Genomic DNA, 55,341 nt, shown 5'->3' on the forward strand with positions numbered 1-55,341 from the left:
ACAGATTCAAAAGAAAATTTTATAACCTCTATTTACTATGCAAGTTTATATTTAGAAAATGTTCCGGCAATTCGTGAGGTATGTTTATATTTTGAACATAAACTTTACAGAGCAAATCAAACCACTAAATTTTCAGCAGAACATTTTGATGCATTTATATCACCAAATTACCCTAAGTTAGGAGAATCAGGAGTAAATTTAGGAATATTTCCTGATAATCTATTAAAATCTAAGACAGAACTTCAGGTTAATTTGAATATAGAAGATAAAGTAAATATTTTCACATTTTTTCCCGGCAAAAGAAAAGAATATTTAGACGCTATGATAGCTAATCCTCATATTAAAGGAATTGTGTTAAGAACTTTCGGATCAGAAAATATACCTTCAGATACGCATACCCTTCAATCAATAGCAAAAGCTAAAGAATTTGGAAAAGAATTAGTAATTATAACACAATGTATCAGAGGTAGTGTAAATTTAGGTAAGTATCAAAACAGTTTGATTTTTAGTGAATTAGAGGTAATAAACGGATATGATATTACAGTTGAAGCCGCAATTACAAAACCCATGTGCATATTAGGAAAAAATAATTATACTTCTCAACAAATCAAATGTGAATTTGAAAAAAGTTGGGCTGGAGAAATTTCTGTATAGCAAAATTATTTTTAAATAATAAAAAAATATGTACATTTGCAAACCATTACAGAGAGGTGCTCGAGTGGTTGAAGAGGCTACCCTGGAAAGGTAGTATACGGGTAACCGTATCGAGGGTTCGAATCCCTTCCTCTCTGCTAAAGACTTATAAATAAATATTTATAAGTCTTTTTTGAGTTTATATACTTTCTATTTTAATGATTTGTGTTAAATTTCTCTTTATATTTTAGATAAAAAAATTTTAATTTCATTCTTTTAAAATAATAAAAAGTCGAAAATCTTTTTTAAATATTGAAATTAATTAATTGAAAATAAGTTGCTTATTTACTATAAAAATTATATTTAGTAACTCTTTAAAAGTCAATTTTACAAAATATTTTTGTTTTATAAATATTCTATAATTGATAAATTGTGCTTAATAGAAAAAAGCTAAACCAATGGCTTCTAGCAATGTAAAGTTTTTGTATTTTATACATTCTAGGATATTGAAACAATTTTACTACATTCATTGCTTTTTATAACTAGAGATTAGGTACATTCTAAAGAATTTAGTAAAAAATACTAATCAATGGGCAAGCATAATAGTTAAAGAATTATATAATGGGAAGATACTGATCATTTACACTTTTAAAAAATTTAAAATATTATTTTAAATTTTATATCATTTTAAAATTATATGATTAAATTTATATATGAAACAAAAAACAGTAACTTTTCGTAATGGTCAACAGGTATCAGCTTTAGGACAAGGTACATGGCACATGGGTAAAAATTCTTTAAAAAAAATAGAAGAAATAACCGCATTACAAGTAGGTATAGATTTAGGATTAAAAGTATTGGATACTGCAGAAATGTATGATAATGAAGAGCTAGTCGGTGAGGCAATAAAAGGATTAAGGGATAAAGTATTTCTAATTAGTAAAGTCTTACCTAGCAATGCTAGCCTACAAGGTACAATACAGGCTTGTGAAAGAAGCTTAAAAAAGTTAAAAACCGATTATTTAGATTTATACTTACTACATTGGCAAGGAAGTTATCCCTTTAATGAAACTGTATCAGCTATGATTAAACTTCAACGAGAAGGTAAAATAAAACAGTGGGGAGTTAGTAATATGGATGTTTCCGAAATGGAGGAGTTTTTTGCTCTGCCTCAAGGAAATACATGTGCGGTAGATCAGGTAGCATATAATCTACAAACCAGAGGAATAGAATTTGATTTATTACCTTGGGCTAAAAATAAAAATATGCCTGTTATTGCCTATTCGCCTATTGGTGAAGGAAATTTGGTAGAAAATAAACTTCTGAAAGAAATAGCTCAAAAACACCAAGCAACTTCCGTGCAAATAGCTTTAGCTTGGACAATGAGAAATCAGGGTCTAATAGCTATACCCAAAGCAGGTTCTGTTGCTCATGTTAAAGAAAACTATGAAAGTTTATCTATTAAACTCTCTTCGCAAGATCTAGAATTACTGGATAAGCTATTTCCACCTCCTGATAAAAAAATTCCTTTAGCATTATGGTAATAATAATATAAGCATTTTTTTACTAAAAAAAATAATGAAAAAAATACAGAATAATCTTTTAATTAATCAGATCTAAAATTAATAAGATTTATTATTTACATAAATTATTTTATTTATTTGTATTGGTTTTACACTTATTTTATATATTGTTTATTTTATATAAAAAACAATTATTTTGTCTCAATATAAAAATAAAAATATTAAAATAATTAAAAATATTGATTTAATTACGGATTTCCGTAAAATAATACAATTGTTTGTTTGTAATTTTGTTATATAAAAAAGGATAAAATTAAATTTTCAAACATAAAAGATCTTTTTAGCGTCAGAAAGCCTCCCTTCTTTAAACGGAGGCTTTTTTTATGGAATTTTATTTTTTAAATTTTAATAAAATACTGTTGCAAACAACACTTACACTACTTAAAGCCATAGCAGCACTAGCAAGCATCGGGTTGAGTAAAAAACCGTTTACAGAATATAAAACTCCAGCAGCGATAGGAATTCCAATGATATTATATATAAAAGCCCAAAACAAATTTTGCTTAATAGTAGCTACTGTCTGTTTAGATAAACGAATAGCTTGAGGAACTTTTAATAAATCACCTGAAATGATAGTCATTTTAGCAACATCAATAGCAATATCCGAACCTTTCCCCATAGCGATACTTACATCTGCCTGAGCCAAAGCAGCACTGTCATTAATTCCGTCTCCAATCATTGCTATAATGTTTTTATTTTTGGAAGAATTTTGAAGTTGTTTTACAAAGTCAATTTTTTCTTGAGGAGAAACTTCAGACTTAAAATGTGTAATTCCAACTTTTTCTGCAACTAATTTTGCTGTTTCGTGATTATCACCTGTTAACATATAGATTTCAATGCCTAAATTTTTAATTTGTTTTATAGCCTCTTTGGAAGAAGCTTTTATTGCATCAGATATAGAAATAACAGAAAGAACCTGTGAATCATTTGTAAATACAAGTACAGTTTTAGCTTGAGATAACTTTGAACTAATATAACTTTGAATAGATTCTGTAATATAAATGTTTTTTTCATTAATGAAAGAAGGATTGCCAATATAAAATTTTTGATTATTAAAGTTACCTAAAATTCCTTTTCCTGTAATGTTTTCAATCTGTATAGTCGATAAAAATTTTGCTTTATTACGGATACTATTTACAATAGCTTCTGCTAGTGGATGTTCTGAAGATTTTTCTATACTATATAAAATATCGGAAAGACTTTGATTTGTTTCTGTAAACCATTCTATAGAATCTACGGTAGGTTTTCCTTCAGTAATTGTGCCGGTTTTATCCAAAATAATGGTATTAGTTTTTTTAGCAGTTTCTAAACTTTCTGCATCCTTAATTAAAATACCTTCTTGAGCGCCTTTGCCTACACCAACCATAATAGCTGTGGGAGTAGCTAATCCTAAAGCACAGGGACAAGCAATAACTAAGACAGTGACAAAGCATTGTATACCAAAAATAAAACCTTGATTTCCTCCTAAAATAATCCAAATCAATAATGTTAAAAAAGCTATAGAAAAAACTATAGGTACAAATATTCCGGCAATTTTATCTACTAATTTTTGAACAGGAGCTTTACTCCCTTGAGCTTCTTGCACGGTTTTTATGATTTGAGAAAGTAGGGTATCACTACCAACTTTTTCGGCCTTAAATTGGAAACTTCCTTTTTGATTTATAGTGCCTGCAAATACTTTATTTCCCTTAGATTTTTCAACAGGAATAGGTTCTCCACTTATCATACTTTCATCAACAAAAGAGTTTCCGGTTAGTACCTCACCATCTACAGCTATTTTTTCACCGGGTTTCACTAAAACAATCATATTCTTTTGTATATTTTTTATCGGAATTTCCATTTCATGTTTTTCATGATGAATAATTGTAACAGTCTTAGGCTGTAACCCAATTAATTTTTTTATGGCAGAAGAAGTATTCCCTTTGGCTGTTTGTTCTAAAACTTTACCAATAAGAATAAAGGTAATAATTACTGCAGAAGCTTCAAAATATACATGAGGTTTTAACCCACGATTAAGCCAAAAAGAGGGAAATAGAGTGTTAAATACACTAAATATATATGCAATTCCGGTACTAACTGCCACTAAAGTATCCATATTGGCAGAATGATGTTTTGCCTGTTTATAAGCACCAATAAAAAATTGTTTACCAAAAATAAAAACCACAGGGGTTGCCAATAACCACATAAGGTAATTAGCCCAACTTTGGTGCATAAAAAAGGGGATCATTCCAATAAGTACAAGTGGAATAGAGAGCAGAAGAGCTCCCCATGTTTTTCTTTTTAATGTTATGAAATGTTGTCTTTGTATATCATCTAATGAGTCTTTAGATTCATCACTTTCATCGATCATCAAATCATATCCAATTTCTTGTAGAGATTTTTTTAATTCTTCTGGGTTTATTAATGATGGTATATATTCTACATTGACAGATGCATTGGCATAATTAACTGAGGCGCTGACAACTCCTGTTTGTTGCTTTAAAACATTCTGACTACTGTTTGCACAAGAAGCACAACTTAAATTCATTATAGGATATGTTTTTTTTATAGTAGGTACATCATATCCTAAATTCCTTATTTCTTTTACTACTAGAGGAATTACAGAAGCAGTATCTTCAGCATGTATTTTTACACGATTATTGTTTAGTTCTATAGTATGTGATTGAATTTCTTTTACTGTATCTAAACCTTTATTTACTATTAAAGCACAATGTTCACTATCAACATTTTCTAAAGGTATATAGATAATATTTTTTTGAACGTTTTTTATAGGGCTCATTTTAATATGTTTAAAATAATACAAAATTAATAAGAAAAGGAGCCCCCTGTTTTGTAAAGTTATGGAATAAATTTATATTATGATTATTTCAATAGTTTTTATATTTTTGCAAAGCATTTTAAAAATGGCCTCATAGTTCAATGGATAGAACAAAAGTTTCCTAAACTTTAGATGTGAGTTCGATTCTCGCTGGGGCTACAACTAAAAAAAATCACATATGTTATTATGTGATTTTTTTATTTATCAATAAAGTAACTTTTTTCTAGATATTGTAATGTAGAATATACTTTGAATTCTGAAAAAATGTTTTTTAAAACCAGCCTTTGTGATTCACTTGATAGGTATAATAAAAATCTTCATCGGATTTTGTTAAATAAATTATTCCTTCAATTAGCCCAATAGGTCCCATAATTGCAGAACCTAATCCACAAGTGAGAATGGAAACTAATAGCATAATAAGACCTTCTTTATTATAGCCTAAAATAAATTTATGAATTCCCAAAGAACCAAAAAGAATCCCTAAAATTCCAGCTATAATTTTTTTATTTTCTTTTTGAGGATTTGAACTTGAAGTAATTCCACTATCGGAATCTGTATTCTGAGGATAATTTGTTTGCTCCATTTTTTAAGTTTAATTTTATGACAAAAATAAGATAAAATTTTTTATTTGAATCTTATTCAGAACTATTTTTTTATAAAAAAGTAGTATTTTTGTTATCTAAAAATATTTGACAAATGAATTATGATATTATAGTTATTGGTAGCGGTCCAGGGGGATATGTTACGGCTATTAGAGCATCACAATTAGGTTTTAAAACAGCAGTAGTAGAACGTGAAAAATTAGGAGGCATTTGTTTAAATTGGGGATGTATACCAACTAAAGCATTACTTAAAAGTGCTCACGTATTTGATTATATTAATCATGCAGAAGATTTCGGATTAAATAAATCGGAAGCTACTTTTGATTTTGCCAATATTATAAAAAGAAGTAGAGGAGTATCTGATAAGATGAATAAAGGAGTAGCTTTTTTAATGAAAAAAAATAAGATAGATGTTATTACAGGAAATGCGAAAGTAAAAACAGGTAAGAAAATAGAAGTAACAAATGCAGAAGGAAAAATTACAGAATATTCTGCTCAACATATAATAATTGCTACCGGCGCAAGGTCTAGAGAGTTACCTAATTTACCACAGGATGGTAAAAAAATTATTGGATATAGAGAAGCATTAACACTTAGCCAACAACCTAAATCTATGATTGTGGTAGGTTCAGGGGCCATAGGTATTGAATTTGCTTATTTTTATTCAACTATGGGCACCCAAGTAAAAGTAGTTGAATTTATGCCAAATATTGTTCCTGTGGAAGATGAAGAAACATCTAAACATTTAGAAAAATCATTAAAAAAACATGGAATAGAGATAATGACCAATGCTTCTGTAGAAAAAGTGGATACAACAGGAGAGGGTGTAAAAGCATTCGTGAAAACATCTTCAGGAGAAGTTACACTTGAAGCCGATATTTTACTATCAGCCGTAGGAATCTCTGCAAATATTGAAAATCTAGGCTTAGAAGATGTAGGGGTTGCAACAGATAAAGGTAGAATTTTAGTAGATGATTATTATAGAACTAATGTATCTGGCTATTATGCTATAGGAGATGTTATACCAGGCCCTGCACTTGCACATGTAGCATCGGCAGAAGGAATTCTTTGTGTTGAAAAAATAAAAGGGATAAATGTAGAACCTATAAATTATGAAAATATTCCGGGATGCACATATTGCTCTCCGGAAATAGCATCTGTTGGATTGACAGAGAAAAAAGCAAAAGAAGCAGGTTATGAATTAAAAATCGGTAAATTTCCTTTTGCTGCCTCGGGAAAAGCTACAGCTAACGGAGATGTAGACGGATTTATTAAGGTAATTTATGATGCTAAATATGGTGAGTTATTAGGATGCCACATGGTAGGAAATGGTGTAACGGATATGATTGCAGAGGCTGTAGCCGTAAGACGTTTGGAATCTACAGCTCATGAAATTTTAACTACTATACATCCACATCCTACATTATCAGAAGCATTTAAAGGAGCTACCGAAGATGCTTATGGAGAAGCTATAGACTTATAATTTTATCGAAATATTATTACAAAAAGGAAAACTAAATTATAGTTTTCCTTTTTTTTATAAAAAATAAATATAATGAGACTTTTTTATGCTAAATTTATAAAAAATCCTATTATTGAATTTAGTATTAATTATACTAGTAATTATTATAGCAAACAAAAAAAGAGATCATTAATTAAACTAATATCTTATATTATAAATAAGATTCATTATTAAATTTAAATTTCCCATCATAAGAATAATAGAATGAATATTATAACAACATCTTTTATAAATTTTTCATAAAAAATAAATATTATTATTATTATTATTATTATTATTACAATTTTTTAAATTAAAAAAATAGATTAATTAAAGGTAATGAAATGATTATAAAATTAAATAACTATTCTCTCGTTATAATTTTATAGATGTATTATAATATTACAAAAAATAAAAAAGAAGATTTTTTAATATGAGAACAATTGGTTTAATTGGAGGAATGAGTTGGGAGAGTACAGTAACATACTATCAAACTATTAATCAGGTTGTGAAAAAACAATTAGGAGGATTACATTCAGCCCAATGTATTTTGTATAGTGTTGATTTTCATGAAATAGAATATTGTCAATCTAATAATAATTGGAAAAAAAGTGCTGATATTTTAATTCAAGCAGCACTTAGCTTACAAAAAGCAGGGGCAGATTTTATTGTTATTTGTACAAATACTATGCATAAAGTTGTGCCCGACATGCTTCCATATCTTAATATACCTATTTTACATATTGCTGAAATGACAGTTAAAGCTTTAAAAAATAAAAATATTAAAAAAGTTGCTTTATTAGGCACTTGTTACACTATGGAGCAAGATTTTTATAAAAAGGTTATAATTGATCATGGAATTGATGTTTTGATACCAGAAAAACAAGATCGACGGAAAATTAATGATATAATTTTTAAGGAATTATGTTTGGGTATTATTAAATCGAATTCTAAAAAAATCTGTTTAGATATTATAAATAAACTTTGCAATTTAGGTATTCAAGGTGTTATTTTAGGATGTACAGAAATTGGTTTATTGATCCAACAAAATGATACAATGATTCCTTTATTTGATACTACTTTAATACATGCACAGGAAGCAGCAATTAGATCTTTAAAATAAATTAACATACATTATTTATTATAAATGGATAACTAAAAGAACATATAATTTTGAATCATTATGATATGTTAAATTTTTTCAAGAATTTTCTTAAGATTTATCTCACTTTTTATCCATAGAAAAACAAATAAATTCTTTATAATTTTGTGAAAAATCTTCAGAGTGAAAAAACTAATAATTTTATATTTTATTTTTTTTAGTAGTCAAATACATTACTGTCAATCAATATTAATGACTATTAATAAAGATACTATTTATACAGATTATTTTGAGAAAACTCAAAATAATAATTTAAAACAAATAGGCGTCAAGGAATCTATAAAAAACTTTATTGATTTTAATTTATTAAAACAATATTCTATTCAAAAAAGAATAAATAATTCTACTGAATACTTATTACAGCTTAAAAAAGAATCAGAAAAGTTTAAAGATAGCATTTACTATTCTCAAGAAATAGTAGAACCACTTTTAAGAGATTATTATAAAAAATTAAAAACAGAAAGGAAAGTACAATTATTACTTTTAAAAAAAGAATTATTAAATGAAAAAAATATTGATAAATATATTAATACTTTATTGAAACAAATAAATAATAACATATATATTTTTGAGAAGGAAGTAGAAAAATATTCAACAATACAAAAATATAAAAAACCAGTTTATATAGATGTTTTTTCACTTGAAAAACCTTTAATGGACGCAATTTATAATGCTCCTTTAAATCATACGACAATATTTAAAGCAATAGATGGAAAAATATATTTTATTTTGGTAAGTGAGGAGAGGCAATATTTAGGAAATGTTGTATTAGATGAAATATATATTAATAATTCATCTGAGAATGGCAAAAATGAGGCAGATCTAATATACAGCAAAATTAAAAATCCAGAAGATTTTTTAGAAGCCAAAAACAAATATTCAAAACATACGGATAAAGAAAATAGTTTTTATACAGATATAAACAATGATACTCTATATAATTATGTGAAAAATGTTAATGAACCTACAGTTTTTCCTCCAATAAAAACTAATGACGGTTTTAAAATATACAAATATATTTTTAGGGATAATTTTGAGGATTATAATACTTCAAAAAATAGAATTTTTGAAAATTTAAAAAAAACCATTGAAGTAAATACTTTAAATGATCATTTAATTCAAGAATTAAAACAAAAATCCTTTTTTAAAGAAGATATTTATAATATAAAAAAATTTCAAGAATCACTTCCAGGAACTTACGAGAATTTTCAAAAAATGGAATTAGAAAATGAAAAAATTTTAGTATTAATTGGGAATGATATTAAATTAACAGATAAAGAATTATTAAAGCATTTAAAACAAATTTCTAAAGAACAATATCCCAATATAGTCAATTTCAGTCAATATATTCTCAACGAATGGGAAAATCAGGCAATAATTAATTATTATAACTCACATTTTTATGAAATAGATAGAAATAAAGAATTCTATAATAATTTAGAAAATCAATTATTAATTAAATTTGCCTTAAAAAATATTACCAAAGATGCTCAAGCAGATATTGAAGGGCAACAGGAATTTCTAAAAACACATTCCGATAGATTAATTTGGAAAGAAAGAATACAAGGAACCTTATATTATTGCTTAAATTCTGAGGTAGAGAAAATAGTATTACAAATGTTAAATGCTGGAAAATCCACTCAGGAAATAGGTAATTACTTTAAAGGAAAAACAGATTCTGAAAAAAATGTATTGTTGATCATAAATCAAGGGAAATATACACGAGAATCGGTTAATTTACCCACAGAAGAGAAACTGTTAAAAAAAATCTATACTACAGATTACAAGACCGGAAAATTAATTATATATATAAATAATATAATTAAAAATGATAAAATGACTCTTAAAGAACTACAAACCATGTTTATTAATGAATATATAGATTATAAAATTGATACAGTTATGCAACAATTAAAAAATGAAGTAGTAATTCATATAGATAATTTACAGGAAGATTATTTAATAAGAAAATATGGATTATAATTGAAAAAACTATAGAATTTGAGGAAACTGAGAAAAAGAAGTTTAAATTTGTAAAATATTAAAACTTGATATGAATAAAATACTAATATTAATAACTTTTTTAATAACAACTTTGAGTGTAGCTCAGGAAAGGAAAATTGATGGAATTGTAGCTGTAGTAGGGGATGAAATTATTACAGAATCAGATATAAACGACGCTGAAAACTATGCCCGTTCAGAAGGACAAACAGTAACGGACAAATGCAGTTTTGTAGAAACCATGATGAAAGAAAAACTTATTTTATACAAAGCTAAACAAGATACACTTATCACGGTCGGGAATGATGAAGTTTCTAGGGAAGTAGATTCGCGGTTAGATGGTTATAGAAATTATTTCGGATCAGATCAAAATGTTTTGACAAATTTTAAGTTCAAAACTATGGGAGAACTAAAAAATGTGCTAGAAACAATGATTAAAAATCAAATGTATACACAAAGGAAAATGGCTAGTATAACCCATAATATAGATGTTTCTCCGGAATACCTTAAAGATTTTTATAATACTCATCAAGAAGAATTTCCGCATCTAAATGAAGAAATTGAATATGCACAAATTTTTCTTTATCCAGAATTGTCTCAAGATCATAAAAAAGAGCTCATCGATCAATTAAATGATATAAAAAAACAAATACAAGAAGGAGCCAGTTTTGCCGATATGGCTAAAAAATATTCACAAGATCCCGGATCAGCAGAAAATGGTGGTTTGATTATGAATGTCAAAAGAGGGCAAATGGTAAAGGAGTTTGATGCTGTAGCATTTGGTTTAGAAGAAGGACAAATTTCTGATCCGTTTGAAACAGAATACGGATATCATATTATATATTTACAAAAAAGAAAAGGACAAATTTTAGATCTAAGACATATTTTATTAGCAGCAGTTCCTAATAAAGAAGAAATTAATGCTGCTATCAAAAAATTAGAAGGAATTAAAGATGAAATTAAATCAGAAAAAATAACCTTTAGTGCTGCTGCCTTAAAATATTCAGATGATAAGTACACTAAATATAACGGAGGCGTTTTGTCAAATTCGCAAACAGGAGATAATAGATTTGAAAAAATAAAATTACCAACAAAAATTTTATATAATCTTTCAGGTCTAGGAAAAGGAGATTTGTCTGAAGTTTTTGAAGATAAAGATAACAATAGAACTGTTGTAAAATTATTAAAAATAACAGATGTTATACCGGCTCATAAAATGAATTTAGAAATTGACTATAATAGAATTAAAAATTTTGCACAAAGAACTAAAGAAAACGATATTATAGAAAAATGGGTTGAAAATCAAATACCTACAACTTTTATTACTGTTCAAAATGAATATAAAAAATGTAATTTTTCTATAGATTGGTTGCAAATTAAAAAGAAATAGACAATATAATAAATTAAAACAAAAGATCCTGCATATTGCAGGATCTTTTTTATTATTAAAATAATTTTTTTATATTAATATGACATATATCTTGTCTTGTTATATTGAATTTAAAGATAAATAATATATATTTGATAGATAATTTAAACTATCAAAACAAAATATTTATGAAAAATTCTTTATTATTTATTGCAATATTAATGACTTTTCATTTCATGAAAGGTCAGAGAGAAAATGAAATTCTAAATTTAGAATTTCGAAATGAAAATGTTACTGCCAATTACAAAGCATTTAAAATTGGAGAATACTATTGGATGTCTGAGAACTTCAATAATCCTAAATTTAATACGGCAACACAAGAACAGTTAACCAAGCATATGAGTGTTTGGGGAGTACCTTATAATGTTTCCATTAATGATTATAATAAATATTATGGAGAATATTATGGTTTAGGATGGGAACCCAAAGGGAAGATGTACGAAAATAATCAATTAAATTCAGGCTGGGTATTGCCTGGTATAGCAGAGTTTGATCAGTTATTAGCAATGTGCGGTACTGGTTCTTATAAAGATATAAAAGAATATTTAGGAGCTAAAACTAATGATAACCCAGCCGCTGTAAATTTAGAAAGTGGAGATATAGATAATGGTCATTGGTTTGCCCCCAATAAAAATGTTTATGGGTTTGGTTTAATGCCTGGCGGTGGAAGAATAAATGGACCTTGGGAAGGTTTATTAGAAGGAGATTTCTATGGGTTATATAAGCAAGCAAGATTACGTTTAAATACAGGTGGATTAATAGTTTTTGATAATTTAACCCATAAGGTAGTTTACGAACCGGCATTATATCATTGGCTTAATGTTAGATGGACAAAGCGAATACCAGATGAAGTATTAGGTTATAAACTTTATATTAAAGATTCTGATTTTAATAAATATAAGGATTCGGGGTTAATTGTTAATTTTGATATATCTACAGTAAATATAAAAAAATTAGGATTACAGGAGGTGCCACCAGCTGGATTTTTAGAATTACCTAATGGTTGGATAAGAGGTTTTTATGTTCAAAAAAATGGTACAGATCCTGCTCTACCCCAAATAGTCTCTCACTTACAAATAATAAAAAAAGATAATAAATATATTTTTAAAGAAAAAGATAGCATTGAAATTTATTTAAGAACAAGTGAATCCAATAATAAAAATATAAATTTTGGATTATATAATCCTAAAGATGGAAGTTTTAGAGAACCTTTAAACATAATTTCTCAAGATGGATTTATTTATACTTGTCAGTTACCGGAAAATTATATAGGTAACTTTATGTTAGTTCCTTATATAGTACAACAAAATGGAGAAAAAAATATAGTAAAAAGAGCACCATCAAGTCCTTGGATAGATCGATTACCTCTGACAATACAGTATAAAATTAATACAAAAAAGTATATTCCATCCGAAGCATTTCAAGTTACCAGTTATATGCAGTTAAATATCAAAGAAAACGGATCTAATATGGTAAATAAAATATTCCAGGTAGATATAGAAAAAAACTTTATGGTATCTATGCCAACAAGTAATCAGGAAATATCTAAAATTGGTTTGTTCTATTCGAATGGAGATTTTTATACAAATATAACAACCAGTAGAAAAGGAGCTGTATATACATGTAAAATACCTAATACAGTGCAAGACGGAACTTATGTCATTATGCCTTATACAAAAGAAAATAAAGAAATAAAAGTAATAGAAAGGACAAATGATAAATATTATATGGATAGATTACCTTTAGTAGTATTAGAGGAAGATATTTGGGGAGAAGATTCAAGCTTAGCTTCCTTATCACAGAAAAATAAAGAAAATCTTATTCCATATGTGAAAGATAATAACCTATATATAAAAGGATTAATATATCCAGCAACTATTTCTATATATAATTTAAATGGAAATAAACTAAAATCTCAGAAAAATATTACACAAGATACAGGAACAGCCATTTACAATTTAAAAACAGGAGTTTATATAATACAATTAATTTCAGAACAAGGAAAAGTAAAAAATTTAAAATTTATAAAAGAATAATTTATACAAATTAATAATAAAAGAGGCTATCTAAATTTAGATAACCTCTTTTATTATTTATAAATCTAACACTTTTCTTTATTTTTGCCAAAGAAATACAATATCATGGATTTTGATCAGGAATCTTTTCAAATGCAGGCTAAAACCTTTTTCGGGTTAGAAGATATATTAGCACGGGAACTAAAACAATTAGGAGCCTCAAAAATAAAAATAAAAAACAGAGCTGTAGAATTCTACGGAGATTTGGGCTTTTTATATAAAGCTAATTATTCTCTTCGTACGGCACTTAAAATTTTATTGCCTATACATTCATTCCGAGCTAAAAACGAAATAATTTTTGAAAAAGAACTTATTAATTTTCCTTGGGAGAAATATATCTATAACTCCCAAAGCTTTGCTATAGATACAACTGTGTATTCGGAATATTTTAGTCATTCTCAATACATTGCACTAAAAATGAAAGATACAATAGTTGATAGATTCAGAAAAAAATTTGGTAAAAGGCCCGATGTCGATACAAAAGATCCCGATATAAAATTTCATTTATATATAACAAATGATGAGGTAACTATTTCTTTAGACAGTAGTGGAGAGCCGTTATTTAAAAGAGGATATAGAAAAGCTCATTTTGAAGCTCCTATTAATGAAGTTTTAGCAGCAGGTTTATTAAATATAGCAGGCTGGGAAGGAAAAGGAAATTTATTAGATCCTATGTGTGGTTCAGGAACATTGTTAATAGAAGCTGCAATGATGGCACTAAATATCCCCCCGCAATTATATAGAAAACATTTTAGTTTTATGAACTGGGCTAATTTTAATTTATCACTATATGATAAAATAAAAGAAACAAGAATTAACAGAATTAGTGAATTTAATGGGAAAATTGTAGGATACGATATATCACAAAATGCTATAAATTCCGCAATGTCTAATATAGAAGCAGCTGATTTAACTGAATTTATAGAAGTCAAAAATCAGGACTTTTTTCAATCTGAAAAAGATATGTTCCCTGTTTTAGTCATATTCAATCCTCCTTATAATGAGAGATTAACAATACAAGAAGAAGATTTTTATAAAAAAATAGGAGATACATTAAAAAAAGCATATAAAAATACATTAGCTTGGTTTATAACTTCTGATATAGATGCATTTAAAAAAGTCGGATTGCGACCTTCCAGAAAAATAAAACTTTTTAATGGGAAACTTGAATGTCGTTTTTTTCAATATGATATATATGAAGGAACAAAGAAAATACATAAAAATATAATATAATTTTTTGAAAAATAAAATGTATATTTTATTACAAATAAATAAACTATGAAAACGTATATTTGTAAATAGATTAAAATTATAAGTGTATTTTTCAAGTTAAACGATAATTTTTATGAAAGTAGCCTTAATATCTTTAGACTATTATGGATATGATAAGTATATTGTTTCAGCGATGAAAAACTTGGGGATTGAAACGATCCATATAGATATTTATGCAAATAGATATATATATCCAAATTTATGGGTTAGATTTAAAAATCTTTTAAATAAAACTTTTTTCGAATCTAATATTAAAAGACAACATTTAGATAGGTTGATTCATAAAGAATTGTCACCATTGGGTATTTTTGATAAAATAATTATTATTCATGCAGAATGGTTATCTTCCGAAACATTGTTGTTCTGTCAAACTGTCTGTAAAAAAATGATTGCATATCATTATGATGGAATACAAAGAATGCCAGCTATATCCAATACATTTAATTATTTTGATAAAATTTACAGTTATGATAAACAAGATGTTGAAAAATATAATTTAGAGTTTATACCTAATTTTATTTACGAAGAAGATACTCAAAAAAAAGATAATATTTTACCTAAAGCATTTAATATTTCTTCTTTGGATCAACGAACTATCATTTTAGAAAAAATAGCTAAAGTTTTACAAGAAAAAAAATTTCCTTATGATTTTTATGTAGTGAATAGAAGACAAATAAATTTTTATATACCAAAAATTAAAACAAAAATAAAATACTTGAATCATATGATTTCAAGGGAAGAATCTTTAAAAAAAATAAAAGATTCAACTATTATGATTGACGTACAAAGACCCGAACAAGAAGGACTCACATTTAGAGTTTTCGAAGCTCTGGGATATAGAAAAAAACTTATCACCACAAATAAAGATATTGTAAATTATGATTTTTATAATCCTAACAATATATTATTATTAGATCCCGATAATATAGAAATATCAGATAGTTTCCTAAATTCAAAATATCAAGAAGTACCCAAAGAAATTATTGAAAAATATCAAATTAAAAATTGGGTAAAAAAAATATTAGAAATTAATTAATATTCTAACTTCTTTTCCTTTAAAATTTAAAAATAAGTAAACTAGAAAAATGCGCACCAAATCAATTGGAAAGAAAAAAATAAATATAATTACATTAGGATGCTCTAAAAACATCTATGATTCAGAAATATTGATGAATCAGTTAAAAGCAAATGGTAAAGAAGTTGTACATGAAAAAAAAGGAGATATTGTAGTAATAAATACTTGTGGTTTTATAGAAAATGCAAAAGAAGAAAGCATTACAACTATTTTAGAATGTATAGAACAAAAAAAACAGGGATTAATAGAAAAAGTATTTGTCACCGGATGTTTATCTGAAAGATATAAACCAGATCTTCAGAAAGAAATACCAGATGTAGATACATATTTCGGAACTCGTGAATTACCTTTATTACTTAAAGCTTTAGGAGCAGATTATAAACATGAACTAGTAGGAGAAAGATTAGTTACAACACCAAGACATTATGCATATCTTAAAATTTCAGAAGGATGTGATAGGCCTTGCAGTTTTTGTGCTATTCCTCTTATAAGAGGGCGTCATGTTTCAACTCCTATACCTGAACTCATTTCAGAGGCCAAAGCTTTGGCTAAAGGAGGTACTAAAGAATTGATCCTAATAGCACAGGATCTTACATATTATGGTTTAGATATCTATAAAAAAAGAGCATTAGGAGATTTATTACGAGAATTAGTAAAAATAAAAGACATAGAATGGATTCGTTTACATTATGCTTTTCCAACAGGTTTTCCTGAAGATGTTTTAAATATAATGAAAGAAGAACCTAAAATTTGTAATTATATAGACATTCCTCTTCAACATATATCAAACAATATACTCAAATCAATGAAACGAGGGACTACTAAAGAAAAAACAAATAAACTCTTGCTAGAATTCAGGAATCGTATTCCCAATATGGCTATAAGAACATCTTTAATAGTAGGTTATCCAGGAGAAACACGTAAGGAATTTGAGGAATTAAAAACTTGGATTACAGAACAAAGATTTGAACGTCTGGGATGTTTTACCTATTCTCATGAAGAAAATACTTCTGCTTATTCTTTGAAAGATGATATTTCTGATGAAGAGAAAAATGAAAGAGTTAATGAAATTATGGAAATACAATCTCAAATATCTTGGGAATTAAATCAAGAAAAAATAGGAAAAATATTTAAATGTATAATAGATAGAAGAGAAGGAGATTATTTTATAGGAAGAACAGAATATGATTCTCCCGATGTAGATAATGAAGTATTAATAAAAGAAGAAAATCTTAACTTATCCTTGGGTGAATTTGTAAACGTAAAAATTAAAAAAGCAGAAGAATTTGATCTATATGGAGAGGTAGTATAAAATAAAATTAATTAGATTATTTATTAAGAATAAAAAAGCTTCTGAAATATTATTCAGAAGCTTTTTATCTATTTATCAAAATTATAACAATTATTTTTTACAAGATTTCATAAGTAACATTCAATACTCCCGACCCTAAATTTGCTAATTCTTTAAAAGCAGCTTGACTTAAATCAAATTCTCTTTTTGGAGAAAGAGGTCCGCGATCTGTAATTCTAACAATAACCTCTTTTCCATTTTTTGGATTTCTTATTTTTACCTTTGTTCCAAAAGGTAGAGTTTTATGTGCAGCTGTTAAATCGTTCATATCAAATTTTTCGCCACTAGAAGTATATCTTCCTTGAAATTTTTTTCCATACCAAGAGATTACACCTTTATTAGATAATTCACTTTTTTCTTCAACGTGATTTTCTATTTTTTTATTTGATACTTCTAGAGTATTATATTTAAGTGAATTTAATTCTAAACTTAAAGAATCTTCATTTACGTAAGTAAATGAGCTTTCTTTTTTATTAGACTCTAAAATTTTATTATTTTTTTGAGTTGCCGTAAATGATAAAGAAACTAAAAATACTAATGCTAATGTTATTTTCTTCATATGTAATTTGTTCATTTGCTTGACAAAAATACGATCACAAAAAAATAAAAATGTGTAATATAAATTGTAAACTCTTTATTAAATCAGATTTTCACTCTTCAATCTGTATAAATAAAGACTTTTATCATTTTAGTTAAAAAAATGTTAAATAAAATAATAATTGTTAATATTTTTATGTTTATTTACTGATATTATATTTAAAATATTCAATTTCAATAAATTATATATTTTTATGTAAATTTAATAATTATTAAATTTGGATCAATTAATAATAAAAAAATATGAATAAGAAAATACAGAAAGTGCATACTTATTGTTTAAGTATTTTAACACTATTCTTTTTATTTATAAGTTGTGAATCTTTAAAACACAAAAAAAATTTAAAAACAGCAGAGGATTTTTATCAAACTTATGCAGACAGAAAAGATTTAAATAAACTTATGGGCTTTTATTCAGAATTTCCTACATATATAGATGCTGTTCCTCAAATAAACATAAAAGGAAAAGAGAACATACAAAATCAATATAACTGGACAGATCCTTCCTATAAAATACATCCGCAATTTCCCAAAACTGTTAAAATTAATCAGATGATATCTAATGATAGCATAGTTATTGTTAGTGGTATATATAATCCGTATTATTATAACGGTAAGTTAATTAATGAAATGCAGTTTAATAGCTGGTTATATTTTAATAAAGATGGGAAAATAGAAAAACAAGTAGAATGGGTTCAGTATCCAATGGATATATTAGAAGAAATTATAAACATAAAAAAAAGCATGCAAATCAACTAAGTAAAAAAAAAACAATTTCACTACTTTTGTATGCTAAATTAAGTATTAACATGACTTCAAAACAGATAAGACAAAAATTTTTAGAATTTTTTCAATCGAAACAACATACCATAGTACCTTCAGCTCCTATTGTTTTAAAAGATGATCCAACCCTTATGTTTTCAAACTCTGGGATGACACAATTCAAAAACTTTTTTTTAGGATATAAAGATCCGGAAAACAAAAGAGTTGCAGATACTCAAAAATGTTTAAGAGTATCTGGAAAACATAATGATTTAGATGATGTAGGAAAAGATACATACCATCATACAATGTTTGAAATGTTAGGGAATTGGAGTTTTGGAGATTACTTTAAAAAAGAAGCAATTGCTTGGGCTTGGGAACTTTTAACCGAAGTTTATAAAATCCCTAAAGAATATTTATATGTGACTATTTTTGAAGGAGATGATAAGGAAGGTTTAATAAGAGATTCAGAAGCTTTTAATTATTGGAAAGAACATATTTCAGAAGATAGAATTTTATTAGGAAATAAAAAAGATAATTTTTGGGAAATGGGTGATACAGGACCGTGTGGTCCCAGTTCTGAAATTCATGTAGATATAAGATCCAAAGAAGAAAAAGAGAAAATAGACGGAAAAACTCTAGTAAATAAAGATCATCCTCAGGTAATAGAAATATGGAACTTAGTATTTATGGAATTTTTGCGTAAAGCAGATGGTTCTTTAGATAAATTACCAAAGCAAAATGTAGATACGGGGATGGGATTTGAACGATTATGCATGGTTTTACAAGGAAAAATGTCTAATTATGATACTGACGTTTTTACACCATTAATCCAGAAAATAGAAAGCATTTCAGGTTATATATATGGGAATAATGCTGAAAAAGATATAGCGATTAGGGTTATAGTAGACCATGTAAGAGCCATAGCTTTCTCTATTGCAGACGGACAATTACCATCAAATTCCGGAGCAGGTTATGTGATCAGACGTATTTTACGTAGGGCCATAGGATATGCTTTTAGATTTTTAGAAGTTAAAGACCCAATATTATACACATTAATTCCGGTTCTTAAAGAACAGATGGGAGAATTTTTTCCTGAAATTGAAAAGCAAGAGCATTTAATAAAAGAAGTAATAAAAGAAGAGGAAACAAATTTTTTAAAAACCATAGATCAAGGATTAGTAAGATTATCTAATTTTATGAAATCTCATAAAGATTTGAAAATAATTCCTGGAGATGTAATTTTTGAATTATATGATACCTATGGATTTCCTTCAGATTTATCTAGAATAATTGCTGAAGAAAAAGGATTAACTGTAGATGAACAAGGTTTTATTTCAGAAATGAAAAAACAGAAACAAAGGTCTAAATTTGCAAGTACTTTTAAAAATTATGATTGGGTAGTATTAGAAGAAGATCAACAAGAAGAGTTTGTGGGGTATGACTTCATAAAAACTCAGATTAAAATAACTCAATATAGAAAAGTTGAAAATAAAGAAGGAGAATTTTATCAATTAGTATTTCAGGTAACTCCGTTTTATGCTGAAAGTGGAGGGCAGGTTGGAGATACCGGATTTATTGAAAATATCAATGAAAAAATTGAAATATTAAATACAAAAAAAGAAAATAATCTTATAGTACATATAGTAAAAGAGTTACCAAAATATCCTGAGTTTCCATTTCAGGCAATAGTAAATTCTAAAAGACGACAACAGATAACTCAAAATCATTCCGCTACTCATTTGTTACATGAAGCACTTAGAGAAGTATTAGGAAATCATGTAGAACAAAAAGGTTCGTATGTAGGACCAGATTATCTGAGATTTGACTTTTCTCATTTTAATAAAATGACTAAAGAAGAAATAGCTTTAGTAGAGAAAAAAGTTAATATAAAAATTTATGAAAGACTACCTCTGGAAGAAAATAGATCTGTGCCGTTTAAACAAGCTATCGAAATGGGGGCTATGGCATTATTTGGTGAAAAGTATGGAGATGTTGTACGAGTAATTAAATTTGGAGATTCTATAGAGCTTTGTGGAGGTACACATGTTTCTAATACCCAAGATATATTAATATTTAAAATAATGAATGAAACTTCAAGTTCTGCTGGAATTAGAAGAATAGAAGCCATAACAGGGGAAACAGGGTTAAACTTTTTACAAGATCAGTTCAATGAATTTGAAGAATTGAAAAACATTTTAAAAACCAATGAAAATCCCATTAAAGCAGTAGAAAAATTATATTCGGAAAATGAACAACTTAAAAAACAATTAGAACAATATATAAAAGAAAAAGCTGTTCAGGAAAAAGCATTATGGAAAAATGCTATCCAAAAAATTGGAGATATTAATTATTTAGGACTAATAACGAACTTAAATAATTCATCAGTAAAAGATATTATTTTTCAATTAAAGGCAGAAATAAAAAATTTATTCATTATTGTAGGTACCAAAACAAATAACAAACCTACTATATCCGTTGGAATATCTGATGATTTAGTAAAATCAGGTAAATGCCATGCCGGTACAATAGTAAAAGAATTAGCTCAAGAAATAAAAGGGGGAGGAGGAGGCCAGCCTTCCTTTGCTACTGCAGGGGGTAGTGATATAGGTGGATTAGAGAGAGCTATTCAAAAATCAAAAATTTTTTTGTGAAAATTATTAAAATTTAATAAAAAAAGAGGATTATTTCCTCTTTTTTTATTTTTTATACATTTCATCAATAAGTAATTTGTATTTTTCAAGAATTATTTTTCTTCTGACCTTTAAAGTTGCAGTAACTTCTCCTGAATTCATATTGAAATCAGCAGATAATAATTTAAACTTTTTAACTTTTTCAAATTCAGCTAAATGAGATAACAGAGAGTTAATCTTTGTAGAATAAAAATCAATAATTAATTGATTATTAACTAGTTCGTAAAAATATTTAAAGTTTACATTTAAACTTTTAGCATACTTTTCTAAAGTTTCAAAATTGGGAATAATTAGAGCTGTTACATATGGTTTGTTATCTCCAATTAATACAGCCTGTTGAATAAAGTTATCATTAGTAAGAAGGTTTTCAATAAGTTGAGGGGAAATATATTTACCGTTAGAGGTTTTCATTAAATCTTTGATTCGGTCTATAATAATTAAATTACCTTCATTATCAAATTTTCCGGCATCTCCTGTTTTGAACCATCCATCTTTTGTAAAAGCTTTTTTAGTTTCTTCAGGCTTTTTATAATAACCTTTAAATACTCCATATCCTTTAATTAATATTTCATTTTCATCACCAATCTCTATATGGACACCGGTCATAGGTTTTCCGGCAGTTCCATGTTTATAATGAATTAAAGGAAACGCAGCAACTGTTGCTGTAGTTTCAGTAAGCCCATATCCAACGGTTAAATGTACACCTATAGCATCAAAAAATTCAGTAATATTAGGCGTTATGGAAGCCCCCCCAACCGGAATAAACCATAAATTTCCTCCAAGTTGTTTTTTTACCCTTTTAAAAGCCAATTGATCAGCTATATAATATTTAAATAATAAAAATAAAGGTATTTTACGATCATTCCTTTTTAACTCAGATACTTTTGATCCTATGGATATAGACCATTTGAAAAATTTTTGGGCTATTTTAGTGCTATTTTCAATTTTCTCATTGATAGAAATATAAATTTTTTGAAAAAGTCTTGGAACAGAACACATAGCAGTAGGTTGGGCTTCAATCATAAATTGAGCTACCTCTTTAGGATTTTCACAAATGCTAAGTTGTCCACCACAAGAAAGAACAAAAGAACTCCAACATTTTTCAAATACATGGCTTAAAGGTAAAAAGACCAAAGTATTTTCATTTTCGGGATAAATGTTAAAAAATTTGTGATGAGCCTCAAAAACATTTATAAAATTCCCATGTGTTAACATAACCCCTTTAGGTTCTCCTGTTGTCCCGGAAGTATAAATAATAGAAGCTATATCTTCATTTTGTTTTTCAAATATTTCACTTTCAGTAGACTGTGACTTTATAAGGTTGTAAAAATGATATGAAAATTTATTTTGAAGTTCAGTAGAGCTTTTTGCATTAATAATATGTTTTAAAAAATTACTATTAGAATAAATTTCGAGAATATTTTCATATTGTTTCAGTCCACCGGTTAAAATAATTTTAGTTTCCGTTTCATCAAGTATGTACTTAGCCTGAGAAGAGGTCAAAGTAGCAAAAATAGGGATGGTTACAGCTCCAATACTAATAATAGCCATATCCATAATTACCCATTGCGGCATATTATCAGCATAAATAGCTATATTGTCGTTAGGTTTTGCGCCTAGTTCTTTAAGAGCATTAGCTGTTTGCTTGATTAAATCATGAAATTCTTTCCATGAATAACTCTTCCATTTATTATTCTCTTTATACTTCAAAACAGGTTTTGAAGGAAATTTTTTATAATTTTTTAATATAAGTTGTAAGAAATTCATTTCTATTTTTATTAGTTATACTATATAGCATTTGCCTATAATTAGTAAGTACAAAATTAATACTAATCTTGCAAAGATGGTTAAAAAATAGTATTTTGTATATTCTTCATTATTGCATATACAAAGGATTTTGCGTAAATTTAACATTTAAAAATGTAAAAAATGGCATTAGGAATTTTAAATACTTTTATTCAATGGTATATTAAAAAAAGAGTAAAACAAATGGAGGTATTTATGGAAAATCCTATTGATACACAAAAGTCTGTGTTACTAACACTTTTGTATAAAGCTAAAGATACAGAGTATGGAAAAAAATATGGTTTTCAGGATATACATTTATATAATGATTTTAAAAATAAAGTTCCATTAGTTACATATGAAGATTTTGAACCTTACATAACCCGTACCAGAAAAGGAGAAAAAGACATTATTTGGCCGGGACAGATAAACTGGTTTGCTAAATCCTCTGGTACTACCAATGCCAAAAGTAAGTTTATACCAATTACAGAAGATAGTCTTCAAGAGTGCCATTATAAGGCAGGTAAAGATTTATTTTCCATATATGCATATAATAATCCGGCAACAAAAATTTTTGAATGTAAAAATTTAAGGTTAGGAGGAACAAGGGAAGATTATGAAGGATTTGAATCAAAATATGGAGATTTATCGGCAGTTTTAATAGATAATTTACCCTTTTGGGCAGAATGGAAAAGTACGCCCGATAAAGAAGTTTCTTTATTAAAAGATTGGGAAATTAAAATGCCTGCAATTGTAGAACAAGTTGTCAAACAAAATGTAGGAAGTCTTACAGGGGTTCCGTCTTGGATGATGGTTTTATTAAGAAAAGTATTAGAAACTACAGGTAAAAATTATATAGATGAGGTATGGCCTAATGTAGAATGTTTTTTTCATGGAGGAATTAGTTTTGCCCCTTATAAAGAACAATATGCTTCAATATTTTCTAAATCTTTGAATTATTATGAAATATATAATGCTTCAGAAGGATATTTTGCTATGCAAGATACAAATGGATCTAAAGATATGCTTTTGATGTTAGATTATGGAATTTATTATGAATTTATACCTATGGATGAATTTTATTCTACCAAACCCACAATTTTATCTTTAGAGGAAGTAGAATTGCATACCAATTATGCTATCGTAATTACTACAAATGGAGGGTTATGGAGATATATAATTGGAGACACTGTAAAATTTGTGTCCCAAATTCCTTATAGGATTAAAATTACAGGTAGAACGAAATTTTATATAAATGCTTTTGGAGAAGAGTTAATGGTTGAAAATGCAGAAAAAGCACTTAAAGAAGCAGAACAAAAAACACAGGCTATTATATCAGAATACACAGCAGGTCCAATTTTTATGAAAGGAAAGGAAAAGGGGGCTCATGAATGGATTATAGAATTTACCCGACAACCCGATTCCTTAGAAAAATTTACAGAAATTTTAGACAAAGAACTGCAAAAATTAAATTCTGATTATGAGGCTAAACGTTATAATAATATGACTCTTAATATGCCGATAATTCATTCTGCACGTAAAAATTTATTTTATGACTGGATGAAAAAAAGAGGAAAATTAGGAGGGCAAAATAAAGTTCCTAGATTAGCTAATGATAGAGAATATTTAGATTCATTATTGAAAATGGATGTTTAATATTTTAGAAAACTAAATATGCTTATAAATATCTGAAAAAAATTCTTACATTTTTACAGTCTTATCTAAATTTTCTTTCTTTATTAAAAATAAAATTTATTTAGCATATTACACAGTTCAAGTATAGAATTTATTAATTTAATTATATCAATATATTTTAAATATAGTAATAGTTTAAATAATTCAACAATAAAAAGAATAATTATATAAAGAATTTATTTTTATTGGATTTAGAAGTGTCTATTTAACTATAATTATAAATAAATTTATTATAATATGATTAAATAGCATAAAATTTGCTATATTTATATTGAAAAATAAAAAAATGAAAAAAATAGTTTTATCTATCTCTATGATTTTTTTTATCATTGGATGTTCCACAAATAAAAATTCAAAAAATCAAATTTTGGGAAATGATGTTATAAATAAATGTAAACCATCCACAGGATACCAATGGTCTAAATTAGAAAAAAAATGCATAAGACCATTTGAAGAAGGAGTTAAAATAAAATCTGTAAATAATTCTACATATGCTGCTTATATAATTTATAAAAATGACAAATTAGAACTTTTTTCTAAAGAAACTACCCCATCAATAATATTAAATAAACAGAAAGAAAACACATGGAAGAAGGGAGACTGGAAAGTAGAATTTTTAAATAAATTATATACAGTTAAAAATAAAAATATTATATTATATCAAAATTAAAATATTTAATATAATTGTATAACTATATGAATTTAGCTCCCCTTGCAGAAAGAATGCGTCCACAATCATTAGAAGATTACCAATATCAAGAACATTTAATAGGAAAATACGGCCCAATTAGACGTATGGTTGAAAACGGAAATATAGCCTCTATTATTTTTTGGGGACCTCCAGGAACAGGTAAAACCACTTTAGCTGAAATTATAGCCAAAGAATCTAAAAGAGAATATTTTACTTTAAGTGCCGTTAGTTCTGGGGTAAAAGAAGTAAGAGAAGTAATAGAACAAGCAAAAAAACAAAATCTATTTACCGGGAAAAGTCCCATATTATTTATAGATGAAATACATCGCTTTAACAAATCTCAGCAAGATAGTTTATTGCAAGCGGTAGAAAAAGGATGGATTATCCTTATTGGTGCGACTACCGAAAACCCCAGTTTTGAAGTAGTTTCTGCATTACTTTCTCGCTGTCAAGTGTATACTTTATATTCCCTTGATAAACAAGCACTTTCAAACCTTTTACATAAGGCACTTTCTAAAGATAGTATACTATCTTCAAAAAAAATTGAATTGCAGGAAGAAGAAGCTCTTATGCAGTATTCAGGAGGAGATGCTCGTAAACTTATGAACGGATTAGAATTAGTTATACAACAATTTGAAGATAAAGAAACTGTTGTCATAAACAATGAAGCAGTGAAAAAAGTGATTCAGGAAAATATGGCTTTATATGATAAAGGAGGAGAGCAACATTATGACATTATCTCTGCTTTTATTAAATCTATTCGTGGTTCAGACCCTAATGCAGCCGTATATTGGTTGGCAAGGATGTTAGAAGGGGGAGAAGATATTAAGTTTATTGCCCGAAGGCTGCTTATTTTAGCTTCAGAGGATATAGGTATGGCCAATCCTACAGCGCTTATTCTTGCAAATAACACATTTCAAGCAATAAATGTTATTGGTAATCCTGAATCGCGAATACTATTAAGTCAGTGTGCAATATATCTGGCTACATCTCCTAAATCAAATTCGTCATATATGGCTATCAATAATGCCTTATCCTATGTGAAAAAAACCGGAAATTTACCGGTTCCGTTACATCTTAGAAATGCTCCTACGAAATTAATGAAAGATTTAAATTATGGTGTGGATTATAAATATTCACATGATTTTCCGGGCAATTTTATTTCTCAGGAATTTTTACCGAACGAAGTTTCACTTCAGAATTTCTATATACCAGGGAACAATACCAAAGAAAATAAATTAAAAGATTATTTAAATACTTTATGGAAAGATAAATATCAATTTTAATGTAAAAAAATCTATAAATAAAAATCTATAAAACCTTAAACAATATGAAATCAATTACAGACACTTATCGATTAAGTAATGGTAAAACAATCCCATGTGTGGGGTTTGGAACTTGGCAAACTCCAAATGAAACTGCAGTAGAATCTGTAAAAAATGCTATTAAATGCGGGTATAGACATATCGATACTGCTTCGCAATATGGCAATGAAAAAAGTGTAGCCCAAGGCATTAAAGAAAGTGGAATAAATAGAAAAGATTTATTTATTACAACTAAACTTTGGAATGACGATCGAGGATATGATTCTACTTTAAAAGCTTTTGACAAAAGCATGAAAGAATTAAATTTAGATTATTTAGATCTTTATTTAATGCATTGGCCGGCTGTTGGTAAAGATGGAGATAAGATTAATCATGAAACATGGAAAGCTTTTGAAAAACTGTATAAAGAAGGCAGAATAAAATCTATTGGTATTAGCAATTTTTTAGTACATCATATACAGCCTTTAATTGATAAAGCTGAAGTTAAACCTATGGTAAACCAATTAGAATTTCATCCCGGTTATACACAACCGGAAATTGTTCAGTTTTGTCATAAAAACGATATTGTAGTAGAAGCATGGAGTCCTTTAGGATCAGGAAGTGTATTAAAAAATCCTAAATTAACAGAAATAGCTAAAAAATATAATAAATCTACCGCTCAATTATGTATTAGATGGTGCTTGCAAAATAAAACTTTGCCTTTACCTAAGTCTGTAACGCCAGAAAGAATTATTGCTAATACACAAGTCTTTGATTTTAATATTTCAGATGAGGATATGAAAATGATTACTCAATTACCTAAAATGGGATTTTCAGGATTATATCCGGATGAAAATTAGATTTTTTTATATACATATGCATAAAAAGAGAAGTATGAATTTCATACTTCTTTTTTTTATTTATTTTATATAATCTTTGTTGGTATATTTTTTTAATTAACAGTGTACTATTTATAATAAAGTATTATTTCTTGTATAATTATTAAAATTCTTTTTTAATTTTAAAAACATTAATTTTTAAATTTAATATATCAAAATCAACAAAATATCAAAAAGTTGATTTCCAATTAAATTTTCGAATATTTTCATATTATTAATTCTGTCGTATGGCTTCCTTATTGCTATTTTTAGTAAAAGCATAGAATAAACCGAACTTTGAAACAGATTTATAATTACAAAAAATTTCAAATAAAATTAAACTATCAGATTCTTTACTTGTCAAATAAATATAAATAAAAATGGACGATAAAGAACTTTTATTTTTAATAAAGGAAAATAAAAATAAAGGATTTAAATATTTGGTTGAAAAATACAGTAAATCCATATATTGGCATATTAGAAAAATAGTATTAGATCATAACAATGCAGATGATGTAACACAAAATGTATTTATTAAAGTCTTTTTAAATTTAGATTTCTTTAAAGGAGATTCTTCACTGAAAACCTGGATTTATAAGATCGCAACAAATGAATCTATTAATTTTTTAAATAGTGCAGCTCAAAAAAAGAATGTAAATAGTGAAGAATTAGCTATTCAGTTATCCTCTCAATTAGAAGACGACAGCTATTTTGAAGGTGAGGAAATTCAATTAAAATTACAACAAGCCATAGCTATGTTACCGGAAAAACAAAGAATTGTTTTTAACATGAAATATTTTGATGATTTAAAATATGAAGAAATATCAGAAATACTGAATACATCAGTAGGTGCTTTGAAATCTTCATATCATCATGCTACCAAAAAAATTGAAGAATTTCTTTTAAACAGTATTGAAAAATAAAAATGAACAAAGAAACAAGGCCTAACAATATAGATAAAAATCCTTTTATAACTCCAGATAATTATTTTGATAAGTTGGAGGATGCTATTTTGCAAAAGACACTAGGAGAGAAGGATAAAAAAATATTACCTTTTACTACTCCAGAAGATTATTTTTCCTATTTAGAGAAAAATATATTAGAAAATACTATTCAGAAAAATGAAAAACATAAAAACAAAATAATTACTTTTTTTACAAAAAAAGTATATATAGCATCTGCTGTGGCAGCCTCTCTTATTATTGCTATAACGATAATCGGACTTTATGCTTTTTATGCGAATAATAAGGAAAAAATAAGTATAGCTCAACAAAATAATATTCCTGCTGATACATTTAAAGATAAACTTTATGTTACTAATAATAATCAGTTAAAGTATAATAATTTACCATCTGACACAATGTCTGAAAAACAACAAGAGAAAAGTTCTTTTGTTTCCACTAAAAGTAAAACAAAAGAATCTATAAAATCACAAAATAGAAAAGAAATTACAAAAATTTCCAATAAAGAAAAAAAGACATCAGAGATTATTTATAAATTATATTTTGAAGATGATTTTCCTGATTTGGATGAAGAATATTTTTAAAATTTATAATTCATTAATATATATATTATTTACTTTTAATAAATCTAATAATATTGACTACTTCGGGGTTAATAGTATACAGAAACATACTGAAAAACTTATTTTTGTGATATATAACAGCTCTTGCTTAAGGAAAGGAAAATTACAAAAATACTAGCTCTATCTATTAAAAGAATGACAGATCCACAAAAATTAAATTTCAGAGTTAAAATATTTTAGTAAGGTTAAATGTTAAAGAGCCCTCAACAAATTTCCTATCTTATAAAGGATGAGTATATTCAAAGAAAGCTTCTTCCAGGTTTGAATATTTCCCCTTAAAATCCTCTATACTTTTATCTTGTATAATTGTTCCTTTATACAATAAAATTACGCGAGTGCAAAGAGCTTCCACCTCTTGCATAATATGTGTTGAAAGAATTACAGTTTTTTCTTTACCTAATTCTTGAATTAAATCCCTAATTTCAATAATCTGATTCGGATCCAGTCCGTTAGTAGGCTCATCTAAAATTAAAATTTCAGGATCAAAAAGAATTGCTTGGGCCAGCCCAACTCGTTGTTTATATCCTTTGGATAATTGATTGATTTTTTTATTTTGTTCCTGAGAAAGGCCCACTTTTTCAATAATCCTTGAAATTTCGTTCTTATTAGTTTTATGTATATCTGCAACAAAAATTAAATATTCCTTTACATACATATCCATATATAAAGGATTATTTTCAGGAAGATAGCCAATTATCGATTTTGTTTCAAATGGTTTTTCCTGATTATCCATATCATTTATCCATATCTTACCTTTGTCAAAAGTGAGAGATCCGGTAATGGATCGCATCATTGTAGTTTTACCAGCACCATTAGGACCTAATAATCCAACGATCTCACCTCTCTTTATTTCCAGAGAAATATTTTGTAAAGCTGTTTGCCCTCTATATTTTTTAGATAGATTTTGTATTTTTACAGACATTTTTAAAATTTAATCTAAAGTATTTACATTAAAATTTGTGTAAATATAACTAATAAAACAAAAAATAAATACGGTTTATTACCATTAATTTATGAAATCAATATCAATTCAGGGAATCAAAGGTTCTTTTCATCATGAAGCTGTAGTGAAATTTTTTCAAAATGAAAAAGTAGAAATCATAGACAGTCCCACATTCAAATCTTTGGTTACAGATGTGGTGAACAAAAAAACAGATTATGGTATGATGGCTATAGAAAACTCCATAGCTGGAGCAATTTTACCCAATTATAGTTTAATAACTAAATATAAATTACATATTATAGGTGAAATTGTACTTCCCATAAAGCATCATTTACTTGTTTTGCCGGAAGAAACAATAGATACCATTACTGAAGTACGTACACATCCTATGGCTTTATTACAATGTGAAAATTTTTTAGAAAAACATCCAGATTGGAAATTATTAGCCAAAGATGATACTGCTACATGTGCCCGTAATATTCATGAAAAAAAATTGAAAGGAATAGCCACTATAGGGTCTAAATTGGCTGCTGAAATGTATCATTTAAAAATATTGCAAGAAAACATACATGATATTTCTGATAATTACACACGTTTTTATTTACTATCGACCACACCGGAAAAAATAAATAACTTTAATAAAGCATCCTTGTATTTTACTACCGATCATACAATGGGAAGTCTGGCCAAAGTATTAAATACCTTGGCTAAATATAAAATGAATATGACTAAAATACAATCAGTACCCTTAAGTGGTTCTGTATTCCAATATTCATTTCATGTAGATATAGTTTCAAAAGAAAGCGGATATGACACATATTATGAAGCTTTAGAAGAAATAAAAACACAAACAGGATTTTTACATGTTTTAGGAGAATATAAAGAATATAAAATCGAAAAATGATATATGAATATATTTTATTAGGCGGCACTTTTTTAGGAGCTTTAATGGGTTATATAAAAGGTTTCTTAAAACAAATATCCTCTCTTATAGGACTTTTATTAGGTATAGGAATCGCTATTTTATTTTCTTCTCAAGCTCATGATTTTTTTGTAGATAAAGGCATACTTTCGCCTTCTTCTTCACTTTGGTTAAGTTTTATTCTCACAGTAGGTATTGTTCTTTTCGTAGTTTTATTTTTAACAAAATTGATTAAGAATTTATTAAAAAAAATGGGTTTAGATTTTACTAATAAAATAGCCGGAATGCTCTTAGGAGCATTAAAATACTTTATAATAATCATGATTCCGTATTGTTTTTTAGAATCTATTCAGGTTATTACTAAAGATAATAGTACTTCTAATTTATTAGTTACAATAAAAATATTTAAAGATATAGTTTTCAAACATTTAATATGAATAAAAATTTAAAATTAACTACTAAGCAAATTTATATAGCAACTTTATTTAATTTATTAATAATTCTTTACATAGGATGTAAATATCTGAAGTATACAGAAAATATTTCTGGATTTCTCTCATATTTTTATATGGTAGCATCTTTAATAGGGCATTTTTTTCTAATAGGTATATTACCATTTTTAATAAGCCTTATTATTTTATATACATTTAAATCTATTTCTATATGTAAAATTATTTTTAGTGTATTATCTGTAGCTATTATTATTTATTTACAAATAGATATTTTAGTATACAGTCAGTTCAGATATCATTTATCTCCTATCGTTTTTAAATTGCTTTTCGGAAAAAGAGCTACAGATACTTTTCAATTTTCTGCTATTAATATTTTAATTTCTATCATTTTCATATTAGGTTTAGTAGTTTGTGAGATTTTTATATTGTATATTTCAAAAAAAATAGCTAATCGAATTATAAATTTACATATAAAACTCATATTAAGTTTTATTACATTCTGTCTTTTGTGTACTCATTTATTATTTGCTTGGTCAGATGCCAATCGATACAGATCTATCGCACAAATGAAAAATATATATCCGGTATTTTTTCCTTTAACGGCGGATAAACTTTTACATAAATTAAACTTAGTAGATAAAAATGAAATAGAAAAAAATACTCTATTAAGCAAATCCTATTCAAAAGCAATAATTAAATATCCTTTACATCCAATCAAATCACAAAATAGTAAAAAGAAAAATATTCTCTTTATAGTAATAGATTCTTGGAGATTTAATTGTATGACAGAAAAAATCACACCTAATATTTATCAATTATCTAAACAATCACAAGTTTTTCAAAATCATAAAAGTGGATCTAATATGACAACTGGTGGCATATTTTCTTTATTTTATGCAATTCCTGCAACTTATTACGATCAATTTACAGGTTTACAAATATCGCCTGTATTTTTTGAAGAACTAAAAAAACAAAACTATAACCTTTCCATACTTTCCAGCTCAACATTAGAAAATCCTCCTTTTAATAAAAATGTTTTTTCAGGAATTAAAAATTTAAGACTAGATTCTCAAGGAAATTCCTCCTCGGAAAGGGATAAGGATATTTATAATGAATGGATAAAATTTATTAATATGCAATCATCAAATAAAAAACCTTTCTTTAGTTTTTTATTTTTTGATTCTGCTCATGGTTTTGATTATCCCGCAGATTATCCCGTAAAATTTAAACCGACTTTAAATGAAGTTAATTATCTGGTCTTAAATGATACGTTTGACCCATTACCTTTTTTAAACAGATATAAAAATTCTTTAAACTTTATAGATAACCTTATAGGAGGAGTATTAAAAAAACTAGAACAAAAAGGATTATTAGAATCTACCCTTGTGTTAATAACCGGAGACCATGGACAGGAATTTAATGATAACCATAAAGGATACTGGCAACATGGAGGTAATTTTACTGATTATCAGATCGCAACTCCTCTCATTATATATGATAGTGCCAAGAAACCTGCAAGTTACACATATCTTACTTTACACTATGATATAATTCCCACTATTATGAGCTCTATATTAGGGGTACAAAATAACTATAATGATTATAGTGAGGGGAAAGATTTATACATTTCTGGAAATAGAGATTGGTTTATATGTGGATATAATCAGAAGTATGCTATTGTAGAAAATAATATGATTATCAATATTTATTCGTCAGGTATGTATGATGTAGTAGACAAAAATCTAAATCCTTTGGATGATAGTAAAATTGATTTAAATATTGTAAAAGAGGCTGTGAAAGAAAATACACGTTTCTATAACATTTCTAAAAATAAAAAAAAATAAAATTAGCTTCTTTTTTTTAATAATATCAATATAAAAAAATAAATTTTACAATTTAAAATGATATTCTGAGGATTTAACCATTTTCACATAATTCATAGTTTAGAAAAAAATAATCTTTTATAAAGTATACCTGTATTTTATTACTACCTAACCTATTGAAAAAATATGTTGAAAGTCATATTAGATATAAAATTTATAAGGGGGAAAACGAAATGTAAAAAATAACAAAAACAAAAAAAGTGATATATAAACATTTTTTAATAAAATAAGATTTTTGATTTTAATTATGATTATATAAAACAATTAATTAATATACATTAATGGATTAATATAAAAAATGATATAAATAAATATGTTATTATTTTTTATATATAAATTAATTCGTAAATTTATATCAATTAATAAAAAAATCTTATGAAAACATTTTTACTATCAATGAGTGTTTTGAGTTCAATTTTAGCTTTCGGGCAAAATTGGAATCTTAATGGGAATTCTGGAACTTCTTGGAAAAATTTTATAGGTACAACAGATAATCAGGCATTATCTTTTAGGGTTAATAATAAGGAAATATTAAAGTTAAATCCTAACGGATCCTTACAATTTGGAGATGGTAGAACTAATTTAGTATCGGATTGGAGAAATCTTTATTTAGGAACTTGGGTAATTCCTGCAAGTAGTAATAGGGTATATGAAAATATAGGCATAGGGTATGATGTTTTTTCCAAAATGACTAGTAGTCCGACTAATACTTCAATTAGAGGAAATATAGGAATTGGCGGTGCCGGGACTCTTGCTAATTTTTTAATAGGAGATTCAAATTTAGCCATTGGCTCTTATGCTATGGGACAAAGTACTAAAGGATATTATAATATTGCTTTAGGAAGTAGTGCATTGTATCGGAATGCAGGTGAAAATAATATAGCTTTAGGGGTAAATGCTATGTTTTCAAATACAACTGGAAATTTAAATACAGCTATAGGATATAATGCTTTATATTATAATACAATAGGAACTAATAATATTGCTATAGGACAAACTTCCTTATATGGCAACACAACAGGTACAGATAATATTATATTAGGTGCTCATGCAAAAAAAATGGATGGAGGATCGTATAATATTGCTTTGGGGACAGAATCTCTTTGGCAAGCAGAAGGATCAAAAAACATAGCATTAGGAACACGTTCGGGGTTTTATTTAGTCAATGGAGATAATAATATTTTAATAGGAGATCAACTTCAGGCTCCATTTCCTACATATATTTCAAATTATTATTCTTATAATTCCTATAATCAGCTTAATATAGGAAACTGGATTGTAGGAAATAATGGAATTATTGGGATTGGAAAATTTTATACCCCATTACCAAGTAGAATAGATAATAATAATAAATTTCGTTTATTTGTTAAGGAAGGAATTCGCGCAGAGCTAGTTCAAGTAGATGTTGCTAGTTCTAATGGGTGGGCAGATTATGTTTTTCATGATGATTATACTTTACCCTCTCTTATGGAATTAGAAAAATTTATTCAGCAAAATAAACATTTACCTAATATTCCTTCCGCTAAAGAAGTGGTAGTAAACGGAATTAATTTAGGAGAAATGGATGCAAAATTATTGGAAAAAATAGAAGAACTTACTTTGTACACAATTGAATTAGAAAAGAAAAATACTTCTAATCAAGAGAAGATAAAAGAGCAGGAAAAAAGATTACAACTCTTGGAAGCTAAAATAAATCATTAAAAAAAGAAAATATGAAAACATTTTTTTGTTTTTTTATAAGTGTGCTTTCTATTTCATTTTTTTATACTCAAAGAAAAATTGAATACAGTGATCACAATATATATTTAAAGATCCCTGTTACTGTAAATAAAGAATTCAGGAGCAGTAAAATAATATTTTCTTCTTCCTTTATTGATAAAAATAAAGACGTTAAATTTAATGGAAATCAGATTATTTTATCTCCAGGATTTATGGCAGATGGACAAAAAAATACCCAGTTTAGTGCAGATCCGAATATAAATAATAATACTAGTATTCAAAAAACTGATTTGCAAGAAGAAATTTTCACTGTTTATCCTAATCCAACGTTTGGAATTTTTAATGTAAATTTTAAAGAAACAAGTAATGGAAAGGCAGAAATTTTCACAATGACAGGAAATTTGATAATATCAAAAAAAATTAATCAGGCTACAGTTATAGAAATAAATATTAGTCGTTTTCCTGCGGGAATATATATTTTGAAGATACAATTAGAAAATCAGCAGAATCTCATAAAAAAAATAATAAAAAATTAATAGATAAGGATCTCTAAGCTATTCTTTTAAAGAGTTGCTTAGGGATTTTTAATATAATCAGATAAAAAATAAAAAGTTTAGGTTTTATTTCAAAGAATTTCCTTTCATAGTATATTGCCAAGATAATCTCATAAGCTTGTTATAATCATCTGAATATTTATTTATACTAACTTTTTTATCTTTAAAATTCAGTAAATTAATTTCGCTAATCAATTCATCTTTAGGGAAATAATATAATGAATCTTTATCAATCACCTTTTCAAAACCTATACCGTATTTCTTTCCGGGTATTAACAATGAGCTGCCAAAACTATAATAAGGAAATCCCTTGGGAGCTATCATTTCTATAAGAGTAGGCATAATATCTATATGGCTTCCGGGAATATTTATTTTTTGTTTCGGAATATTTTTACCATACAAAATAAAAGGTACAGCAGATCTTTCATACAAATTAGGGGAATGATTTATAAATCTTCTACCATAGTGGTCTCCCGTAAAGCCGAATAGACCGGATTTATATTTTAAATTAGCTTTTTCCATGAATTTTCCTATTGCAAAATCTCCATACCATAAATGTCCTAACTCTTTCATATTCATACCGCCGTCATAATACTTTTGCATATCTTTAGGAAAATCATCGGGAGTTTTATAAGGAAATCCTTTTTTCCAAACATTTATAGCATAAGGAGGATGATAGCTCGAAGTCAGAATTAAATTAAAAGTATATTCTTCAGTATTAACATGATTAAGAACTAAGTCAAATAATTTTTCATCTTCTACACCCCAATCTCCTGAATCTTGTTTTCCTCCGGCATCAACCCCTGAGTAAATATTTTCACAGCCTTGATATTGAGAAAATCCCCCAATATTTTCCCATGAAAGAAACCCTCCATAAAATAAATTAGTTTTATATCCTAATTTTTTAAATTGTTTAAAAATGGAACTTATATAAGGATCATGAATAGTTCCTAATTGACTTATATTAATTCCACAGTAGGGAATTCCTGATACAATGGTTCCATAAGCATAAAATGTAGCATTATAAGAAGGAAGAAAATTAACAAAATGCATTCCGTTTTCCGCTAGGTTGTAGAGATTATCAGATAATCTGAATGCACGGTATTTATCCATTAAAGGCCAGGCATCATAGCTTTCCATAATTACCAAAAAAATTTGTTTAGGTTTTTCAATAGTATTACCCAGAGCTTCTTTATATATAATCTGATCTATATTTTTACCCCCATATTCTTTTTGGATATTCTCAGTACCAAAAGGATTTTTTCCATTCAGCAGATTCAGAGACTTAAAATCTTCATATGCATATTTGAGGGATCTGTAAGGATTTATAATTGTTTTATTTAAAAAATTATTTTTTGTTACAGCGGCCCATTTTCTTATTGCAGGAACAGCTGTAAAAGAACCTCTGATTCCACCGATAAATAAAATAAGTAAAATAGTTATCAAGCTTATCTTGCCATAGAAAGGTTTGATTTTAATTAAAACTTTATAGATAGAATTTTTTTTCTCATAAAAAATAAAAACACATATACCTATTAGCCATATAATAAAAGTAAAAAGAGTATTTAATACAGGATTATAATATTCTACAATTGTTTTCCAAATAGCTTTTTTATCATCATATAAACCTAAGAATATAAAATTACTAAATTGCTCCCTATATTCTTTATAATAGTTTAAAGAAACCATACAGATTAATGTAGAAAGGATTAAAAATAAATATTGAAAAATAATTCGGATAATTCGTATTATTTTGAATTTATTAAACGGAGAAAAAATTAGTAAAGAAATTAAAGGGATCATGATAAAATAACAAACAGCCGTAGAATCAAAACGCATTCCCATAAAAAACGCATTATAATAATCTGAAAAATCTACTTTTTTGCCAAGTTCTTTGTGAAAACTTATAATAAAAATTATTCTGAAAATAAAAAAAAACAAAATACCAAAGAACCAAAAAAATATTAAGTTGCTCAATTCTTTTATGAAATTATCCCATTTGTTCATATTAAAATCATAGTTTATCTAAACAAAAGTAAGGAATAATTTAGTTTTTCAGTTTATACAATATATCAAGTTTAAATTGTAAATTTACAGGCTTATTTTAAACCGTTAATATGTCAGATTTAGTATTAAAATTAGAAGCTATTAAACAACGATTTGATGAAGTTTCTGATTTAATTATACAACCGGATGTAATTTCCGATCAAAAAAGATATGCCCAGCTTAATAAAGAATACAAAGATTTAGGAAAATTAGTAGATGTATACCATGAATACAAATCTTTACTCAATACAGTTTCTGATGCTGATGAAATTATAAAAGAAGGAGAAGATGCTGATATGGTAGAGTTGGCAAAAGAAGAAAAAAATGAGGCTTTAGGTAAAATACCCGAAATGGAAGAAAACATCAAATATATGTTAATACCCAAAGACCCCGAAGATGATAAAAACATAACTGTTGAGTTAAGAGCCGGAACCGGAGGAGATGAATCTGCAATTTTTGTAGAAGACATTTTCCGAATGTATTCTATGTATTGGCGACAAAAAGGTTGGAATTTTGAGGTTGTAGATGCCACTGAAGGAAGTGTGAAAGGTTATAAGGAAATGATTGTTAATGTAAGTGGGGAAGGAGCCTATGGTACCATGAAATTTGAATCAGGAGTACATCGGGTGCAAAGAGTTCCTGAAACAGAATCTCAAGGTAGGGTACACACTTCTGCAATAACCGTTGCGGTTTTACCTGAAGCAGAAGAAGTAGACGTTGAAATTAATCCAGCAGATTTAGAATTTCAAACAGCACGCTCTAGTGGAGCAGGTGGACAGAACGTTAATAAAGTGGAAACCAAAGTACAGCTCACCCATAAACCTACTGGAATTATGATTCAGTGTCAAGTAGCACGCTCTCAGCATGCTAATAGAGAAATGGCTTTGCAAATGCTTCGTAATAAATTATATGATATGAAGTTACAAGAACACCTGGATAAAATTTCTGCACATAGAAAAACGATGGTTTCAACAGGAGACCGTTCGGCAAAAATTCGTACTTATAATTATCCTCAAGGGCGGGTAACTGATCATAGGATTAATAAATCCATCTATAATTTAGATAACTTTATGAATGGAGATATAGATGAAATGATAGAAGCCGTGAAAATAGCAGAAAATGCAGAAAAATTGAAAGGACAAGAAGATTAATTTATACAAATACGGATAAAAAAATTTGTTTATAATTCTTATAACTGTTTTCTATTCATTATCTCAAATTATATACATTTAAGTTATTTACATAAGAAAAATAAGCACATTGAAAAAAAATATTTCATTATTTCTAATTTTATTTTTAGTAATTAAAATTTCTGCTCAACAATATTTTGGAATTTATAGTCAAATTAAGGAAAATACCTCACAATACGTATATGCAGATATAACAAATGTTCGCCAGGGTCCGGGAATTAACTATCCCATAATCGATAAATTAACTTTAGGACAGGAAGTAATCATTAATAATATTTTTGATAATAAATATGTTTATACTCAAAATGGTATTAGGGCGTGTTGGATTTCTGTTAGTTATGTTAAAGATGGTATAAATAAACAAGGATACGTCTGGGAAGGAAATCTCACTTTTAACCCTATGAGAAGGGGAAATACCAAATTTATTTATGGAATTAATGCTATAAAACTAAATAAAAAGCAATATCCTACAGAAAAACACCACACACAATATCTTTATAAAGTAGAATTAAAAATACTGGTTGAAGATAAGTTAATTGATAAAAAAATATTTTATACAGATACCGAACAAAGTTATACTGAAGCAAATGTATATGAAAATTTGGGCTTAAAAGATGTTAAAAATATCATACGTATTTCCTTTGAGGGAGAAGCTTGCGGAATTCCCAGCTATTATTATTATTTTGCATGGAATGGAAATAAAATACTAGACTTACCGTCAAGATATGGAGTAGGAGATGCTGGAATATTTAATTATTCAGAAAAATTTATTTTTCCTTTAGAAAAAGGTGGTAAACCCAATAGAATTATAAAAAAAATTGAATCAAGATGGCTTGAAGAAGGTCAGGAGTTTACCAGTTACGATGATATGTCTGTAGAAAGGAAAAAAGAAGAGTTTTTATGGAACGGTAAAAATTATAAAAAGATAAAAAAAGGTCTTTAATTATTTGTAAACATTATGTGATAAAAAAAGAAAGTGCAATATGTAATAGAAGACTGGTTACTACCTTTTCAAATCAAAAATTTATACCTTAAAATGAAATAAAAAAGCGTATAAACACTTTCACTTTTAGAATTAGAGAAAATTTTTTAGCTTTGTTTTTATTAAATAAAATTTCTTATAAAAAAAATAATATATTTAAAAATTTATAACCCAAAAAAATTAGTACATGAAAAAAATACTTTTTGCTTTATTAATTCCTGTTTTGTCTATGGCTCAGGAAGAAAAAATAAATTTCACCCATAAATTAACATATTTCACAAATCCGCTTATAGATAGTACCGATATAAATATATATCATTCCAAGGATGGAAGTCTTGTAGAAATGATGGGAGATAATATTTTGTTTAAAAATAAGCTATCAGTTCCCATAAAAATCAATATAGAGGGAGATTTAAAAGCCTATAATAAATACAATATAGATTCGATACCTTCTTTTACATTATCAAAAACACAAAATAAAGCGGTAATAAATGGAATACCTTGTAATTATTACAAGGCAATAAATAATAAGGAAATGTATAAAGAATCAGGAAGTATGTATGAAGTATGCATTTCAGAAAATCATCCTATTGATTTATTAGCAACAATACCGATTACGAACAAAAATATCAAAGGATTAATTTTAAGAATTGATGATTATTATGATAGAAATCATTTTATTGAATTAAAATCTATAAATAATGTAAAATTAGTGAAATCTTTAAATTGGAAAAAATTTGAAGAAGAATATACCGATTATATTACTCAAGATAAAGAATCAGAGCCACAAGATACAGATTTTATGGATTCGGACTCTATAGATTACGGAATTTTAAAATATAATTCTCAATATAAAGTTATAAAAACAAAAGAAATGGACTTAGCTGTAGAATTGTTAGAAAATGATTCTCCTTATTGGCAGGGAATTCCACAATATTGCAGCAATTTGGAAAATATAATTACCCGTTTTTCAGATAAAGAACTTAAAGAACATGCTAAAAATTATGCCGGACAAATTTGTGATTTATATTTATCTGAAGTAAAAGAATATTCTGTAGATGTTAAAAGTACTTTAGATGCAATACGCTATGAAGAAAATTATTTTATGAAACACAACATTAGTAAAAAAGAACGCAAATTATTAACTGAATTTTTAGACGAATTAGATTAATTTATATTCTGTTAATCGAATTTTATTAAATCTGCTTTACATTAAAAAGCAGATTTTTTATTTCTTTATAAAATTACACCAATTATATATCATGGGAATATTTTAAAAACCATATATTTGATCAGAACTTAAAAAAAAAACTAAAAATAAAACAATGAAAAGACTGCTATTAGCTCTGCTACTTCCTGTTTTATCTATGGCTCAGGAAGATAGAATAAATTTTAATACTAGTTTACACTATCAAATGAAATTAGAGAATAAAACTATAGATCTAGATGTATATTATTCTCCAGATGGATTTTTTTTAGATGCAGGAGATATAAAAATGTTATTAAAAGATTATCTGGTTGTACCAGTTAATGTCAATTTAAATAGGATGGTTAATTTATCACAATATGCAAGATTAGATTCTATACCATCTTTTACATTAACAAAAACAGATAAAAAAGATAGCATATTAGGATTATCCTGTACGTATTATGATATATTTTTAGATGGGAAACCTTTTGAAAAATCTAAAATGTGTATTTCAGAAAAATTTTATTCTTCTACTATGGATTTAGTTGGTCCGTTATCTGCTAAAAATAAAAATATAAAAGGATTAATTTTGAAAATCGGTTCTGAAGAAAACGGAGCAAGGTGGTTTGAGTTAAAATCTATGGCTAGGACAAGTGCATTTATTTCTTTAGATTGGCAAAAAATTTTAGCTGAACTTAAAGATAAATCTTTAGCACCAGATATTTTAAAAACCGTTGGTTGTACAACAGAGGAACCCTTTGACTATGAAAATAATTATCCTGAAGTAGATTCCATATCAACCTCATTTAATTATAATATAAAAACCTATAATTCCAAATATAAAACTACAAAAATAGAAAATACGAATTTAGCTATAAATGAGTTAGAAAAAGACTCTCCATACTGGCAGGGGCTTCCAAAATATTGTGCTAACCTTGAAGATAAAATTTCTGGGTTTTCAAATAAAAAACTCAAAAAACACATAAAAAATTATATCGGACAAATTTGCGATTTATATTTATCAGAAATAAAAGAAAATTCGGTAGATGTAAAAAGAACATTAGATGAGATACGATACGAAGAAAACTATTTCAGAAATTATCAATCTAATAAAAAAGACCACAATTTACTTAATGATTTTTTAAATAAATTAGATTAAATTAATACAATAAGACTATGAGAAAAAGATAATTGAATTATATTCTCATAGTCTTATTAATAACTAACCTGTAAAAAATGCTTAAACTTAATCAAAGTATTTTCGCATCAAGGAACAAGATTATAAAGCTTATTCCAATTATTTTTCTATTAAATGTTTCTTATGCTCTTTGATCTTTTTTATTGCCCAATTATAATGGCTTGAAGTAGATGAAACACAAGAGCTTCCTAAGCTTGTAGTACCTGTCCAGGGAAAATATTTCTTTGTAAATAATTCCTCGTTTGAAAAAGTTTTAATAAGTTCTATTATCTCCTTATGGCTGTTTTTCAGTAAGCTGATAGATTGTTTCAAAGAAGTATTTTGGTGTTTTTTCCAGAACTCAATATTCATTTGAGGATATGTTTTCCAATTGTATGGTTCTGGCAAGAAATTGACTTTTTTTCCAGACTGATTAGAATGTATCCAGTTCAAGAGTAGTTTATGCCATTCATAGAGGTGTATTAAAACATCCCTGATGTTTCTATCTCTATCTTCAAAGGAGAAAGTTTCTTCTTGTTCTTTTTCCGTCATAGAATTTATAAGGGTAAATAGTTTATTGAAACTATCTTCGCTAGCTTGTATTAATTGTTCTTTTGTTGTAGGACGTGCCATGATTTATTTATTTTATTGAATAGACCAACGTTTGAGAGTGGGAAAGTAAATTTTCATATTTTCAATAGCTTGCTCTTTCGTATACACGATTTCTGAACCTTTATTAAACTCATCTACAAATTGTGCGCAATGTTCTATCATTTGTTCCATCGTGCAATCCATTGTAAAAGCTCCGTCCTTAAAACAATAGCAGCAATATTCATCATTTCTGCTCCCGTCTTGATTGGTTCCTGCTTCTTCTTGCTTTTGTAGAGGCATTCCGCAACTTTGGCAATACTTTGTTTCCATAAATATATTATTTTATTGGTATATAGACTTTTGTAATCTGTTTTTCTTTATTTTCTTCTGAACAACTTATATACTCCTCAAACGTCATTCCATGACGCAAAGTATGATCAAAGTTTATGCTGATAGTATTGTATAGTTCCTGAAGTCCTGAATAGCTACCTTCCAGAATATAAACGGCAAATTTTCCTTTTTGTAATTTAATGGATCCAAACTCTCCAGTCGGAGTAATTTTCTTATTTACAGAAGCACAGGCATAAAAACGACAATTTTCAGATTGAGTTACGTTAGGATTATCATAACATAATCCGATATAACGGGTTTCATTAGAGATGGCCTGATTATCTTTAAGAAAGCAAACCAACTTATTCCAAGCAGTTTCATAAGGTTTATCTTCTCCGTATTTACCAATGATTCTGATATAAATTAATTCCAGATCTTCTTTTTCTTCACAAATTTCGCATTCAAGTGTATTTATTAAATTATCACTATTTTTTACATAGCCTTTCAATCGGTCTTGAAAGGTGTTCATATATGCTCTCGGAGATATTCCGAAATGTTTTTTAAAAGCTTTAGAAAAAGATTGCGGATTATTGTAGCCTACCATTTCAGCAATTTTGCTTAGGTTTATATCCTTTGCTTGCATGTATAATATAGACCGTTCTACACGTTGCCTTGCTATATAAGTATATATTGATTCATCCAGATATGAATTCATAATACGAAGTAAGTGCCGCTGAGATACATGTATTTGTCTGGCTAAGATATCCAATTTTAATGGATTATATAAATTTGCGCTGATATAATCAATAATATGATTGACTTTTTGCTGATATATACTTTCAGTATTTCTACGCATTGAATAAATATCTTGATATCAAAGTTAAAGATTTTTTACATTTTTATAATTGTCCAATCTCGCCAAATTACATTATCATGTAGTTTAAGCTATATTATATTCTACTATTTTTTCCCTAACAGATCCCTTAGAATATTTATTTCAAATATCTTATATTTGAAATAAATTATAAATTTCCTAGTAGAATGACGAGTAAGAATTGTGATAATAAATTGTTTCTTTTAGATGCCTATGCTTTAATATTCAGAGCGTATTATGCTTTTATTAAAAATCCCAGAGTTAATTCTAAAGGAATAAATACCTCTGCTGTATTTGGTTTTACCAATACGCTTTTTGACATGATGAAAAAAGAAAAACCTACTCATTTAGCAGTAGTATTTGATGTAGGGGAAACATTCAGGCATAAAGAATATAAAGAATATAAAGCCAATCGTGAAGAAACTCCGGAAGCTATTCGTATAGCAGTTCCCTATATACATAAAATACTGGAAGCATTGGGAATACCTTGTTTATGGAAAGAAGGATACGAAGCCGATGATGTAATAGGAACCCTAGCTAAAAAAGCGGAAAAAGAAGGTTTTACTACCTATATGATGACCTCTGATAAAGATTATGCCCAATTAGTATCAGACCATATATTTGTGTTTAAGCCAGCTTCCCGAGGAAACGACATAGAAATATGGGATGTCGAAAAAGTAAAAGAAAAATTTGAAGTGCAATCACCTTCTCAGATTATTGATTTTTTAGGAATGATGGGAGACAGTGTAGATAACATACCCGGTATACCCGGTGTGGGAGAAAAAACTGCAAAACAATACATAAAAGAATATGGAAGTATGGAAAATTTATTTGCTCATTCTTCCGAATTAAAGGGAAAAATGAAGGAACGTATAGAAGAAAATCAGGAATTAGGATTATTATCTAAAAAACTGGCTACCATCTGTACGGAAGTACCGATCGATTTTAATTATGAAAGTTACACTGTAGATAACCCCAATATAGATGAAGTAATTAAAATTTTTGAAGATCTGGAATTTAGAAATATGATTCAGAACTTTCAGAAAACATATAATATAATAGCTGAAAATGAAAAAGCAGAATATGCAAAAGGAGTAAAGCCCTCTGCCTCCGCTCAAATTTCTTTATTTGAAGATGAAGTGGTTCAACAGGCAGAAAAATCTGATAGAAATACTCTTAGTAATACCGAACATTTCTATCAACTCGCAGATACTCCTATGGCGATAAAATTATTATTAGATAAATTACATAAACAAAAAATTGTATGCTTTGATACGGAAACCACTTCTACAGATTCTATGCTTGCAGAGCTGGTAGGTATTTCTTTTTCCTATGAAAAAGGAAAAGGATACTACATTCCTTTCAACCCCAAAGACAAAGAAAATACACAAAAACTTATAGAAATAGTACAACCGTTTTTTGAAAATGAAAGCATACTGAAAGTCGGGCAGAATTTGAAATATGATTGCAAAGTATTAAGAAAATATGGACTAGAAGTTAAAGGAATCTTATTTGATACCATGATAGCCCATTATCTGATAAATCCAGACGGAAGACATGGCATGGATATTTTAGCGGAAACAGAGCTAAATTACCAACCGGTTTCTATAGAATCTCTAATAGGAAAAAAAGGAAAAAATCAAAATCTGTTTTCCATGGTTCCTTTAGAAGAACAAAAAGAATATGCTGTAGAAGATTCAGATATTACCCTACAGCTTAAAAATAAATTTGAACCCCGGTTAGCTAAAGATAACCTTAAAAAACTTTTTGATGACATTGAAATGCCTTTGATGCGTGTGTTAACAGATATGGAATGGGAGGGTATTAATTTGGATATAAGTGCATTAAAAGAAATGTCTAAAGAATTAGTTCAAGATATACTCCGATTAGAAAAAGAAATTTATTCTCTGGCAGGTGATGAATTTAATATAAATTCTCCTAAACAATTAGGAGATATTATATTTGATAAAATGAAACTTGGGGATAAACCCAAAAAAACAAAATCCGGACAATATGCTACAGGAGAAGATGTTTTATTGAAACTGGCACACAAACATAAAATTATTGATCTATTATTAGAATATCGTCAATTACAAAAATTAAAATCTACCTATGTAGATGCTTTGCCGGATGAAGTGAACTCTTTTACAGGAAGAGTACATACCACCTTTGCTCAAACAGTAGCCGCTACCGGAAGGTTGGCTTCTAATAATCCTAATTTACAAAATATCCCGATTCGTACAGAAAGAGGACAGGAAGTACGGAAAGCTTTTATTGCTAAAGATGCACATCATAAAATTATTTCTGCCGATTATTCCCAAATTGAGTTACGCATTATTGCTGCCATGAGTAAAGACCCTACAATGATATCTTCCTTTAAAAGAGGAGAAGATTTTCACAAATCCACAGCAGCTAAGGTTTTTCATATACCTTTAGATCAGGTTTCCCGAGAACAACGTTCTCATGCAAAAACAGTTAATTTTGGTATTATTTATGGGGTTTCAGCTTTCGGGTTGAGCGAACAGACCGGACTTTCTCGCTCCGAATCCAAATCTCTTATAGATGCATATTATGAAGCTTATCCGGTACTGAAACAATATATAGGAGATCAGGTAAATATTGCCCGTAAAAATGGATATGTTGAAACTCTTTTAGGCAGGCGCAGATATTTACCCGATATACATTCCCACAATTCCATTGTCCGTTCTCATGCCGAACGAAATGCGGTAAATGCCCCTGTACAGGGAACTGCAGCAGATGTAATTAAAATTGCAATGATTCGGATTCATGATTTGCTAAAAGAAAAAAACTTTCAAACTAAGCTCCTATTACAAGTACATGATGAGTTGGTTTTTGACGCTCCAGATGAAGAAGTCAAAGAAATATCACAACTGATAAAAACTACTATGGAAAATGCCTTAAAAATAGAAGTCCCTTTAGTGGTAGATGTAGGAGTGGGACAAAACTGGCTGGAAGCGCATTAAATGGATTATAAAAACAGATAGTTATAGATTGATTATATCCGGCAATTGTCGGATATAATTATATAGATCAAAGTTTAGGTAGGAGGGAAAACTATTCAAAAAAAATTTCTCCTATTATAATAATTATTTACCCTTCGTCGGTAAATTCTTGGTGTTTTTACAATCCTTGAATAGATATTAAAGTATATTTTTTTATCATAGTTTAGATTTTAGCTCCATTAATTTTAATAATAACTTTTCCTGTTGTTCTTGAACTTTCAGCGTATTTATGGGCATCAACAATTTGATTTAATGTAAAAATTTTATCAATATGAACATGTATTTTTTTTTCTTCAACAAGACGATATAAATCAGTAAGTGCTTTTTTATAAGGATAGACATAAACAAATTTTACTTTCGATGGGTACAAAAGCATATCTTTAATAAGAGAAAAGGAGATATTCGTGTCTATAAAATATCCTCTAGGATTTAATATTGGCTTGATCTCATTTACTGATGTATTTGAAACAACATCGAATATTATGTCATACTTCTTCGAAGATTCTCTAAAATTTTCGGTTTCATAATTAATGGTATGATCTGCACCCAATTGCCGGCAAAACAATTCATTTTTTCCACTAGATACAGATGTAACCTCTGCTCCGTATGCTTTCGCCAATTGAATAGCTAAATGGCCAACTCCGCTACTCCCTCCATTAATTAAAACAGATTGTCCTTTCCGTAATTTGGCTTTCTCAATAAGGGATATCCAAGCAGTGACTCCAGCCATAGGAATTCCGGCCAATTCTTTTAAGTCCATTGTTGAATTCACTGTAATACATTGATTTACTGACAACAGCACACACTCGCTATGAGCCCCGCCTTTTAGAGTAGGTAATAATCCGAGAATTATATCTCCTTTTTTATATTGATCAACATTATTTGAGACATTTATAACTTCTCCTACAATATCATATCCCAAATTAGTATTAAACATTTTTGTGAAAAATCTAAAATCTCCTCTCCTGTATTTCCAATCAACAGCATTTATCGAAGAAAATAACACTTTGACAAGAATTTTATCTTTTTGACCTTTCAAATCTATATTGTCAATATCCACAATTTTTAAAACATTGGGATCTCCACACTTATTATATATTACCTTTTTCATAATAATTTTACTATTAACTTAAATATTCTGATATATCTTTAACTCTTGAATATCATACTTTATCTTTTTTTTGAATTAAAATATCTTTTCTTGTTTGTTGCTAATAATATATCAGGCTAATCGTAATGTAATGTTATTTAATTTTCGTTACAACAATACATTTATCAGAATATATATACTGTTTATTATTTTTACACAAACATCTGTAATATAAATATATATAAATTACAAACAGTATGTACGGTACAAATATAAATAAAATAATTACAATTATATGGAGAATAAAATTCAAAAAGTATAAATGCTTATAAAAAAATAGACAGTATAATACAGAAATAGCTGATTTTTAATACATAAAAAACTCTGCAATTTTACGCAGAGTTTTTCATAGTTAAATGAAAACATCACTTTCGTTTAATTAGTTCATATATAGTAAAAAGTTCTCTTTTTAAAAGCTCTGTATCACATCCATTTTCACTAGTAATAGCCGTATAAGCATGCCCCAGATATATTTTCTCGAAAACTAAAGCCATAGCTTCGCTATCTACTTCAATGACTTCCTCTTTCACGATAGCTTTTTTTATTACTTGTTGCCATATTTTTATTTCTGTAGCAACCCATTGTTTCGATATTTCAGCATAATTTGCATAATAATATAAAGCTTGCGACTCAATGTTAAAATGTGCTTTATTGATATTCTTTAATCCATAACTGCGCATCGTCTTCATTGCGACCTCACAATTGTGAATGAATTCAAGGATAAAATTTTTGAGGCAATCCTTTTCCTGTATTTGTATTTCTAAAGTAGATGATCTACTAAACAATGAAGATTCAATTACTTCGTTAAATAGATTAATCTTAGTTTTTACATGATATAATATAGCCCCACGACTAAGGCCGGTAACTAATTCCAGATCAGAAAATGTTACTTCATCATAAGGCTTTTTACTAAATAGAAGAAATGCCTGAAGTAGTATCTTTTTTTTAGTATCTGTACATTCCGTCTGTTTCATTTTTAGCTGATTATATAATTCTAAATAATAGTTTATCCTACAAATGTAATATTTTTTAGGTTCAACGCTTTATTTGTGTTTGTTTATGCTTTTTAGTTTATTTTAAAACAAAAAAGTATTTACACCCATCACTTTTCCCATTGTCTAGAATGATTGCTTTATCAAGAAACACTATATCAGGTAGCTGTCTGCATATTAAATTTGAATCGCTTAAATAACAATATCCAATTCGCATATATCATAATTTACGATATGCCGTGATACAAAAATATTCAAGAAAGCCTCAATTTCTAAGATCATATTTTTATACTCTTGCTCTTTATTTACGTCAATATTCATGTACAATAAACATAAAAAAAACTTCTATTTTTAATATTGTATTTCATATTATGGGAATACCTATTTATACTCTTTTTTAAATTAATATGAACAAAAATAATTTATGTTATTAAATTATATAAATCAGGAGTTCGTTTTTTATAATAAACATTTTGTAATAGAAATTACTTAATGTACTTTTGGAAGATTTAAAAAAAAAAAAAAGAAACGAATACCAGAAATGAATAAAATCCTGAAACTGCTTTTTTCGACCAAAACTACAGCTGCTTTATTTGCCCTTTTTGCTATAGCTATGGCTTGGGCTACTTTTATAGAAAACGATTATGGAACGCCTGTAGCTAAAGCACTAATATACAATGCGAAATGGTTTGAATGTATTATGGTACTTTTAATTTTAAACTTTATAGGTAATATTAAAAGATATCAATTATACCAAATGAAAAAGTGGCCTATCTTGGTTTTTCATCTGGCTTTTATATTTATATTTATTGGCGGAGCTATTACACGATATGTAAGTTATGAGGGCACTATGCACATAAGAGAAGGAGAGATGAGTAATGAAGTAATATCTGAAGGTACATTTTTTAAAGTACAAATATCTAATGACAAAGGAGATACTCGAGCCTATCAGGATATTCCTTTTATTCTTACCCCCAAGAATATTCCAGTCCTTTTAAAACCATTTCAAAGTGATTTTAAAGCGCAATATGATTTTTTAGGGAAAAAAGTAAAACTTAAAACCACCGGTTATATTCCCCGAGCGCAAGATTCAATACAACCTTCTGCAAAAGGAAAACTAATATTGCAATTAGTAACTATCGGAGAAGAAGGACGTAAAAATATATACATTGAAGAAGGTACCGCTAAACAAGTACAAAATGCAATTGTTAGTTTTAATGCAAATGTTCCGCAAGCTATAAATATAACAGTGAATAACGGTGAATTAAGAATATCTTCCCCTATGATGGGCAGATATATGATTATGTCTACACAAGAAGAAAAATCGGTAGAAGGTGAAGGAAAAATACAACCTTTCCACTTAGGTAGTCTATATCAATTTCCCAATGCAAGTTTTGTTATACCAAAAGTACCTTTTACTGGGAAAATAATTTTTTATGAAGGAGATAAGAATAAAAATCAAACCAATCCCGATTTAATTTTTATGCAGGTTTCCACCGACAAAGAAACCAAAGAAATTTCATTTTATGGAAAAAAAGGAATAACGGGAGTGCAAAAACAGGTTTTTATAGATAATCTCTTAGTTTCTATAGGATACGGATCTAAAATATATAAAACAGAACCGTTTTATCTAAAACTCAACAAATTCACTATGGACCATTATCCGGGAAGCAACAGCCCTTCCGCCTATGAATCTGAAGTGTCAATAGTTGATAACGGGCAGGAAACTCCTTTTAAAATATATATGAATCATATTTTAAACTATAAGGGATTTAGATTTTTTCAATCTAGCTTTGATCCTGACTTAAAAGGAACTATTCTTTCTGTAAATCATGATTTTTGGGGAACTACAATTACCTATATCGGTTATGCTCTTTTATTTTTAGGAATGTTCGTTACTCTTTTTTGGAAAGGAACCAGGTTTTGGAAACTTAATGACCAGCTAAAAAAAATAGCCGAAAATAAAAACTCATTAACTGTAATACTTTTATTGATAAGTGCAATATCATTTTCTCAAACGTTAAATTCTAAGTCGGAAGAACATGCTCATATACAAGCAGAAGAATCTTTAAAACCGAATGAAGAACCACAAACTAAGGTGCAACCTACAGCAGAAAATGCCCATAGCCACCCTAAAGAAGAAACAACTGAAAGAATACCATTGTACCCCTTAGATCCCGAAAAATTTGCGGCTTCTGTTAAAATACCTAAATCTCATTCCGATAAATTTGGTTCTTTATTAGTACAGTCTTTTGAAGGTAGAATAGAGCCTACGAATACTCTGGCTTTGGAAATACTTAGGAAATTATATAAAAAAGATAAATTTTATAATCTGGATGCCAATCAATTCTTAATATCGATTTCTTTAGATCCCTTAAATTGGGCACAAGTGCCATTTATTAAAGTTGGAAAAAGAGGGGGAGAAGAATTAAAAAATAAAACCCAATCCAATAAGGAAGGATATACAACCCTGATGAATTTATATCCTCCGGGACTAGATGGGAAACCATACTTTGTATTGGAAGAAGATTTTAGGAAAGCCTTTGCAAAAAAACCAGTAGATCAATCTAATTATGATAAGGAGGTGATCGAGATTAATGATAAATTACAGGTTATGCAGGCACTCATAAGTGGTCAGTTTCTAAGATTTGTTCCTATAAAAAATGATCCTAAACATACATGGATTTCTTGGCAAAATGTTGAATTAGAAACCGATTCTGCAGCTTTAGAGTTGATCGGAGGATATTTTATGTCTGTTATGAAAGCAGAAAAAGACGGAAACTGGAAGCAGGCTGACATACAATTAAAAAAAATAGAAGATTATCAATATAAATGGGGGAAAGAGGTTATACCATCAAAAGCAAAAATACAATGGGAAATTCGATATAATAATTGGAATATTTTTTTTAAAATAATGATTCTTTATGCATTTTTAGGAATCTTGTTGTTAATTATTGCATTTTTGAAACTATTTAAACCAAAATCAAAATTTCTCACTTTTTCCGAATTTACTTTATTAGGTATAGTAATTATTGCTTTTTTAATACATGGATTGGGGTTAGGTGTGAGGTGGTATGTATCGGGACATGAACCCTGGTCTAATGGATATGAAGCAGTTATGTTTATTAGCTGGATTAGCATATTTGCAGGATTTCTTCTTTACAGAAACCGAAATGGATTTATACCGGCTGCCGGCTGCTTAGTTGCCGTAATTCTTATGGGTTTTGCCCACGGAGGTGATCAAATGAACCCACAAATCACGCCCTTGGTGCCGGTACTAAAATCTTATTGGCTAATGATTCATGTAGCCATAATCACCTCTAGTTATGGTTTCTTTGGATTAAGTGCCCTTATAGGCATGGTAGTTTTATTACTTTTTATTGTTAGTAATAAAAAAATATCGCATACTGTAGAAAACTCTATAAAAGAGTTAACAATAGTTAATGAAATATCACTGACCCTTGGTATTTTTATGCTTACAATTGGTACTTTTTTAGGCGGAATGTGGGCTAATGAAAGTTGGGGGCGCTATTGGAGCTGGGACCCTAAAGAAACCTGGGCTTTTATTTCCGTAATTATTTATGCAATTGTTTTACATATACGATTAGTTCCGGGTTGGAGAGGTCGTTATATTTTTAATTTACTATCTTTAATTGCTTTCTCTTCTGTGATTATGACCTATTTTGGGGTAAACTATTACCTAACAGGACTTCATTCTTATGCGCAGGGAGATCCGGTTCCTATACCTTTATGGGTATACATAGTTATATTTTTAGTTTTGCTTTTAGGCGTTATTTCTTACTTTTTCTATAAAAAAATGTATCTAAATATAAAAAAATCTATATGATTGATTTTTCTCAAGAAATAAAATATAAAACATCAAGAAGTTCCGGCAGGGGAGGACAAAATGTAAATAAGGTAGAAACTAAGGTGGAAGCTGTTTGGAATGTAGAAAATTCTTTATTTTTTACCAGTGAGGAAAAAATATGCATAAAAAATAAATTATCAAATAGAATGAATAAAATGGGAGATTTATGTATTAATAGTTCAGAAACACGATCGCAAATCGAAAATAAAAAAATAGCTACTCAGAAAATGCTCCAATTAGTTACTCAGTCACTTTATAAATCTACAATTAGAAAACCTTCAGAAAGGACACGCAGTTCTATAGAAAAAAGATTAATGTTCAAAAAAAAATTATCTTATATAAAAAAGTTGCGAAATAAAAATAACTGGGAATAACCCTAAAAAATTTATTTGTATAAATTTTTTAACCACATTAAAAATGAAATTTTCGATACAGAATATATTAGAAGATGAAAAGGTACTTTTATTACCTTTAGAAGAAACAGATTTTGATAATTTATATGAGGTGGCTTCCGATAAAAAAATATGGGAACAGCATCCGTGCAATGATAGATGGAAAAGAGAGGTTTTCAAAATTTTTTTTGATGAGGCAATTCAGAGTAAAGGAGCTTTTAAAATAATTGATAAAAGCACAGGAGAAATTGCTGGCAGCTCCCGTTTTTATAATTATAATGAAACGGATCATAGCATAGTAATTGGTTTCACCTTTTTTGCTGTAAAATATTGGGGAAAAGGAATGAACCCTTCTGTAAAAAAATTGATGATGGATTATATTTTCCAATATGTAGACAAAATTTATTTTTATGTCGGGGCTTATAATTTTCGTTCACAAATTGCGGTCACTCGCCTAGGAGCTAAAAAAATAAAAGGGGAAGAGAATTCCGGCAGCGAAAACTCTAAAGAAAATTTTGTGTATGAGATACATAAAAACCAATATAATAATACGGATTAAATATTATTTATTTAGGGGAGTAATTTTTTAAATATTCCTCTTCTATTTTATCTAAAAAGACAAAAAGCTTTTCATTCATCTCTGTAAAATCAAACTTTCTCATTTTTTCAGGTTTTTGTATCCATTTGTAGGTGTTTTGAGTATTCAAAAAATTTTCCTCTTTGTTGATAAGAAACTCAATGGCTTCTGAGGTAAATTCCATATGACATTGAAAACCATAAACTTTCTTATGATATTTAATGATTTGCCTTGGGCATCCTATACTGGTTGCTAATACTCTACTGCTTGGAATAAGTCCCGGCATATCATTATGCCAATGTCCTACTAGTAAGGATTCTCCAAAATGAGAAATCATGCTATCTTTTAATCCATCATTTGTAAGTTGAATAGGGAAAATACCTATTTCCTTCTCAGGACTTTGCTCAAATTTAGCCCCTAATGCTTCTCCGATTAATTGCGCTCCTAAACAAACTCCAATAACCCATATATTGGCCTCTATACATTTTCGGATTAAAGAAATCTCCATTCCCGCATCAAAGTAAGGAAACTCTTCTTTAGTACTGTTGGGGCTTTGTGGACCTCCCAACACAATAAGTAAATCTATATTTTCCGCGTTTAATGGGACCGGGTCGTTTTTATAAATTCTCGAAAAGCTGATCGTATGTTTTTTATTTTTTGCCCAAGTTAAATAAACTCCGGCTGTTTCAAAACTTTCGTGCTGTATAAAATGTATCTTCATTTTTTTATAGAATAGGGGATAGGATTCATAAAATTTATTTTAAATATCTTATTGATAAAAATAGTAATTTTAGTTAAAAAACATAAGTAATTTTCTACAATATTTTTATTGATTTTTTAGATTACTTATCATAGCATTTAAAATTTTATTTACAAATTCTGGAAATCTAAAATTAACTTTTTTTAAGTGATTATAAAAACGTTCAAAAGCAATATATGTAGCAAAAGATTGAAGTATAGATTTATCTATATTTACATTTTTAAAGAGAGGAATA

At 27.9% G+C, this 55,341-nt stretch carries 44 protein-coding genes and 2 tRNA genes (2 of these 46 cut by a window edge); 34 read left to right on the forward strand and 12 right to left on the reverse strand.

All coding sequences use genetic code 11. From position 1 onward, the window contains the following. A protein-coding gene (locus C4S76_RS12150; protein WP_317045855.1) for an asparaginase domain-containing protein crosses the window boundary here: on the forward strand, positions 1-77 show its 3' portion. The gene continues 139 nt to the left of window position 1, outside the view; the window shows 77 of its 216 coding nt (coding positions 140-216); the start codon falls outside the window, past its left edge; its stop codon occupies positions 75-77. After that, positions 1-654, forward strand: the 3' portion of a protein-coding gene (locus C4S76_RS08725) for an asparaginase (protein WP_317045856.1). The gene continues 15 nt to the left of window position 1, outside the view; only the last 654 of its 669 coding nucleotides appear in the window; the start codon falls outside the window, past its left edge; it ends in the stop codon at positions 652-654. Before C4S76_RS12150 ends, C4S76_RS08725 begins: the two co-directional genes overlap by 92 nt. A 50-nt stretch (positions 655-704) precedes the next feature. After that, a tRNA-Ser gene (locus C4S76_RS08730) sits at positions 705-791 on the forward strand. Between the two features lie 555 nt (positions 792-1,346). Then, on the forward strand, positions 1,347-2,177 hold the full coding sequence (locus C4S76_RS08735) for an aldo/keto reductase (protein WP_105194086.1): 831 nt from the start codon (positions 1,347-1,349) through the stop codon (positions 2,175-2,177). A 370-nt stretch (positions 2,178-2,547) separates the two neighbouring features. Here C4S76_RS08735 and C4S76_RS08740 read toward each other — a convergent pair whose 3' ends face one another. Next, positions 2,548-4,995, reverse strand: coding sequence for a heavy metal translocating P-type ATPase (locus C4S76_RS08740; RefSeq protein ID WP_105194087.1), 2,448 nt, complete (start codon positions 4,993-4,995; stop codon positions 2,548-2,550). A gap of 126 nt (positions 4,996-5,121) precedes the next feature. Here C4S76_RS08740 and C4S76_RS08745 point away from each other — a divergent pair. Continuing rightward, positions 5,122-5,193, forward strand: a tRNA-Arg gene (locus C4S76_RS08745). Positions 5,194-5,305: 112 nt separating this feature from the next. Here the strand turns inward: C4S76_RS08745 and C4S76_RS08750 are convergent. Further along, positions 5,306-5,617 (reverse strand): TM2 domain-containing protein, encoded by a 312-nt coding sequence (locus C4S76_RS08750; protein ID WP_105194088.1) that lies wholly within the window; start codon positions 5,615-5,617, stop codon positions 5,306-5,308. Positions 5,618-5,730: 113 nt separating this feature from the next. On the opposite strand from C4S76_RS08750, the gene lpdA reads away from it, so the two are divergent. From lpdA to rimO, 8 genes are all read left to right on the forward strand, one after another. Further along, positions 5,731-7,119 (forward strand): dihydrolipoyl dehydrogenase, encoded by a 1,389-nt coding sequence (lpdA, locus tag C4S76_RS08755; RefSeq protein WP_105194089.1) that lies wholly within the window; start codon positions 5,731-5,733, stop codon positions 7,117-7,119. A 451-nt stretch (positions 7,120-7,570) separates the two neighbouring features. Next, entirely contained in the window at positions 7,571-8,260 is a 690-nt protein-coding gene (locus C4S76_RS08760; RefSeq protein ID WP_105194090.1) for an aspartate/glutamate racemase family protein, read from the forward strand. Between the two features lie 231 nt (positions 8,261-8,491). Next, positions 8,492-10,282: a hypothetical protein gene (locus tag C4S76_RS08765; protein WP_105194091.1), complete on the forward strand. Its 1,791-nt coding sequence runs from the start codon at positions 8,492-8,494 to the stop codon at positions 10,280-10,282. Between the two features lie 70 nt (positions 10,283-10,352). Beyond that, a complete protein-coding gene (locus tag C4S76_RS08770) occupies positions 10,353-11,690 on the forward strand; it encodes a peptidylprolyl isomerase (protein WP_105194092.1) in 1,338 nt (445 codons plus the stop codon). A 167-nt stretch (positions 11,691-11,857) separates the two neighbouring features. Then, complete coding sequence (locus tag C4S76_RS08775; protein ID WP_105194093.1) at positions 11,858-13,765, forward strand: T9SS type A sorting domain-containing protein; 1,908 nt, start codon at positions 11,858-11,860, stop codon at positions 13,763-13,765. Between the two features lie 105 nt (positions 13,766-13,870). After that, on the forward strand, positions 13,871-15,037 hold the full coding sequence (locus C4S76_RS08780; protein WP_105194094.1) for a THUMP domain-containing class I SAM-dependent RNA methyltransferase: 1,167 nt from the start codon (positions 13,871-13,873) through the stop codon (positions 15,035-15,037). Between the two features lie 112 nt (positions 15,038-15,149). Continuing rightward, positions 15,150-16,112: a hypothetical protein gene (locus tag C4S76_RS08785; RefSeq protein ID WP_105194095.1), complete on the forward strand. Its 963-nt coding sequence runs from the start codon at positions 15,150-15,152 to the stop codon at positions 16,110-16,112. Positions 16,113-16,161: 49 nt separating this feature from the next. Then, positions 16,162-17,463, forward strand: a complete 1,302-nt coding sequence (gene rimO / locus C4S76_RS08790) for a 30S ribosomal protein S12 methylthiotransferase RimO (protein ID WP_105194096.1) — start codon at positions 16,162-16,164, stop codon at positions 17,461-17,463. Positions 17,464-17,560: 97 nt separating this feature from the next. On the opposite strand, the gene C4S76_RS08795 is transcribed toward rimO, so the two are convergent. Beyond that, a complete protein-coding gene (locus C4S76_RS08795) occupies positions 17,561-18,061 on the reverse strand; it encodes a septal ring lytic transglycosylase RlpA family protein (protein WP_221405006.1) in 501 nt (166 codons plus the stop codon). A gap of 281 nt (positions 18,062-18,342) precedes the next feature. On the opposite strand from C4S76_RS08795, the gene C4S76_RS08800 reads away from it, so the two are divergent. Next, positions 18,343-18,858: a hypothetical protein gene (locus C4S76_RS08800; RefSeq protein WP_105194098.1), complete on the forward strand. Its 516-nt coding sequence runs from the start codon at positions 18,343-18,345 to the stop codon at positions 18,856-18,858. A gap of 50 nt (positions 18,859-18,908) precedes the next feature. Beyond that, positions 18,909-21,515 (forward strand): alanine--tRNA ligase, encoded by a 2,607-nt coding sequence (gene alaS, locus C4S76_RS08805; protein ID WP_105194134.1) that lies wholly within the window; start codon positions 18,909-18,911, stop codon positions 21,513-21,515. Positions 21,516-21,560: 45 nt separating this feature from the next. Here alaS and C4S76_RS08810 read toward each other — a convergent pair whose 3' ends face one another. After that, positions 21,561-23,321, reverse strand: a complete 1,761-nt coding sequence (locus tag C4S76_RS08810; protein WP_105194099.1) for an AMP-dependent synthetase/ligase — start codon at positions 23,319-23,321, stop codon at positions 21,561-21,563. A gap of 162 nt (positions 23,322-23,483) precedes the next feature. On the opposite strand from C4S76_RS08810, the gene C4S76_RS08815 reads away from it, so the two are divergent. The 6 genes from C4S76_RS08815 (at position 23,484) to C4S76_RS08840 (ending at position 29,453) form a co-directional block, all read left to right on the forward strand. Beyond that, positions 23,484-24,995: a GH3 auxin-responsive promoter family protein gene (locus tag C4S76_RS08815; protein ID WP_105194100.1), complete on the forward strand. Its 1,512-nt coding sequence runs from the start codon at positions 23,484-23,486 to the stop codon at positions 24,993-24,995. A gap of 325 nt (positions 24,996-25,320) precedes the next feature. Then, positions 25,321-25,704, forward strand: coding sequence for a hypothetical protein (locus tag C4S76_RS08820; protein ID WP_105194101.1), 384 nt, complete (start codon positions 25,321-25,323; stop codon positions 25,702-25,704). Positions 25,705-25,730: 26 nt separating this feature from the next. Then, complete coding sequence (locus tag C4S76_RS08825; RefSeq protein ID WP_105194102.1) at positions 25,731-27,011, forward strand: replication-associated recombination protein A; 1,281 nt, start codon at positions 25,731-25,733, stop codon at positions 27,009-27,011. 44 nt (positions 27,012-27,055) lie between these two features. Further along, positions 27,056-27,889 (forward strand): aldo/keto reductase, encoded by an 834-nt coding sequence (locus C4S76_RS08830; RefSeq protein ID WP_105194103.1) that lies wholly within the window; start codon positions 27,056-27,058, stop codon positions 27,887-27,889. 398 nt (positions 27,890-28,287) lie between these two features. Next, a complete protein-coding gene (locus C4S76_RS08835; protein ID WP_105247072.1) occupies positions 28,288-28,830 on the forward strand; it encodes an RNA polymerase sigma factor in 543 nt (180 codons plus the stop codon). 2 nt (positions 28,831-28,832) lie between these two features. Next, complete coding sequence (locus tag C4S76_RS08840; protein WP_105194105.1) at positions 28,833-29,453, forward strand: hypothetical protein; 621 nt, start codon at positions 28,833-28,835, stop codon at positions 29,451-29,453. Positions 29,454-29,712: 259 nt separating this feature from the next. Here C4S76_RS08840 and C4S76_RS08845 read toward each other — a convergent pair whose 3' ends face one another. After that, positions 29,713-30,414, reverse strand: coding sequence for an ABC transporter ATP-binding protein (locus tag C4S76_RS08845; RefSeq protein ID WP_105194106.1), 702 nt, complete (start codon positions 30,412-30,414; stop codon positions 29,713-29,715). 91 nt (positions 30,415-30,505) lie between these two features. On the opposite strand from C4S76_RS08845, the gene C4S76_RS08850 reads away from it, so the two are divergent. The 5 genes from C4S76_RS08850 to C4S76_RS08870 all read left to right on the forward strand — a co-directional run bounded on the left by C4S76_RS08850 (position 30,506) and on the right by C4S76_RS08870 (position 35,947). Next, complete coding sequence (locus C4S76_RS08850; RefSeq protein WP_105194107.1) at positions 30,506-31,339, forward strand: prephenate dehydratase; 834 nt, start codon at positions 30,506-30,508, stop codon at positions 31,337-31,339. Beyond that, a complete protein-coding gene (locus tag C4S76_RS08855; RefSeq protein ID WP_105194108.1) occupies positions 31,336-31,794 on the forward strand; it encodes a CvpA family protein in 459 nt (152 codons plus the stop codon). The genes C4S76_RS08850 and C4S76_RS08855 overlap by 4 nt, the downstream gene beginning before the upstream one ends. Next, positions 31,791-33,653: a DUF3413 domain-containing protein gene (locus tag C4S76_RS08860; protein ID WP_105194109.1), complete on the forward strand. Its 1,863-nt coding sequence runs from the start codon at positions 31,791-31,793 to the stop codon at positions 33,651-33,653. Before C4S76_RS08855 ends, C4S76_RS08860 begins: the two co-directional genes overlap by 4 nt. A gap of 414 nt (positions 33,654-34,067) precedes the next feature. Continuing rightward, positions 34,068-35,393: a hypothetical protein gene (locus C4S76_RS08865; RefSeq protein WP_146105718.1), complete on the forward strand. Its 1,326-nt coding sequence runs from the start codon at positions 34,068-34,070 to the stop codon at positions 35,391-35,393. 11 nt (positions 35,394-35,404) lie between these two features. Next, complete coding sequence (locus C4S76_RS08870) at positions 35,405-35,947, forward strand: T9SS type A sorting domain-containing protein (RefSeq protein ID WP_105194111.1); 543 nt, start codon at positions 35,405-35,407, stop codon at positions 35,945-35,947. Positions 35,948-36,031: 84 nt separating this feature from the next. On the opposite strand, the gene C4S76_RS08875 is transcribed toward C4S76_RS08870, so the two are convergent. Then, a complete protein-coding gene (locus C4S76_RS08875; RefSeq protein ID WP_105194112.1) occupies positions 36,032-37,972 on the reverse strand; it encodes an LTA synthase family protein in 1,941 nt (646 codons plus the stop codon). 110 nt (positions 37,973-38,082) lie between these two features. Here C4S76_RS08875 and prfA point away from each other — a divergent pair, with 110 nt between their 5' ends. From prfA to C4S76_RS08895, 4 genes are all read left to right on the forward strand, one after another. Continuing rightward, positions 38,083-39,162, forward strand: a complete 1,080-nt coding sequence (prfA, locus tag C4S76_RS08880) for a peptide chain release factor 1 (protein WP_105194113.1) — start codon at positions 38,083-38,085, stop codon at positions 39,160-39,162. Positions 39,163-39,271: 109 nt separating this feature from the next. After that, positions 39,272-40,144: an SH3 domain-containing protein gene (locus tag C4S76_RS08885; RefSeq protein ID WP_105194114.1), complete on the forward strand. Its 873-nt coding sequence runs from the start codon at positions 39,272-39,274 to the stop codon at positions 40,142-40,144. A 226-nt stretch (positions 40,145-40,370) separates the two neighbouring features. Beyond that, complete coding sequence (locus tag C4S76_RS08890; protein WP_105194115.1) at positions 40,371-41,354, forward strand: hypothetical protein; 984 nt, start codon at positions 40,371-40,373, stop codon at positions 41,352-41,354. Positions 41,355-41,508: 154 nt separating this feature from the next. Next, complete coding sequence (locus C4S76_RS08895; RefSeq protein WP_105194116.1) at positions 41,509-42,531, forward strand: hypothetical protein; 1,023 nt, start codon at positions 41,509-41,511, stop codon at positions 42,529-42,531. 138 nt (positions 42,532-42,669) lie between these two features. Here the strand turns inward: C4S76_RS08895 and C4S76_RS08900 are convergent, their stop codons facing one another. Genes C4S76_RS08900 through C4S76_RS08910 form a run of 3 tightly spaced genes read right to left on the reverse strand, consistent with a single transcriptional unit; the run spans position 42,670 to position 44,326 of the window. Beyond that, entirely contained in the window at positions 42,670-43,182 is a 513-nt protein-coding gene (locus C4S76_RS08900; RefSeq protein WP_105194117.1) for a ClbS/DfsB family four-helix bundle protein, read from the reverse strand. A gap of 12 nt (positions 43,183-43,194) precedes the next feature. Further along, positions 43,195-43,470, reverse strand: coding sequence for a zinc ribbon domain-containing protein (locus tag C4S76_RS08905; protein ID WP_105194118.1), 276 nt, complete (start codon positions 43,468-43,470; stop codon positions 43,195-43,197). A gap of 7 nt (positions 43,471-43,477) precedes the next feature. Continuing rightward, positions 43,478-44,326 (reverse strand): AraC family transcriptional regulator, encoded by an 849-nt coding sequence (locus tag C4S76_RS08910; protein ID WP_105194119.1) that lies wholly within the window; start codon positions 44,324-44,326, stop codon positions 43,478-43,480. 185 nt (positions 44,327-44,511) lie between these two features. Here C4S76_RS08910 and polA point away from each other — a divergent pair, with 185 nt between their 5' ends. Continuing rightward, a complete protein-coding gene (gene polA, locus C4S76_RS08915) occupies positions 44,512-47,328 on the forward strand; it encodes a DNA polymerase I (protein ID WP_105194120.1) in 2,817 nt (938 codons plus the stop codon). 202 nt (positions 47,329-47,530) lie between these two features. On the opposite strand, the gene C4S76_RS08920 is transcribed toward polA, so the two are convergent. Beyond that, positions 47,531-48,478 carry an NAD(P)-dependent alcohol dehydrogenase gene (locus C4S76_RS08920; RefSeq protein ID WP_105194121.1) on the reverse strand — a complete coding sequence of 316 codons (948 nt, stop codon included), beginning with the start codon at positions 48,476-48,478 and terminating at the stop codon, positions 47,531-47,533. A 404-nt stretch (positions 48,479-48,882) separates the two neighbouring features. Next, positions 48,883-49,491, reverse strand: coding sequence for a TetR/AcrR family transcriptional regulator (locus C4S76_RS08925; protein WP_105194122.1), 609 nt, complete (start codon positions 49,489-49,491; stop codon positions 48,883-48,885). Positions 49,492-50,050: 559 nt separating this feature from the next. Here C4S76_RS08925 and ccsB point away from each other — a divergent pair. Genes ccsB through C4S76_RS08940 form a run of 3 tightly spaced genes read left to right on the forward strand, consistent with a single transcriptional unit; the run spans position 50,051 to position 54,328 of the window. Continuing rightward, positions 50,051-53,356, forward strand: a complete 3,306-nt coding sequence (gene ccsB, locus C4S76_RS08930; protein ID WP_105194123.1) for a c-type cytochrome biogenesis protein CcsB — start codon at positions 50,051-50,053, stop codon at positions 53,354-53,356. Then, a complete protein-coding gene (arfB, locus tag C4S76_RS08935; protein WP_105194124.1) occupies positions 53,353-53,751 on the forward strand; it encodes an alternative ribosome rescue aminoacyl-tRNA hydrolase ArfB in 399 nt (132 codons plus the stop codon). The genes ccsB and arfB overlap by 4 nt, the downstream gene beginning before the upstream one ends. A gap of 43 nt (positions 53,752-53,794) precedes the next feature. Then, positions 53,795-54,328, forward strand: coding sequence for a GNAT family N-acetyltransferase (locus C4S76_RS08940; RefSeq protein ID WP_105194125.1), 534 nt, complete (start codon positions 53,795-53,797; stop codon positions 54,326-54,328). Positions 54,329-54,335: 7 nt separating this feature from the next. On the opposite strand, the gene C4S76_RS08945 is transcribed toward C4S76_RS08940, so the two are convergent. Beyond that, positions 54,336-55,067, reverse strand: coding sequence for a glutamine amidotransferase-related protein (locus C4S76_RS08945; RefSeq protein ID WP_105194126.1), 732 nt, complete (start codon positions 55,065-55,067; stop codon positions 54,336-54,338). Positions 55,068-55,341 lie beyond the last annotated feature (274 nt).

It is taken from the genome of Apibacter adventoris, from assembly GCF_002964965.1.
Classification (GTDB): Bacteria; Bacteroidota; Bacteroidia; order Flavobacteriales; family Weeksellaceae; genus Apibacter; species Apibacter adventoris.

What these genes read in the sequence shown, in the direction of transcription:
- C4S76_RS08735 (WP_105194086.1), top strand. Translation starts at nt 1,347, where the DNA reads ATGAAACAAAAAACAGTAACTTTTCGTAATGGTCAACAGGTATCAGCT.
- C4S76_RS08740 (WP_105194087.1), bottom strand. Translation starts at nt 4,995, where the DNA reads ATGAGCCCTATAAAAAACGTTCAAAAAAATATTATCTATATACCTTTA.
- C4S76_RS08750 (WP_105194088.1), bottom strand. Translation starts at nt 5,617, where the DNA reads ATGGAGCAAACAAATTATCCTCAGAATACAGATTCCGATAGTGGAATT.
- lpdA (WP_105194089.1), top strand. Translation starts at nt 5,731, where the DNA reads ATGAATTATGATATTATAGTTATTGGTAGCGGTCCAGGGGGATATGTT.
- C4S76_RS08760 (WP_105194090.1), top strand. Translation starts at nt 7,571, where the DNA reads ATGAGAACAATTGGTTTAATTGGAGGAATGAGTTGGGAGAGTACAGTA.
- C4S76_RS08765 (WP_105194091.1), top strand. Translation starts at nt 8,492, where the DNA reads ATGACTATTAATAAAGATACTATTTATACAGATTATTTTGAGAAAACT.
- C4S76_RS08770 (WP_105194092.1), top strand. Translation starts at nt 10,353, where the DNA reads ATGAATAAAATACTAATATTAATAACTTTTTTAATAACAACTTTGAGT.
- C4S76_RS08775 (WP_105194093.1), top strand. Translation starts at nt 11,858, where the DNA reads ATGAAAAATTCTTTATTATTTATTGCAATATTAATGACTTTTCATTTC.
- C4S76_RS08780 (WP_105194094.1), top strand. Translation starts at nt 13,871, where the DNA reads ATGGATTTTGATCAGGAATCTTTTCAAATGCAGGCTAAAACCTTTTTC.
- C4S76_RS08785 (WP_105194095.1), top strand. Translation starts at nt 15,150, where the DNA reads ATGAAAGTAGCCTTAATATCTTTAGACTATTATGGATATGATAAGTAT.
- rimO (WP_105194096.1), top strand. Translation starts at nt 16,162, where the DNA reads ATGCGCACCAAATCAATTGGAAAGAAAAAAATAAATATAATTACATTA.
- C4S76_RS08795 (WP_221405006.1), bottom strand. Translation starts at nt 18,061, where the DNA reads ATGAAGAAAATAACATTAGCATTAGTATTTTTAGTTTCTTTATCATTT.
- C4S76_RS08800 (WP_105194098.1), top strand. Translation starts at nt 18,343, where the DNA reads ATGAATAAGAAAATACAGAAAGTGCATACTTATTGTTTAAGTATTTTA.
- alaS (WP_105194134.1), top strand. Translation starts at nt 18,909, where the DNA reads ATGACTTCAAAACAGATAAGACAAAAATTTTTAGAATTTTTTCAATCG.
- C4S76_RS08810 (WP_105194099.1), bottom strand. Translation starts at nt 23,321, where the DNA reads ATGAATTTCTTACAACTTATATTAAAAAATTATAAAAAATTTCCTTCA.
- C4S76_RS08815 (WP_105194100.1), top strand. Translation starts at nt 23,484, where the DNA reads ATGGCATTAGGAATTTTAAATACTTTTATTCAATGGTATATTAAAAAA.
- C4S76_RS08820 (WP_105194101.1), top strand. Translation starts at nt 25,321, where the DNA reads ATGAAAAAAATAGTTTTATCTATCTCTATGATTTTTTTTATCATTGGA.
- C4S76_RS08825 (WP_105194102.1), top strand. Translation starts at nt 25,731, where the DNA reads ATGAATTTAGCTCCCCTTGCAGAAAGAATGCGTCCACAATCATTAGAA.
- C4S76_RS08830 (WP_105194103.1), top strand. Translation starts at nt 27,056, where the DNA reads ATGAAATCAATTACAGACACTTATCGATTAAGTAATGGTAAAACAATC.
- C4S76_RS08835 (WP_105247072.1), top strand. Translation starts at nt 28,288, where the DNA reads ATGGACGATAAAGAACTTTTATTTTTAATAAAGGAAAATAAAAATAAA.
- C4S76_RS08840 (WP_105194105.1), top strand. Translation starts at nt 28,833, where the DNA reads ATGAACAAAGAAACAAGGCCTAACAATATAGATAAAAATCCTTTTATA.
- C4S76_RS08845 (WP_105194106.1), bottom strand. Translation starts at nt 30,414, where the DNA reads ATGTCTGTAAAAATACAAAATCTATCTAAAAAATATAGAGGGCAAACA.
- C4S76_RS08850 (WP_105194107.1), top strand. Translation starts at nt 30,506, where the DNA reads ATGAAATCAATATCAATTCAGGGAATCAAAGGTTCTTTTCATCATGAA.
- C4S76_RS08855 (WP_105194108.1), top strand. Translation starts at nt 31,336, where the DNA reads ATGATATATGAATATATTTTATTAGGCGGCACTTTTTTAGGAGCTTTA.
- C4S76_RS08860 (WP_105194109.1), top strand. Translation starts at nt 31,791, where the DNA reads ATGAATAAAAATTTAAAATTAACTACTAAGCAAATTTATATAGCAACT.
- C4S76_RS08865 (WP_146105718.1), top strand. Translation starts at nt 34,068, where the DNA reads ATGAAAACATTTTTACTATCAATGAGTGTTTTGAGTTCAATTTTAGCT.
- C4S76_RS08870 (WP_105194111.1), top strand. Translation starts at nt 35,405, where the DNA reads ATGAAAACATTTTTTTGTTTTTTTATAAGTGTGCTTTCTATTTCATTT.
- C4S76_RS08875 (WP_105194112.1), bottom strand. Translation starts at nt 37,972, where the DNA reads ATGAACAAATGGGATAATTTCATAAAAGAATTGAGCAACTTAATATTT.
- prfA (WP_105194113.1), top strand. Translation starts at nt 38,083, where the DNA reads ATGTCAGATTTAGTATTAAAATTAGAAGCTATTAAACAACGATTTGAT.
- C4S76_RS08890 (WP_105194115.1), top strand. Translation starts at nt 40,371, where the DNA reads ATGAAAAAAATACTTTTTGCTTTATTAATTCCTGTTTTGTCTATGGCT.
- C4S76_RS08895 (WP_105194116.1), top strand. Translation starts at nt 41,509, where the DNA reads ATGAAAAGACTGCTATTAGCTCTGCTACTTCCTGTTTTATCTATGGCT.
- C4S76_RS08900 (WP_105194117.1), bottom strand. Translation starts at nt 43,182, where the DNA reads ATGGCACGTCCTACAACAAAAGAACAATTAATACAAGCTAGCGAAGAT.
- C4S76_RS08905 (WP_105194118.1), bottom strand. Translation starts at nt 43,470, where the DNA reads ATGGAAACAAAGTATTGCCAAAGTTGCGGAATGCCTCTACAAAAGCAA.
- C4S76_RS08910 (WP_105194119.1), bottom strand. Translation starts at nt 44,326, where the DNA reads ATGCGTAGAAATACTGAAAGTATATATCAGCAAAAAGTCAATCATATT.
- polA (WP_105194120.1), top strand. Translation starts at nt 44,512, where the DNA reads ATGACGAGTAAGAATTGTGATAATAAATTGTTTCTTTTAGATGCCTAT.
- C4S76_RS08920 (WP_105194121.1), bottom strand. Translation starts at nt 48,478, where the DNA reads ATGAAAAAGGTAATATATAATAAGTGTGGAGATCCCAATGTTTTAAAA.
- C4S76_RS08925 (WP_105194122.1), bottom strand. Translation starts at nt 49,491, where the DNA reads ATGAAACAGACGGAATGTACAGATACTAAAAAAAAGATACTACTTCAG.
- ccsB (WP_105194123.1), top strand. Translation starts at nt 50,051, where the DNA reads ATGAATAAAATCCTGAAACTGCTTTTTTCGACCAAAACTACAGCTGCT.
- arfB (WP_105194124.1), top strand. Translation starts at nt 53,353, where the DNA reads ATGATTGATTTTTCTCAAGAAATAAAATATAAAACATCAAGAAGTTCC.
- C4S76_RS08940 (WP_105194125.1), top strand. Translation starts at nt 53,795, where the DNA reads ATGAAATTTTCGATACAGAATATATTAGAAGATGAAAAGGTACTTTTA.
- C4S76_RS08945 (WP_105194126.1), bottom strand. Translation starts at nt 55,067, where the DNA reads ATGAAGATACATTTTATACAGCACGAAAGTTTTGAAACAGCCGGAGTT.